We start from the raw sequence: 41,157 nt of genomic DNA, 5'->3' as shown, positions 1-41,157 counted from the left end.
TATGTCCTCATCTAAAAAAAACACTGCGCATAACTCAGTGGATCAAAATGATTCACCAATCATTACTGACGCTTCTCAAGATCAAGACGCGTTAATTGATCCAGTAGTTGATGATGCTGTAGACAATGATGAAAGCGAAGACACTCAACACAAACAATCGCCTGAAACAGACTCCGAAGTAGACACTGAATGTGCGCAGCCACCTGACGCTGAGATAACCATGGAAACCATCAGTGACGATGTGGTCGTAGCAACCTTAGAATCGACAGAACCTGAGTCACAATCAAATACTGAAGCGTCTGAGGTTGCAGAATCAGAGTCTATAGAAGCGAAAGAGAAGTCCGATTTCTTTCAGTCGGATACGGCGGAAACAACAGAGAAAAGTGCTCAAGACGATAGTGACGCAGAGGTAACGGTAGAAGCAGAAGACAACTATGCCGATGACCCTGCTGATGACACAAACATCGCAGCACAGTCATCAGATAACAAAACAGCCAATCAACAAAAGACAAAAAACAAATCTAGTCGCGATGATGACAATCAAAATAATGACTCAGAAGATAATAACCAAAGTAAAGACACTGATTTAGAAGATAGCGATGTAGAAGACACCGAAGTAGAAAACGAAAGTGACGAGGATGAGGTTCAAGAGGAAAAGGAAGCCAAACTTGAGTCTTATAAGCAGTTTGTCGCCGAGCAATTTAGTAATCAAAAAGTAGATTACCCAGAAGTACGGGTTAGGATTGAGGCGAACGCGCTGCCTAGCAAGATGTACTTCATCATGAACATCTTATCTGCCATCATTGCCAGTTATGGGCTAGTGACTAATTCAGCAGCCGTGGTCATCGGAGCCATGTTGGTTGCGATGATGCTAGGCCCTATCACGGGTATAGCGCTAGCAATTATCGATCACCGTATGCCACTGCTACGTAAGTCGCTCTTTACCGTCATTATCGGTGTCTCATTGGTGGTATTGGTCGGCTTTATCGTTGGTTGGCTACATAAGGACCAACCGCTAACGGCAGAAATCCTATCACGTACCCAGCCTACTTCCATGGATTTAATGATTGCCTTAGCAGGTGGTACAGCTGGTGCTTATGCGATGGTATCTCCGCATCTCTCGGTTGCGGTTGTTGGCGTTGCGGTTGCCACAGCCTTAGTACCACCACTGGCAGCTAGTGGTATCTTACTCGCTAATGGCGAGATGCAGCTTGGGCTTGGTGCGCTATTATTGGCAGCGACTAACATTCTTGCTATCCAGTTTACCAACGCGCTTGTATTATGGGTCTTAGGCTTCCGTCGTTTGGTCGATGACGATTATAAATCCAATACTTATCTGACCTTTTTGCAGCGCAATGCCGTGACCTTGTTGCTACTTGGTGGCTTAGGTGCCTACTTAACCATCAATCTACAGACCAATGCCAAGCAGCAAGTATTTGAGAGTAGTGTCAAAGAAGCCATCAACAACTACTTTATCGATCAAGGTAATGTATTGACCAATACGCAATTTGATACCTCAGAAGAAAACCAAGTGGTGCGGGCGATTGTGCGTGGAGAGACTTTACCAAGCTCATACGATGTTCGCCAGATTGAAACGCTCATTACTAATGATATGGCAGAGAATTTCCCAGAGTACTTGCCAATCAAGCTCCAACTACGTTATCTGCCTGTGCAAGTAATCGAGTCTAATCCAACGACGCAAGACAAATTAGATGAAACGGATGCGGCAATTTTGACCAACTAGTCTGCATACTCTATAAATTAGGCGATGACTAGCACACGTATAATAACCTAGTAGTTATAACTCTTGTACCAAGAGCTTGGGCGTTTGTGCTAAAATCGCTTGCAAAATTATTTTATGTCATTTACTCAATTCTATCCGTCAGTAAGGAGCCGCTGTGAGCCAGCCATTTCGCTCAGCCGATATTCGCCAAGCCTTTATCGATTTTTTCATAAGCAAGCAGCACACCCAAGTTTCATCGTCTAGCTTGATTCCACACAATGATCCGACATTGCTATTTACCAATGCCGGTATGAATCAGTTTAAAGAGACCTTTTTGGGTATGGAACCACGTGACTATACACGTGCAGTAACCTCTCAAAAGTGTGTACGTGCTGGCGGCAAACATAATGACTTAGATAACGTCGGCTATACCGCCCGTCACCATACTTTCTTTGAAATGCTTGGCAACTTCTCATTTGGTGATTACTTTAAACAAGCAGGCATCGAGTATATCTGGGAGTTTTTAACCTCAGATCAGTGGTTAGCGATTGATAAAAATCGTCTCTATGTCACTATCTATGAGACTGATGACGAGGCCTTTGAAATTTGGAATAAAAACATCGGTATTCCGAGTGAGCGCATCATTCGTATTGGTGATAACAAAGGTGCTCCTTACGCTTCTGATAACTTTTGGACAATGGGTGACACTGGTCCTTGTGGCCCTTGTACCGAGGTCTTTTATGACCATGGCGCCGATATCGAAGGCGGCCTGCCAGGTACGCCAGAAGAAGACGGCGATCGCTATATTGAGATTTGGAACTGTGTATTCATGCAGTTCAATCGTCAAAAGGACGGCACACTATTACCACTGCCTGCACCTAGCGTCGATACAGGCATGGGGCTTGAGCGTATTAGTGCCATCATGCAAGGCGTTCATGGCAACTATGAAATCGACTTATTTGTTCATTTGATGGATGCAGCAGCTGACATTTTAGAAATCAATAATGAGCAACAATCATCATTAAAAGTCATCGCCGACCATATTCGTGCCGTGGCGTTTTTGATTGCTGATGGTGTCACGCCAAGTAATGAAGGTCGCGGCTATGTATTGCGCCGTGTCATTCGTCGTGCGGTACGTCATGGCAACAAGCTTGGCGCTGATAGTGAGTTTTTCTATAAAATGGTTGCGCCACTCGTCGCTGAAATGGGCAGTGCCTATCCTGAGCTACAAGACAAGCAGAGCGTCATCGAGAGTGCTATTCAAAAAGAAGAAGCACAGTTTGCTAAAACATTGGCTCAAGGCTTACGTTTACTTGCCAGCGAACTTGAAGGCTTACAAGATGGCGATACGCTATCTGGTGAAGCTGCATTTAAGCTCTATGATACCTATGGTTTCCCACTTGACTTGACCGCAGATATCACTCGTGAGCGTGGTATTGCTATTGATGAAGCCGAATTTGATGAGCATATGCAGGCACAACGTGAGCGTGCGCGTGATGCTGGCAAGTTTGACGTCGATTACAGCAGTGTCATCCAAGTAGAAACACCAACGACATTTATCGGCTATGAGCAGCTTGAAGAAGACGGCGTGACTATTGACGCGCTTTATCAAGACGGCAACCCAGCAGACAGCTTAACAGAAGGCATGGAAGGCGTTGTGGTATTAGATCGCACCCCATTTTATGCTGAAGGTGGTGGTCAAGTTGGTGAGCTTGGTGAAATCCGTACGGCATCTGGCGTCTTTGAAGTGCAAGATACCAAAAAATCTGGTCAGGCGATTATCCATTATGGTGTCGTGACCATGGGTGATATCAGCACTAAGCAAACCGCTGAAGCGCAAGTACTGTCTAGCATTCGTGCAGCCAGCGCCAAAAACCACTCGGCCACTCACCTATTGCACGCAGCGCTAAGAGAAGTGCTAGGCGATGTGGTCACGCAAAAAGGCTCACTAGTTTCAAGCGAAGTACTACGTTTTGACTTTGCTTATGACAAACCTGTCAGCGCTGCTGAAATCATGCGTGTTGAACGTCTCGTTAATGAGCAAATTCAAGCCAACACCCCTGCCCGTATCGAGCATATGTCGATTGATGAGGCGATGAACCAAGGCGCTATGGCACTGTTTGGCGAAAAGTACGGCAGTGACGTTCGAGTCCTAACCATGGGTACAGACCGTATCGTTGATGGTCAGCGCAAGCCTTTCTCTATCGAGCTATGCGGTGGCTTGCATGTACAGCGTACGGGCGATATCGGTGTGCTAAAAATCACCAGTGAGTCTGGTATTGCGGCTGGTATCCGCCGAGTTGAAGCTGTCACAGGTATGAATGCGGTCAAAAACATTCAGCAAAGCGAGCAACAGCTAAGTGAGTTGGCAAGTCAGCTGAAAGTAAAACGTCCTGAAGTGGCGCAGCGTGTCCGTACTATGGCTGATAAGCAACGTGACCTAGAAAAACAACTAGAGCGCTTAGAGCAAAAAATCGCCAGTGCTCAAGCAGCCAATTTGCTTGATGATGTACAAACGATCGCAGGTACCCCAGTTCTTATCAGTACTTTAAGCGGTATCGATGGTAAATCTATCCGTACGCTGATGGACGATATCAAATCAAAACTGCCTGATAGCGTGATTGTATTAATTGGTGATAAAGATGACCAATTAGCACTCGCAGCGAGCGTCGCAAAATCTGTCACTGCCAAAGTGAAAGCTGGTGATATTATTCGTCATTTAGCAGGTGAGCTTGGTGGTAAAGGTGGCGGTAAGCCTGACTACGCACAAGGCGGCGCACCGAAGTCTGGCAACAGTACAGCGGTTATCAGCGCTCTACCTGCTTGGATTGAAACCCAGCTTAGCTAAGCTAGTGAATATTAAACTCGCGAATATACTGGTATAGCGCGTCACAATGTACCTTATATTTATCGCATAGCTTTACTCTACTACGCATAAAATACGTGATTGGTTATAACTACTATAACCAATCGCCATACATCTAAGCGCTCCTGAGACTTAAAGTTATGCGGTAGATATGGTATAAAGGTCAACGTTTGGGCATATTGTTCATTCTATAAGGTTGATACATACCATTAAAAGAATGAAAAACCTAAAGGCATAACTCTTATCATCTGGCTTTATCTATACAAGCATTGGCGAGTATCACATTGACTCTCATCAATGACAATAAAAAGTCATTATTGAATAAATAGGTAGATTTTTATGGCGTTAATAGTACAGAAATACGGCGGCACCTCGATGGGCAGTATCGACCGCATCAAAAACGTCGCCAAACGAGTCAAACGCTGGCATGACAATGGTCATCAAGTGGTCGTCGTGGTCTCAGCCATGAGCGGCGAAACTAACCGTTTGATTGATCTAGCTCGCCAAATTAGCACACAGCCTGATCCTCGCGAATACGATCAAATGGTCTCAACAGGTGAGCAGGTTTCTATCTCACTGCTTGCCATGGCGATTAAAGAGCTTGGTATTGGTGCCCGTTCAATGACTGGTCGCCAAGTCGCGATTAAAACCGACAACGCCCATAATAAAGCCCGTATCGAAAGCATCGATGACAAAAACATACGTGAGCAATTAGATGCTGGCAATATCGTTATTGTGGCAGGTTTCCAAGGTATCGACGAAGAAGGCAACGCGACCACATTAGGACGCGGTGGTTCTGATACCACAGGTGTGGCGATTGCCGCGGCCTTGGGCGCTGACGAGTGTCAAATTTATACCGATGTCGATGGCGTCTATACCACTGACCCTCGCGTGACCTCAAAAGCCAAAAAACTTGAAAAAATTACATTTGAAGAAATGCTTGAAATGGCAAGTCTTGGCTCTAAGATTCTACAAATTCGCTCAGTAGAATTCGCTGGTAAATATGGCGTGCCGCTACGTGTACTCTCTAGCTTTGATGAAAACACAGACGGTAGCTTTGACCAAGAATTTCAAGACAACGTGGGTACCCTAATTACGATAGACGAAGGAGACAATATGGAACAGGCAATCATCTCAGGTATCGCGTTCAATAGAGACGAAGCAAAAATCTTAGTACGCGGCGTGCCTGACCATCCTGGTATCGCCTCTGCTATCTTAAGCCCAATTGGTCGTGCCAATATCGAAATCGATATGATTGTACAAAATCTTTCGGATAACGGTACTACTGACTTTACTTTTACGGTTAACCGCACTGATTTAGATAAAACGCTAAAAGTGCTTAACGAAGAAGTAAAAGATGAAATTGGCGCCAAAGAAATATTGGGCAACAGTGAAGTCGTCAAAGTGTCATTGGTTGGTGTTGGCATGCGTTCACACGCAGGTGTCGCTAGCCTTATGTTCCAAACACTGGCTGAAAACAACATCAATATCCAAATGATTTCAACCAGCGAAATCAAAGTGTCGGTTCTGATTCAGGATCAACACTTAGAAAAAGCTGTTAAGTCATTGCACACGGCATTTGGCCTAGATCGTGAAGACGGCGAAAGCAAAATCGCTGGGCTATAAGACATAAAAACTGTTAAAATGTGGCATTAGGATTGATGGTTATCTATTAACCGCTATTAATGACTTTATATAGTATGTAGATAAACAGCATTTAAATTAATAGCTTTTAAATTAATAATATCCAAATAAATACAGTACTTAAATAAAATAGGATCTTTTTAGGTCCTATTTTTATTTTTTAGCATAGTTGAAATGAGCATTTACCTAATAGTTTTGTGAAAAACCGTGACAGTATCTGTTATGCCGCCTATAATGGGGCTTTCATTTGGGCTAAATGAATCTACCTATCATTACCGCTATTGGCACGATATCTGGCATCGTGATAATGGTTATATTGCGTGTTTGGTGCTGCGGTGATGTTCTGCAATTGAGAAGTAATCTGATGAGTAATAATTTGTTGATGCGACATAAGGAGTGTGACGCATGTTAATTTTGACACGCCGCGTGGGCGAAACGCTAATGATTGGCGACGAAGTAAGTGTGACGGTTCTAGGCGTCAAAGGCAATCAAGTACGTATCGGTGTAAACGCACCTAAAGATATTGCTGTACACCGCGAAGAGATTTATCAACGTATTCAGCATGAGCGTTCTGTACAGTCGCAAATGCAGCATCTTGAGCAAGGCAACTTTTCGCCTTCATTTGATGACGAAGATTACTTTAATCGCTAAGCTAGCTAAATTATAATGCTGAACGCTCAACGGCTACTATCATCATTGAGCACACATAAATATTATATTGTTTTTTTAATCTGCTCTGAGGTCATTTATTTATGAGTATCCGCCAATCAGATGTATCGGCATTACTTAATGGTTTGAACAAAAAAGCCATTGGATTCAATGATGTCATCAGCTTTATCGATGATTTTTATCGCTATGCGCCTGCTCCTTTCGTAAATGGAATGGTACATAATGCAGCCGGTGAGAACGAAGGTAGCGCAAAGATTTTTGGTTTTGCTAAGCACCATGGCCTGAACCAATTGGACACGCTTAAACTATTTGGTGAACATTATGCCAAGGTTCAAGCAACGCCTAACGGTACCGATCATGCCAATATCCGTAATTTTTTACATTGGGGCTGGCAAGGATTCTTGATGCAAAAGAATCCGCTAACGGTTCGTCCTAGTGTCGATACGACTGCTATTTAATCATTTATATTGATTAAGCTATTTCTGATAATTTAATTATTGGTAAAGTAAAAAAAGCCACGCTATATAGCGTGGCTTTTTTATGACAATTGTCTTTATCACAACTATTATAGACTTCTTATAAACCTATTTATCACGAAACTTAACAGGCTGTACCGCACCTTTAGGATTCGGCATATTAGGGTAGTGATGCTCGTGCTCAACGTCACATTCAGCGCCAACGACAGTACCATCGTCTTTTACGGGTTTATGAATATAACCTGTACGCTCAGCTGGCGGCAGATGCTCATGTTCCCATACCATCACTGCTTGCATACAAGTCTCGCGCTGCTCAGCGGTAATCTTACGACCGTCAGGCCATTTGCCTAGTTCAATCGCCATACGAAACTTATCAACCACTTCGGGTGTTAGACTTGCTAGTATTGTTTGTTTATCCATCTTACCTACTCTCCACTACCATTTTTTGTATCATATTTTGGTCTAATAGATACGCTTATTCATCGTCTATAATATCATCATCGACATCAAGACTGAATTCTTCGGCATGTACGTTCCAGTGCAGCTTTGTACGGCAGGCCTCATAAAAGTCAAACCCAGGTGGGTGCAACAAGGTAAGCTTATCAGGATGCTTACGAATATGGAGGCGCTGCTCTTGCTCAAGTGGCACGCTTGGCTTACCGTCCGCACTTACCATCGGCTGAGTACGATTGTCTTCATGAATACGAATACAAACCTCACTATTACCGCTGACCACAATCGGTCTGCTAGATAATGTATGGGGATGCATCGGCACCAGACAAATAGCGTCCATACTCGGATGAATAATTGGACCGCCACCTGATAAGGCGTAAGCGGTAGAACCAGTCGGTGTTGCTGCTATCAAGCCATCACTATGCTGTCTATAAACGTCATGTTCATCAATTTTCATCTGAAAATCAATCATATGTACGGATTTACCAGCATGCAGTACGATGTCGTTCAGCGCCATGTCTTCATGGATAATTTTGCGCCCTTCTCGTATCTCCATCGTCAATAAAAACCGATGGTCCAGTTGATAGTCTCCCATCAATACTTGGCGTAACTTAAAGGCAGCTTCATCAGGTTTTACATCTGCTAAAAATCCTAAACGACCACGGTTAACCCCTAATACAGGTACACGGTAGCGTGCTAGCGCTTCAGCCGCATGTAGTATCGAACCATCACCGCCAACAACAATAACCAAATCACAAATCTCACCAATCAAACCACGTTTGACGATTTTGACTCTTTCTATGTCTGTGAGATCAAGCGTTGGCAAATTGGCCGTTTGTACATCCATTATTAACGTCAAATTCATATCATTGACGGTTTGGGCAATCTGTACCAAGCTTTGAGTGACACTACGTTTACCAGCACGGCCCATTAGACCAATACGCCTAAAGGCGGGGTTTTTAATAGCGTGGAATAGCTCTGATTCATGTAAGTGTGGCAATCTTGCTGACTGCGCTGAGTTTTCCATAAAACGACTCGGTATAACGGTGAAGTACAAGGTAATGATAGCGATAAATGCGCGCTTAGACTAGCATGTTTATGAATTATCGTTGTTAACTGTCGTAACTGACCCCATATAAAAGCTATCGAATGTTTTACTTAGTCAGATCTTTCTGTTCAGTTGTTAAATTAGCATATTGAGCGATACAGTAGCTCGATGCGCTAGCCAATGAGCAGTCTAAGGTTGCACCGCAGCAGTTGTCACGCAAACACAGTTGACAATAATGGCGGTTTTGCTAAAGTAACTAATATCACTATTTTTATATTTTATTATTAAGGACTTATGTATGGCCAATCCTATTGTCAGTCGCGCAGAACTTGCGATCGGCGGTAATCCAATGACGGTCAAAGGCGTAATTCAAAAGACCAGCTTGTTACTTGGTTTATCAGCCATTACTGGTGTGGGCTTTTTCTTTTATGCGCTTATGGCAGGTTTATCGCAAGGTTTTATTACGATGGCAGCCTTTGGTAGCATGATTGCTGCGTTTGTTCTGGCGCTTTTTATTACCTTCAAGCCGCAAAAAGCCAAGACTTTGGCAGTGCCTTACGCCTTGTTAGAAGGTATATTTTTGGGCGGTATCTCATTATTTTTCATGAGAATGTATCCAACGGTACCAGTCACGGCAATGTGCGCAACTTTTGTCACAGCTGCAGTTATGCTTGGGTTATATCGTTCAGGTTTAGTTAAGGTTACTGAAAAGTTCCGTTCTATCGTGACCTCGGCGGTCATTGCCATTATGCTTGTCTATGTAGCACAGTGGGTACTTTCTCTAGCGTTTGGCTCATCATTACCGTTCCTATTTGAAGGTGGCGCTATCGCTATTGGCTTTAGCTTATTTGTCATCGTTATCGCTTCTTTCACCTTGCTGTTAGATTTCGATAATATTGATCGCGGTGTTGCGATGGGTGTTTCTGAAGATTACGAATGGTTGTTCAGTATTGGTATTCTTGCGACCTTAGTCTGGATGTATATCGAATTTATGCGTCTGCTAAGCTATCTACAAGACTAATTGTAAGAGCTGCTTAACAGTATCTCTTTATAGAAAAAACCGCCCTTCATTTGATGGAAGGCGGTTTTTTTGTGGGCAAACTTTACAGACCTGTTTACATTAAATGCTTTTTAAAGAGACTAAGCACGTTTTAAGCGTAATGCATTTAATACGACAAATAGCGAACTGAGCGACATACCAATTGCAGCGAGCCATGGTGGTACATAACCTAAAGCCGCTGGTATCAGAACAATACTGTTGTAAGCGAGTGCCCAACGGAAATTTTGCTTGATAATACGTTCCGTCTTATCAGAGATACGTTTAGCCGCAGTGATGGCCTCGATTTGTCCATTTAAGATAATACTATCACTAGATACTTGTGCTAAGTCTGCCGCACCTGCAATCGAGGTCGACACATCTGCTGCTGCTAGCACTGGTGCATCGTTGATACCATCACCCACCATCAATACCACAGCACCGTTAGCTTGCAACTGCTGAATATGATTGACTTTATCAGTCGGTGATAGGCCATTGTATGCAGCTTGCATACCTAAACTCTCAGCCATGACTAGCGCTTGCGGGCTTGGATCACCTGTCAACATAACAGACTCGATACCTAGCTCTTTGAGTGTATCGAGCATCGACTGCGCACTATCACGTACCTTGTCATTGAAATAAAAGCATGCCAGCGCCTGCCATGTTTTGCTATCAGTATTTTGACAAGACAATACCACTGCTGAGCTGGCTCGCTGAGCTACCAGATTAATGGTTAAATCATTACTAGCATCTATATCATTGACGCTATTATCTGTTTTATCTAGCGCAAAGTCCTTGTGCCCAATTCGATATACAGTGCCTTCAATCATTGCTTCTACACCGCCTGCTGGATAATGCTGTACGGCTTGTGTCGATGGCAGGTGTAACTGATAGGCCGCCGTCAGTAATGCGTGGGCAATTGGATGACGACTTCCCACTTCTAGCGCAGCTGCAATGGCCAATAGCGTATCTTTTTGCGCTATTAATGATAAATCGTCAATTTCGGTCTGGCTTTTTGGTGTGATTAATTCGATATTTAATAAATTTGGCTTACCATAAGTCAGCGTGCCTGTCTTATCAAAAGCAACGTGCGTGATTTCAGCTAGCGTTTGTAATGTATGTCCACGCGTCGTCAAAAAACCATAGCTTGCCAGACGATTGGTTGAGACGGTCAAGGCAATCGGCGTTGCCAACGACAGAGCACATGGACAAGTAGCGACTAAGACTGCCACGGTTGCCCAAATGGCTTGGCTTGGGTCAACAATATACCAGCCGACAAATACTAAGACGGATAAAACCAAAATACGCGCGACAAACCAACGTGCCAGCTTATCTGCTTGTTGCGCCAGTTTGGGTTTTTCGCTCATGGCACGATTCATCAATCGATCAATTAAACCTATCTGACTGTCTTTTGGTAAGGCGGTGACGAGCATTTCGAACGGCTGGCTATCGTTTTGTGCACCGCCGACGATATAATCACCTTGGGATTTGATGATTAAATCACCTTCGCCAGTCAGTAGACTTTGTGACACCGTTGCAGTAGAACTTAGCAAGATGCCGTCACTGATAATCTCAGAGCCCGCTTCAACCAAAATAATATCACCCACCTGTAAACTATGAGCGGTGACCATTTGCTTTGACTCTATATCGTCTTCTGCTTGTGATTGCACATTCTGTTGGTTGCGTGACTGCTGCCAGTCTTGAGCGATACGTGATGTGAGCTGATAAACATTGGCGTCCATACGTTGCATAAAATCAGGCATCGGCTCTACTATAGCTGACTCACCTTTAATAGTTTCATTTTCAGTAAGCTCACTTTTAATAAGCTCATCTTGTTGAGACGTATTTTCTTTTAGCAGTTGTAAAATACGCTTAGCAGCTGCTTTGTCTTCAGCGATTTTTTGTACCAATACCGGCTCAACCACTACCAAATCATTAGCCATAGTCGCGGCTTTTAAACGTGCGTTATGCTCGATATAACGCCCTGCCAGCAAAAAGAAAATAAACATACTAACCGAGTCATAGTACGTCTCCCCTTGCCCAGTGATGGTAGCGTAGAGACTGGCAAAGAAAGTAATAATCAACGCAAGACTGACGGGCACATCCATATTGACTTGGCGGGCACGAATCGCTGACCATGCAGAGGTAAAAAAAGGAATACCAGCATAGAAAAATACAGGTGTGCTCACAAATAAAGACACCCAACGCAAAAAGTCACGTTGGAATATCAACATGTCGCTATACTCACCAAAATAAAGCGCAACGGCATACATCATCGCTTGCATCGAACCTAGTGCAGCGATGCCGAGACGCAACAGCATTTGGTTGTTATGACGTGCCAGCATGGCTTCGTGTGTATCTTGGCGATAAGGCTTGGCTTCGTAGCCGATTTCGTTGATGACCGCTAAAATGCGACTGATGGGTAACTTATCTTCATTCCAAATGACCCGCATACGTTGGTTGGTCAAATTTACCTGACATTTACCAATACCCTCTAGCTCATCGAGACGCGACTCAATCAGCCAAGTACAGGCAGCACACCGTAAGTTATTAACAGACAGCTCTGCTACTGACATGCCATCTTGCGCGTAAACGAACTGTGATTTTATCTCGTCATGATCGTAGACCTCGAGACGCGTCAGCTGGGTTGGCAAACTTGCCGTACGATTAATCTCTGAACGGTCAAGATAATATTGCTCAAGACCAGCCTCTACAATGCTTTGGGCAGCTAACTGACAGCCCATACAACACATCTCTCGTGACTGACCTAATATCTCGGTATGAAACGGTGGCTGAGGTACGGGGTCGCCGCAGTGAAAACAGTGGTCAGCCAGCGGAAGCACTAAGCCTTCGATAATAGAAGTGTCTTCATAAGAGTGATTGGTAGCAGATGATACTGATGATTGGATACTAGACATAGTCGCGCTTACTTCCTTTGACAGGCTTGCTTAAAATGCATTCATTTAAAGCAAACTTGCTCGTATTGACTGTACTGTACGTCATGCAATAGAGCCGTTTTTAATCACATGAATATCACTACCACTAGTGGCACAGTATTAATAACAAACGGCTAATAGCAAACCATTAGCAACAGCGAATTCATACAAAATACATCGTGAGGGCAATCGTAAATTGTTATCTTATATGGCGTTTATCTACCAGATTGAAAGTGACTGACGCTTTATTACAAGTATCGGTATTTTAATAGGGATTATACTATAAGCTATCGCTATGAGCAGTATCATCGCTCATGGTCTACGACCAATAAATGCCCGCGTTGACGATGATAGATTGAAAAATTTATCAATTTGCGTCATTATGAGGCAGTTTTTTATCCAAAAATGGTGCGACATCCGTGCAAAAACCTAATTACAAGTTACCAAATACCAAGTTATCAGCGTCATCTAAGTCTACTATGCGCACGCTACCCTCGCAGCAGCGCGGCTTGGTCTTTAGTAGTCTGCTATTAATTATCATCATCGCAGGCATGGTGCTGTTGGCACTGTATTTAATCAAACTTGATCGCACCATTACTCATAAGTTTGAGGGTAAGCGCTGGGACATTCCAGCCAAAGTGTATTCGCAGCCGCTTGAGCTGTACCAAGGCGCCAATGTCGATAGAGATACAATGAAGACATGGCTAGAGTTGCTTAATTATCAAAGCAACAAAGCTTATGACCGCACAGGTACCTATCACCGAACAGGTAATACTTACTTTATTCACACTCGCGGCTTTACGTATAGTGCTAATGATAAAGATGCCGAGCAAGTCATCAAAATGACGATTTCTGGCAATAAAGTAGAGTCTATTCAAAGTACTCTGCCTGCCAAAAGCGGTATCATTCGTCTAGAGCCTGTCAATATCGGTGGTATCTATCCCGACAGTAATGAAGATCGGATGGTTGTGTCTTTGGACGAAGTGCCTCAGCCGTTAATTGATGCCCTTATCGCTACCGAAGATCGCGCGTTTTATGAGCACAAAGGGGTATCAGTACGTGGTATCGCCCGTGCCGTAATCAATAACTTTACTGGTGGTGCCAGACAAGGTGGCTCGACCATCACCCAGCAGCTGATCAAAAACTTCTATCTCAATTCAGATCGCACTATCAAACGCAAAGCCAACGAAGCATTGATGGCCGTGCTGCTTGAGCTGCATTACAGCAAAGATGAAATTCTACAGACCTATTTGAATGAGATTTATCTGGGTCAAAATGGCAACCGCTCTATCAATGGTTTTGGTTTGGCATCACAGTTTTATTTTGACAAACCTCTTAATGAGCTGCGCTTAGATCAGCAAGCAATGCTGGTTGGTATGGCAAAAGGTCCAAGTATTTATAACCCACGTCGTAATCCTAATGACTCAAAAGCACGCCGTGACGTAGTGCTTAACAATATGCTGACCATGGGCACATTGAGTCAAGAAGACTACGACAAAGCATTGAAACAACCGCTTGGTATCGTGGATAAGCCTGCTGAAGGCAAAAGCCAGTTCCCTGACTTCTTAGATATTGTTAAACGTGAGCTAAATACCGTCTATTATTCTGACGACCTCAAGAACGAAGGTCTGATTATTATCAGTACTCTAGACCCTATCGCTCAATTGGCCGCAGACAAAGCCGTTGATAGAAAACTTGGTGAGCTGCGCCGTAGCAGTAGCAAAACTAAGGATTTACAAGGTGCATTAGTGAGTGCCAATCCTGAGACTGGCGAGCTAGTGTCTGTCGTAGGTAGTGGTAGTGAATTTACAGGGTTTAACCGCGCGGTAGATGCCAAACGCCAAGTCGGCTCATTGCTGAAGCCTATCATTTATATGACTGCGCTTGAGAGCGGTCGTTATAACTTGGCCAGTTCAGTAGATGACTCCCCTATCACGGTCAATCTAAACGACGGTACTGACTGGAACCCTAAAAACTACGACAACCGTGATCATGGTTATGTACCATTTACCACGGCACTGTCTCAATCCTATAACCAAGCAGCAGTACGCTTAGGTATGGAGTTCGGCGTTAATACCTTTGCTAAGCAATTACAGCGCATGGGTATCAAAGAAAAAATACCACCTTACCCATCAGCATTATTAGGCTCAGTTAATTTGAGTCCGATGGACATGCTTGGTATTTACCAAGTATTTGCCACTGGTGGTTTCCGCACGCCTATTCACAGTATCCGTACGGTCATTGATGATCGCGGCCGTATCTTACAGCGTACTGGGCTTAACACTCAGCGCAGCATTCCACCTGAAACCAACTTTTTGACCAACTATGCATTACAGCAAGTCGTCTCAAATGGTACAGCCAGACGCGCCCAATCACTCGGCAGTAATTTAAACCTAGCCGGAAAAACAGGTACGACAAATGACTACCGTGATGCTTGGTTTGCAGGCTATAGTGGCAACTATGTAAGTGTCGTTTGGGTTGGTCGTGATGACAATAAACCGATTGGTTTGAGTGGTGGTACTGGCGCCTTACCAGTTTGGGTAGATTATATGAAACGCCTAAAACTGACTCCGGTTGCTCTACCAGAGCCAGAAGGTATCGAGTGGTTATGGCTAGAGAACAATTCAGGCAAACTGTCTAATGAGCGCTGTGCTAACGCTCGCTACCTACCAGTAATGTCAGCTCACCTACCAGAAGAAGCCAGCAGTTGTGCGCTGAGCCTGTATCAGCAAGATCGCGCTCGTGAACAGACACAGTTCCAAAATCAGCAAGGTGATATCAATCAACAACGTCGCCGCGAAGGTTTAGAAATTCCAAATGGCGAAGCTGTTGAATCTGATGGTGCAGAAGGTATCAGCGAGCAAAGTGAAGGTGATGAAGACCGTGCTGATACTTGGTATGACCGCGCTGTTGAATGGTTCTAGCTGTTGAATGGCTCTAGCTGTTAAATAGCTCTAATAATGTTTTTGGTATTTAGCTTTTAATATTTAAAAAAGGTTTTAACATGATGGTGTCATCTTTACGGACAACTACTTCAGTAAAACAAACCATAGTGCTATGGCGCAATAAAATTACGTCAAGCAATACCTTACTTGCAGGCAGTGCGATCGTTGGCATGCTAAGCCTAAGTGCCTGTCAAACAGCACCTAGCACGTCGACTACAGTGCAAACCACGCCTGTTCAAACATTACCAACGTCACAACCGACCGTGCCATCAACGACAACTGCTCGGGCGCCTATCACGGAAGCAAATGATCAAAGCAACTATCCAACCGAGCCTTACGATGCAGTTGAACAGTCCGAAACCCCAAATCCGTTAACGCAAGAGACACCTGTATTTACACCTCCTGCACCAGACGTGATTCAGCCTGACCCTGTTATCATTGCGCCTTCTCGTAACGACTATATAATCTCTGAGCCATCGGTACCGTCGCATAATGAGTTACTTGAGCACGCTAGAAGAAACTCGCAGCAACGTACTCAACAATCTGCCAGCAACAATAGTAATCTGCCTGCGTTTCGCAATTTGATGCAAGTAGGCATCAGTCAATTGAAAGCGGGCAATCTAACCAATGCCGAGAGCAGCTTTACCCGTGCGCAGCGTTTAGCGCCCAAATCATCGGCGGTATACTTCTATTTGGCACAAGTAGCATTAAAAAAAAACCAACCTCGTAAGGCAGAAGCGATGGCACGTCGTGGTCTTAGTGTCTCTCAAGATAGCAATCGTAGACGAGCACTATGGCAAGTTATATTGCAATCAGGACAAGCTCAGGGTAACTCACGCGTGGTCAATGAAGCAAAACAAGCATTGCGCTAATAGCTGATATTTGCACATTTTAGACTCATCGGTTTGAGCATCTATATACATTATGAATTTCATTATATGTAGATTCATCTCGGTCAGCCCCTAACACCTACACTTATTTTTATTTCCGCTTAAGGTTATCTTTATGGCATGGCAACAACTACATTTACAATGTGAAAAATCAAACGTCGACTTGGCTGAAGCGCTTTTGTTAGAAGCAGGCGCATTATCAATAGCTTTAGACGATGCTGGCGATCAACCTCTGTTTGAGCCACTTCCAGGTGAATCACCGCTGTGGGATGAGGTGATACTAACAGGACTATTTGATGCGACTACTGATGCTGGTAGTCGTCAAGCGGTTGAGCAATTAAGTCATGAAATTGCTGCACAAGTACAGGCTACTCGTATTTGGCTAACGGCTGTTGATGATAAGGACTGGGAGCGCGAGTGGATGAGCAACTATCATCCTATCGAATGTGCTAATGACTTATGGATTGTACCTGACTGGCTAACGCCGCCTAACCCTGAAGCCACCAATATCATTATGGACCCAGGTTTAGCATTCGGTACTGGCTATCATGCTACGACTCGCCTATGTCTAGACTGGCTAACAGAGCAAGACTTAACAGACAAAGTGGTTATCGATTATGGTTGTGGCTCAGGTATTCTAGGGATTGCTGCTTTGCTATTGGGTGCACGTCAGGTATATGCAGTCGACATCGACCCGCAGGCGGTACTTGCTACCAATCAGAATGCGGTACGCAACAATGTAGGCGATCGTTTACAGGCATTTCTACCAGAAGAATTTACAGAGTACTGCTCGCAACATGATGTGTTGCCTGTAGAAGTGATCGTTGCCAATATTCTAGCAAAGCCGCTTATTGGTTTAGCACCTTACTTTGCAACACTGATTGCGCCAAAGGGCCGTATCGTATTGGCAGGTTTGATTGAGTCACAAACCGAGCAAGTCACTGAAGCTTATCAGCCATATTTTGCACTGGATCCTAAGCATGCTTTTACTGCGCAAGAAGACCAACATTGGCAGCGTTTATCAGGTACATTTACCAGCTAGCAACATTTAATTACATCTGTTACGATAGAGGGCAGTCAAATGTTATGTGTTTGACGCCACTCTGTCTTTGCCCATAACTCATCGAAATTGAAAAAGTACAATGAGTATTGTGGGCAGCTATTGGTGAGTGGCTAAGCGGTATTGATAACCATACTTTTTTGGATTCGCCTCTATGACCACACCAATAAAAACCCAATGCCCCCATTGTCAAGCTTGCTATAGCGTTAAACAAACTCAACTAAATCAAGTCAATGCTACCATCAGCTGTGATCGGTGCCAGCAAAGTTTTTTGGTCAATAAGCATCTTGTGGTAAATTCTGAGGTTATTCAAAAACCAACACCACAAAAAAATATTCCTGCTCAACAAAAAGCTCAAACTCAACCAATATCAAACGAGCAAAAAGCGAATACTAGTAGCAATCAGCATAAACTTCAGAATGTACCAAATCGCCCTACATCTTCAACCAATAAGAAAAAATCATCTGATACTTTGATTCATGACGACTTAATCTATGATGATATGGATATAGACGATCCAGAAGAGAACGTTCAAGAGTATGACTCATTAGATAGCATGGATGCATGGTTGACTCAAGCCAGTAATACCAGTCCTAGCGTAGCAACTACAGAAAAACCAAAAGCGCCTCCTTCTAAAGAAACTATCAAAAGCCCTAATCCATCAATAAAGAAACCATCTGCCAATACAATATCAGCATCCTCATCAACACAGGATATGCTCAGCTCGGCAGCGGCCAATGATATTCATGCCAATGTTGAGAGTACTGATAACAATTCATGGCTACAAAAACTATTAGAAGAACAAAATCAAGACGAAGAAACACCACCAGATGACACAGACTTATCACAGCTTCTCTCTGACATGGGAGTACCCGTTAAAGATGAAGACCCTGCTGTCGACGATCGTTTAAGAAAAACACAGCTACCGTTTGCACCAACCCAAACGACACGTTCAATTGCGTCATTGTTATGGATACTAGGTTGTTTGGTTCTAGCACTGCTACTCGCGGCACAGTATGTTATTTTTAACTTAGAAAATTTAGTGAAAAACCCAGCATATGCTCAGCGTCTCCAATCAATATGCTCTGTCGCTGCCTGCAGCTTGCCCAGTGCGGACTTATCAGCCCTTACCATCAGCAATACCTTTCATAGAAGCAGTCAGATTAAAACTGCTGGTACATTTAGCGATATAGGCGCTACTCTAAGTAACGGCAGCCCGCAAGCACAACTATACCCCAATGTAAAAATAAGCGTTTATGGTAAAGATGAGATTATTGGAGAGTTCATCGCAGATCCAAACGATTATTTATTAGGAAAGCAAAGTCAGTTAGCTGCCAATACAGATAGACAGCTATTATTTACTATCCCTGTCGCTAATGCGCAAATTCGCGACATTACTATGACCGCTCTTTATTAAATTAGAGTGTTATATATAAATAAGTCTGAGTAGAAAACACGCTGTAAATTCATTTTCAATTAAACCGTGATAGCTAAGATAACGATGAATCTATCAGCGCTAGGCGATATTAATTTGATATACTATGGTTCTGACCCCTTACAATCAGAATTTTTCTTCATCTCAAGGATATTATTTTATGGCACCTCATGCACAGCATAATGCCAATCATTTTGCTAAAAGCTCTGAGCACCCTGCCGATTATAATAAAGACGAATACCAACCACCTACGCACGGCTTTGATTTTGCTAGTCAACACTATACAAGTAGTGCGCAGCAACCTCTACGAGTTCATGTAGAGCGTGTGGTACGTCAGTACTTTGCGATGTTAGGAGATGAGATGCCCACTGATTTATATGAGCTGATTTTAAAGCAAGTCGAAGAGCCTCTCTTATCTGTCGTCCTAGAAAAAACCAGAGGCAACCAAACCAAATGTGCTCAGATATTAGGACTAAATCGAGGCACTTTGCGCAAAAAAATGAAGACCTATGATTTAATGTAGCATTGTTATATGAGCTTACCCATCATCATTGACTATCATTATGTATGGCAATCAAACGTTCGTCGCTTTATCTATCATGATACGGCATACCGTTGTCATCATCACCTTGCCAGACGTTTACGTCAGGCTTTTTTTATGGAAAATTTCTTATGAGTACAACCCCACTTGCCCTACTATCGGTCTCCGATAAGTCTAATATCGTCGAGTTTGCTCAAGGCCTTCTCAAAGCAGGTTTTGGTTTATTATCTACTGGCGGTACTTATCGTCTGCTCACAGAAAACAATGTCGCCGTGACTGAAGTATCAGATTACACAGGCTTTCCTGAAATGATGGATGGCCGTGTTAAAACGCTACATCCTAAGATTCACGGTGGCATTCTAGGACGCCGCGGTACAGATGATGCAGTTATGAGCGATCATGCGATCGAACGTATCGACTTAGTCGTCGTGAACTTATATCCGTTTGCTGAAACGATTGCACGTGCTGACGTAACTATGAACGACGCTATCGAAAACATCGATATTGGTGGCCCTACCATGGTACGTTCAGCGGCGAAAAACCACGCTCATGTAGGTATCGTAACTGATCCAGCTGATTATGACCGTGTACTTAGCGCCTTAGATGGTGGCACCGAACTGACAACTGCTTTGCGTTATGATTTGGCAGTAAAGGCGTTTGAGCATACGGCACAGTACGACGGTATGATTGCAAACTTCTTAGGTAGCCGTGTCAACGAAACTCAAGAACCAGAAAACTTCCCGCGTACATTCAATGTACAGCTTGAAAAAGCACAAGACCTACGCTATGGTGAAAACCCGCATCAAAACGCGGCTTTCTATACTGAAAACCAGCCTTTGAAAAGCAAACAAGCTTCAATCGCAACGGCTAAGCAGTTACAAGGCAAAGCGCTATCTTATAACAACATCGCTGATACCGATGCTGCGCTTGAGTGCGTTAAAGCTTTCAGCGCGCCTGCTTGCGTTATCGTTAAGCATGCCAACCCTTGCGGTGTCGCGGTTGATAATGACCAAGTAGCGGCTTATCGTACTGCTTTTAGCACCGATCCTGAATCGTCTTTCGGCGGTATCATCGCATTCAACCGTCCGTTGACGCTTGCTGCTGCAAAAGCCATTATCGACAATCAGTTCGTAGAAGTAATCATTGCACCTAGTATCGAAGACGGTGTACTTGAAGCGACAGCCACTAAGAAAAACGTACGTGTCTTGGTATGCGGCGATCTACCAGCACCAGATCAGCGCGATATCCAACTTGACTATAAGCGTGTCAACGGTGGCCTACTGGTACAAGAGCAAGATCTAGGCTTAATCACGGCTAACGACCTAAAAATCGTCACTGATGTACAACCAACTGAAGCGCAAGTGGCAGATCTACTGTTCAGCTGGAACGTGGCAAAATACGTCAAATCTAATGCCATTGTCTACGCAAAAGGCCAACGTACTATCGGTGTTGGCGCAGGCCAAATGAGCCGCGTTAACTCAGCACGTATTGCTGCTATCAAAGCAGAACATGCTGGACTAGCAACTGAAGGTGCTGTTATGGCATCAGATGCGTTCTTCCCTTTCCGTGATGGCATCGACAATGCTGCTGAAGTAGGTATCTCTGCTATCATTCAGCCGGGTGGCTCTATGCGTGATGACGAGACCATTGCTGCTGCTAACGAGCATGGTATCGCGATGGTATTCACGGGTATGCGCCATTTCCGCCATTAAACAATCACCTATTAGTTTAAGACTGGGATTAGTCGCAGAAATTGTATTTGTCACTGCGACTAATTTTCAGCTTCTATAGTATTCGTGATAATTATCGTTAAAGCATCATCCAAAAAAAAGCCACTGTATCAATCGATACAGTGGCTTTTTTACGTCTAAAAATAAGAATAATAATCTAACAAATACTTAGCGTCCTTGTGCATTTGCCATGTTGCTTTCATTAATCTCAACCGTATACACCATACGTAGATAGTCCAAATAGTCTTGCAACTGGTCTTGGCCTAAATTGTCACGGATAATACTGGCTGTTTGCGCTCTTTGCATATCAGACAGTGGTGACTGCTGCTCAGTTTTAATACGGTCTCCAACCAGTAGCGTTGCACCCATCTCAGTCTCACTAACAATCGCAACGACACCATTATCAGCGGCTTGCTGACTAAATGCCAATCCACGCTCTTTGTCCGTTAGCTGCGTCGTTTGACGGTTAATCTCACCCAGTGCTTGGAAGCTTACCGACTGCTTATTTATATCAGCTGGCGTCTTGATACCAGCAGCCAATGCTTTAGCGTCTTTTAAAGCTAATGCTGTCGCTTTCTGCTGACGAAGTATTTGAGTGATTCTTGGGGTTGCATTTGCTAGAGCAAGCGTCTTAGTAGGACGATAATTGCTTGGCTGTAACCATACGGTACCGTTGCCAACTTCTACGCCTGCCGTTACCGCTTGATCTTGAATAGTAAACTCATCAAATGCCTGTTTAACCACTACTGGTTGCGGCAGTGCTGATTTGTTGTTCACTTTACGATAATCTTTGATACGCTTGAGGCTGACGTTTTCTTGCTGTGCAATATCTTCGATACTGAAACCATCTGCTGCCAAATCATTGATTGATGTCACTTTATCAGCATAGATTTCCTGACGTTTATACTCTTTTGCTTTCGCAGTTAGCTCTTCACGCATACTGTCTAGACTTGGAATTTTTTTGCCATTATCTTCAGTAACCGTAAATATCTGATAACCAAAGCTAGTCTTGATAGGCGCAGTCACATCACCAACACTCAACCCTTCTAGTGCCTCTTGCACAGTATCTGCATCACTGCCAAACACTGACGGATTAAAACGTCCGATATCACCACCTGTTTCACCTGATGGATCATCCGACTCTGCTTTAGCAAGCGCAGCAAACGCTTCACCTTTATTCAGACGTGCTTTGACTTTATCGGCTCTTGTCTTGGCATCTTTACCAGTAAACAGAATCTGACTGACTTTACGCTCATCAGTAGCCGCGATGCTTTGTTTATAAGCTTCGTACTGTTGCTGCAATTCTTCTGCGGTTACTTCATCAACCTTGATAGTTTGCGGGCTGAGCTGGATATACGCCAAGTCAACCATCGCTGCACTTTTCAATGTGTCTTTGTTGGCATCATAATATGATTGAATATCGGCTTTGCTAAGCTTAACTTTGTCAGCATAATCTTGCCAATTAAAGCGGTGTACCCAAACGTTGCGCGATTCTAGTTGCAAGTCAATCAATTGACTAATCGCTTGCATAGGATAGACAGCCGTCCCAACGATACTGGCATTTAGTTGATCCAAGCTTAACTGATTGCGAAATTCTGCAAATAGCTGGTTTTTAGTCATGCCGCGTTGACGCAAGAAGTTTGAGAACTGATCGTTCGAAAAGTTACCCTCTGCATCTTGGAATATTTCTTCTTGACGCAGTAGGCGATTGATCGTGTCGTCAGAGACTGTCATACCAAGCTTACCTGCTTGCTGCTCTAACAACGTACGATCGATTAGACCCTTTAATACTTGCTCATGAAGCACATCTTCATTCAACAAGCTGGCATCTTCGACTTGCTCTAGCACTTCAGAACGACGGCTATTGACAGCAGTTTGATACTCGGACAGTCCTACGCTTGCCTCACCTACCTGCGCAATCTGGTTGGGATCGACGTTGCCGCCAAAATAGCTTTCGACACCCAAGAGAGCGAGCGGCGATAGGCATAAAATCAATAAAATGCGACCTGGCCAGCTTTTTAAGAAATCGCGCAATTTATCCATAGTTATCTCTGCTTTATTAACCTATATTGATGAAAAACCATTGTAATACTGTTAGGAGCTGTTAAGTGCAACCTGTCAATATCAGTGCTATCTAAGCTCGCAATGGTAAGAGTAAGAGCGTATGCATTTTATAGTAAAAAACAAAATTTACTAAAGAAATCTGACTTAAATGACACACCTATCGCGCGCTCTATGATACGTGATTTTTCATGCAGACTCAAAATATTCACGACGCATGATACAAACTATAGCGATAAAAAAAGCACCTAAATATTAGGTGCTTTCTTCGATGGCTAGCTCATTACCTCAGCTATGGACCACCGACTATCATTTTATGCTTAAAAAATCGGCTTAGTTCAAGCGCTCTTTTAAGTTTTTACCAGCTTTGAAGCTTGGTACTTTGCTTGCTGGAATGCTTAGCTCTTCGCCAGTCTTAGGGTTGCGACCAGTGCGTGCTTTGCGATCTTTTACACTGAAAGTACCAAAACCAACTAATGAGATGCTATCGCCAGCTTCTAGCGCTTCGCCAACACTTTCCATAACAGCGTTTAGTGCATCACCAGCTTGGGTTTTATTTAGACCACTTTTGTCTGCGATGCTATCAATTAATTCTGACTTATTCATAAAATTTCCTTCAAGTTTAAGGGGGTAATAAATGCTCACGCCAAGTATTGTAACGCTCTCATGGTGCTTACGCAATAAAAACTACCTAACTGGCGCATTAACAGGTTCTTCTTTGTTATCGTCTTTATATCAAGGCAGCATAAGGAGCGCAAGCGATTTTACATATTTTTGTGCTCTACACTACGTATTTGACACCTAATGTTACGCAAAGCGTTAGGAATTTATATATAAGTGGCTCTGCATAACTGAGACGATTGACTTTCCTATTTTCTACGCTTTGACAGATTTGTCAATTGCCGTCTGTGCATTGCTATACATTAAGTTTGTATATTACTGGTCATAAATAAGAGTGTCTTTATTGACGGCTAAATTGTAATGTAATAGTTTAGCCACTACAGAAACTAGCGTTACTTTTTATTATAAAGACGTTACTATAAGCAAAATATCACTGCAAGTCTTGGGCAAATACAGACTTCTGTTTGCTCAATATCTAAAACTTGCTAAATAAAAAACGGATTACTTACATGAAGCGTTCTACGTTGTCTCACTCTTTTCTTAATATCATTTTAGTATTTATCGAGTCGGCGCTGACATTATTGTTACGTTTGGATCCTGAATTGCGTAAGGCCGCTTATCCGCTTGCCAAGCAAGGCACTGTAGTAGCACTTCGCCTGTACTTACCGCATGTAGAAGTATTTGCCACGTTTAGTACCAAAGGCGTGTTACTAGATGCCCAGCTGCCGATTGGTCGTAGTGAGCCCGACGTGGTTATCAATGCCTATAGCATTCAAGTTATCAACGCCATCACGACTCATGATAGCGAAACCACTGAAAAGCTACAGATGCGCGGTGAATCGATTCAAGTACAACTGGTCAAACAGTTTATTATGCAGCTTGGGCTTGGCAGCTTGATCCAAGGTCTGATCAAAAAGATAAAGGGTGGCAAGACTAAAACCAAACCTACAGAAGCTGATTTGGAAGAAAAAAAGAACAACTACAAACTGCGTATTAAAGAGCAGCAAACACAGATTAATACCTTGACCATTAAAAACCGTGAACTTGAAACAACCGTGAGAGAGCTTCAGAGCAAGCAAAAAACGTTGATGATTGTCACTGTTGTGGCGCTTGTCATTATGATCGGTTCAATCGTCGCACTATCGATGAATTAGTTTTGGTTCGCTGAATTACTTATAAATAAGCGTTCAATGTCTTCTATAGATATTGAACGCTTATTTTTTACTTCGTTAAATGTATCTGTAGCAGACAAATTAAGCTGCTTATGTCTCACTCATATATCTCTTCTAAACATCATTGTTTTTATCAATTACAGCAATAAGCTTGATTAACCATTGAACCACACTTTAATCTTGACTAAATTACTCGGGATTAAGTATAATTACCTTAATCGTTGCACACATCGGGTTAATCATCTGTTGTTCAATAACGATAAGACAAAACTTAGCTGACGTATTATTGGTTGCTCTTTTTATCTTATGAGTACTTATTAAAACTTTTAGCTAAGATCGTTGTTAAACATAAATGACATTAAGTTTGGAGATAACACATGCGTTTGACTACTCGGGGCAGATACGCTGTTACCGCATTATTAGATTTGGCATTACAGACCAGCCAACAAGACAGTGCTGTATCATTATCCGATATCGCCAAACGACAATCGATTTCAATATCGTATCTTGAACAGTTATTTTCTAAACTTCGTAAACGCGGCCTTGTCACGAGTATTCGCGGTGCTGCAGGTGGTTACCACCTAGCTAAACCATTGAATGAGATAGATGTGATGAGCATCATATCTGCGGTTGATGAGTCAGTAAACGCGATGCAGTGTGAAGGACGCGGTGACTGTCAAGGTGGTACAATGTGCCTAACTCACGATCTGTGGTGTGCACTGTCGAATCATATCGAACAGTACTTGAAAAATATAACATTAGCGCAATTATTAGATATGGAAAACGTGCAGTCAGTCTCAGAGCGTCAGCACATCTCTACAAAAGATATTTCCATAAAAGACATTAATACTATTACTCTATCGAACAGCGAGGCAAACCCAGCATGAGCCAACATAACAACCTTATATACTTAGATTATGCCGCCACTACCCCAGTTGCTAAATCAGTAGCTGCTAAAATGAGCGAGTATTTGACTGTAGATGGTGTCTTTGGTAACCCAGCTTCACGTTCACATGGTTACGGCTGGCAAGCGGAAGAAGCAGTAGAAACTGCTCGCGGTCAAGTTGCTGAAGTTATCAACGCTGATCCACGCGAAATCGTCTTTACTTCTGGTGCGACTGAGTCTGATAACCTAGCTATTAAGGGTGCAGCACATTTCTATCAGTCTCGTGGCAAACATATCATTACCAGTAAAATTGAGCACAAAGCTGTATTAGATACCTGCCGTGAGCTTGAGCAGGAAGGTTTTGAGATTACGTATCTTGAGCCACAGCCAAGCACAGGTCTTATCCTGCCAGAGCAAGTAAAAGAAGCACTACGTGATGATACTATTTTAGTATCACTTATGATGGTGAACAATGAGCTTGGTACTATTACTGATGTTGCAGCGATTGGTGAAATCACTCGCGAAGCTGGCGTAGTTTTCCATGTTGATGGCGCACAGTCTGTTGGTAAAGTAAAAATCAATCTTGAAGAAATGAAAATTGATTTGATGAGCTTCTCAGGTCATAAAGCATACGGCCCTAAAGGTATCGGCGCATTGTTTGTTCGTCGTAAGCCACGTATTCGCTTGAAAGCTGAGCAACACGGCGGTGGTCATGAGCGCGGTATGCGTTCAGGTACTCTACCAACGCATCAGATCGTTGGTCTAGGCGCCGCATTTGCTTTAGCTAATGAAAGCTATGAAGCCGACCATGCACATGCAGCCAAACTACGTCAAAAACTTTGGGATGGTCTACAAGATATCGAAGAGATTTACTTAAATGGTGATCTTGAGAATAGCGTACCAAACATCGTAAACATCAGCTTTAACTTCGTTGAAGGCGAGTCATTGATGATGTCACTTAAAGACTTAGCGGTATCGTCAGGTTCAGCCTGTACCTCAGCAACGCTTGAGCCATCATATGTACTACGTGCAATTGGTCGTCCAGATGAATTGGCACATAGCTCAATCCGCTTCAGCTTCGGCCGTTATACCACTGACGAAGACATCGACACTGTTATCAAACAGATGCATGAAGCTGTTGATAAACTACGTGCCCTATCACCACTTTGGGATATGTATCAAGAAGGTGTTGATCTAAACTCAGTTGAGTGGGCTGAGCATTAATTTTTAATATAGCTTTTTAGTATAGCTAGCAATATATTTATTAAACAATTGATCAGACAATTAAATTAAGCGTTTGACCCCAATTATCGATGAGTAGTTAGACATTTAAAGTTGATAAACGACTACTCATCATCTAACTAGGAGAAAACCCCATGGCCTATAGTGACCAAGTTATTGATCATTACGAAAACCCACGCAACGTTGGTAATCTTGATAAAAACGCAAAGAACGTTGGTACCGGTATGGTCGGTGCCCCAGCATGTGGCGATGTAATGCGTCTACAAATCCAAGTCGACGATAATGGTATTATCGAAGATGCACGTTTCAAGACTTATGGCTGCGGTTCAGCGATTGCTTCAAGCTCACTTGTTACTGAGTGGCTAAAAGGCAAAAGCTTGGATCAAGCTGGCGAAATCAAAAACAACGATATCGCTCAAGAGCTAGCATTACCACCAGTAAAAGTGCATTGCTCTGTACTTGCAGAAGACGCTATTAAAGCCGCTATTAGCGACTATAAAGGTAAGCATGGCGTAGCCGCTCCAGCAGAAGAAGCTGCGATCTAAGCTAGGCTAAACCTGCTAGCGTATGCGCTACGTTGTACTAGCAACGCTAAAGTAGCAATGTGTAATCGCTACTGACGCTAAAGAGGTGACAATGACACTTATGTAATTGTCACCTTTTGTTTTCTAATAGTCGTAAGCCTACACTTTTGGCAATCTTGTAATTCTGGTTGTCAGTTTATCTAGATTTTTTTATTGATATTTATGATTAATAGTCAATGGGAGTTGGCATGATTGAAATGACAGAACGCGCCGCTCAGCATGTTCGAGACTTTTTGGACAATCGCGGCAAAGGCGAAGGCATTCGAGTTGGTATCCGTACGGCGGGTTGCTCGGGCTTGGCTTACGTTTTAGAGTTTGTAGATACCCCTGATGAAAACGACACGCGCTATGAAAGTCGCGGCGTTAGCATCTTTATTGATCCTAAAAGTCTCGTATATTTAGACGGCTTGTTGATGGATTACGAAAAAGAAGGTTTAAACGAAGGCTTCAAATTTACCAACCCTAACCAAAAAGGTGAATGTGGTTGCGGTGAGTCTTTCACAGTTTAATTGTTCAATGGCTAAAAACTGATAGATTTATGCTTCAATGAGCTTTCATAAGAGCAGTGCAGTATCTCGGCTATCGCTATGAAGAAAGGTTGATGTAGTTGAGTAGCTAAGCGATCCAGTATTCCTAGCTAGGTCATGACTTCAAAAATAAATAAAAAAGCAAGGCATCGGATTATGATAGATATTACTTCAGAACCACAGTTTGATAACTTCTTTGCCCTATTTGAGCAGCCTGTACAATTTGAAATTAACCAAAGCAGTCTAGAGCAACGTTTGCGCTTGCTGCAAAAACGCTATCATCCTGATAATGTTGCCAAAAATCAGACCGATATGGTTCAAGCACAGTTGCAGTCTGAAAAATCGTCGGCTTTAATCAATCAAGCGTATCAAACACTAAGCGCTCCTGATAGTCGTGCTGGTTATTTACTGGATATGGCAGATCAAGCACAAAATATAGAGCACTCAATCGCAGATTTAGATTTTTTGGAAGATGCGATGCAGATGCGTATGGATCTAGATGATGCTATCGAAGACAAAGATCTTGCAGCCTTGCAGCAATTACACCCTCAAATTACAGAGCGCCTAGCAAATCAATCTGAACGCTTTAATAGTGCTTATCAAAATCAAGATTGGCAAACAGCGATTGATGCGACACAGAAACTAAAATTTTTAGTTAAGCTAAATGCTGATGTGACGACGGGGCTTGATGATGTTGCAAATTCATCGCATTCAGATGACGATGACTTATACGTCTAAACATTTGTGGTTATGGCTCTCACTAACAAGCTAAATTCTATATATTTGGTTAAAATAGTGACCGTGATACCGTATAATCTTTGATTCTAAGCGCATCAAACTGTCAGAATCCGTATTCCATAGAATGAGATTACCGACGTTAGACTCTCTTACTGCATATGCTATATTTGCTCCATTTCACTTATTCATTTTATCTCTGAGTTATTCTTATGTCTTTAATGCAAATTGCTGAACCCAATCAAAGCGCTCAACCTCACCAACATAAATTTGGCTTGGGCATCGACCTCGGTACTACACGCTCGTTGATTGCTGTGGTGCGTTCAGGTAAGGCACAAGTCTTAGAGGCAGGCGCAGCGACAGATACATTATTACCGTCTGTTGTCTATTATCCAGCTACTGGTATGCCATTGGTTGGCTATGACGCCCTAGCGCATTTAGCGGATGATCCAAAAAATACGATCGTCTCGGCTAAGCGTTTTATGGGTCGTAGTCAAGCTGATATCAAATTCTCTCATCCTTATGAGCTGTCTGGTAATAAAGATGATATGCCAGCTTTTGTAACGGCTCAAGGTGAGGTTTCTCCTGTTGCAGTATCAGCGCGTATCTTAGCCGCTCTTGAGCAACGTGCAGCAAGTGCCTTACCTGCAGATAGCATCGAGGGTGCTGTGATTACCGTGCCAGCTTATTTTGATGAAGCACAGCGTCAAGCAACCAAAGATGCTGCACAAGCAGCTGGTATCAACGTACTTCGCTTGTTGAATGAACCAACGGCCGCTGCGGTCGCTTACGGGCTTGACCAATCATCAGAAGACAGTAAAAAAGAGAGCTATTACTTAATCTATGATTTGGGCGGTGGTACTTTTGACGTTTCTATCTTAAAGCTTACCGACGGTGTCTTTGAAGTGTTGGCAACTGGTGGTAATAGCGCACTAGGCGGCGATGATATCGATCGTCTTATTACCAATTGGATTATTAAACAATTAAATATCGATCCAAAAGACGTAAGCCTGCACGACAAATCAATACTAGCTCAACAAGCAAAAGCTTATAAACAAGCATTGACTGATGCTGAACAAGTGGACATCAATGTGGTTGTCAATGGTCAGTCTTATCAAGGCGTATTAAGCCGTACAGACGTGCTAACTATCGTAGAGCCTGTTAGCCGCCGTACCCTAAGCGTGTGCGAACAAGTCCTACGCGATGCCAAGCTGTCTACTACAGATCTAGATGAAGTTGTTTTAGTGGGCGGCTCGACTCGTATGCCTGCCGTACAGCAAGTCGTGACTGAGTTTTTTGCTAAGCAGCCACTTTGTCGTCTGAATCCAGATGAGGTTGTTGCCTTGGGCGCTGCCCAAACTGCTCATCAATTGGTGAATGGTGATAGTGACAACAATTTATTATTATTGGATGTGACGCCATTATCATTAGGTCTTGAGACCATGGGCGGTTTGGTTGAAGTACTCATCCCACGCAACACGCCTATCCCTGTGAAGAAACGTCAAGTGTTTACCACGTATCAAGACGGTCAAACAGGCATGGTGATACACGTCGTGCAAGGTGAGCGCGAAACGGTAGAAAACTGTCGCTCGCTTGGCCGTTTTGAGCTATATGGTATCCCGCCAATGAAAGCTGGGTTTGCTCGTATCGAAGTCACCTTTAGCATCGACGCTAATGGTCAGCTTACTGTCAGTGCGCAAGAAACTACGACCAAAACAGAAAGCAAAATCGAGATTGTGCCTTCTTATGGTCTATCAGATGAGCAAAAAGAACAGTTGCTTGTTGCAGGGTTTAAACACGCAGAAGAAGACAAAAACGCGCGTTCTTTAATTGAGACAAAAGTAGAAGCGGAACGTGAAGTACTTGCCCTAGAGTCGGCACTTAACGAATTTGCGGCGTTGCTTTCTACTGAAGAACAACAATCACTAGCAGAGCATATACAAGCGCTACGTAACTCTCTCAGCACTGATGACTTAGCGCTTATTGAAGCACAACAAGCACAGCTCAAGCCACATAGTGATGCCTTTGCTGCACGTATTATGAATCAAAGCGTCAAGACCAGTATGGCAGGTACTAGTGCCAAAGACTGGTAATAAATACATCGACATATATCGCTTAGCTAACATATTAAGCTAACTTCTAATATTTTTTAAATTGATTAGCATCGGACAGATAATTTATGCCAAAAGTTACCGTACTACCCCACCACGAAATTTGCCCTGAAGGCGCAGAAGTCGAGCTACAGGCTGGTGAAAACTTATGCAAAGCACTGTTAGAAAAAGGCATTAAAATCGAGCATGCCTGTGAGATGTCAAAAGCTTGTACCACATGTCATGTTGTAGTACGTAAAGGTTTCAACAGTTTGGATGAGATGGATGATATCGAGGCGGATCTACTTGATCGTGCTTGGGGCTTAGAGCCTGACTCACGTTTATCTTGTCAGGTCATGCTTGATGATGAGGATTTGACCATCGAAGTTCCTAAATATACCCTCAATCATGCTAAAGAAAATCATTAAACACTGATGATACTTTCTAGTTAAGATTAAAAAAGGCCAGTTATCACATAGCTGGCCTTTTTCTATATATGCTTTTGAGACGATAGACTTGAAACGTTTACTTGCGCTTGGCATCCTCACGCTTACTTTCTGCTGCTATGTCTTTCACTACTTTTTCTTCCTCTTGCTCGATGCGTTCTAGCGCAAAATTTAAACGAGCTCTAATATCTTGATAATCATTGTCTTTCATATCTTTAAAATTCAAATGCAAATTGAAACCAGGCAATGTGTGGTCGACCCATTTAGAAAGATGACCTGTACTGGCACTAGGGTCAAGTACTTGCCATGCATCGACCTTTTCATCAATACCTTTCAAGCAAAATGCGGCAACGTGCTCGCATTCATAGTTATGGCATATATAATCGTAAGTGCTTTCACTGACCAATATCTGATCTTTGCCCGCACAGGACTCAAGCCTAGAGGCCAAATTGGCTTCTTTACCAATGATGGTATAGCTTAATCGACTATTACTACCAAAATTACCAACGTGACAGTAGCCAGTGGTGATACCAACACGTATATATAAGCCTTCAAACCCCATTAGCCGCCATTTTTGACGTAAAGTGCGCATTTCTCGGCGCATATCAATTGCCATCGCCACACAATCTAGTGCATCTTGACGCGAGCCACGGCTATTCGGTTCACCAAAGAAACATACCATACCATCACCAATGAACTTATCAAGCACTGCACCATGCTTATTAGCGATCGACGTCATGCAATGCATATAAGTATTGAGAATATCTGCTAAATTATCAGAACTTAGACTATCAGACAACTCGGTAAAACCGACAATATCCGAAAACATGATAGTTATTTTTGCGCGTTTATTAGAAACCCTAACAGGGCTATCCGATTTGACAATAGGCTCCCAAATTTGTGGTGGTACAAAACGGGTAAGCTTATTGATCACTGATACCATTGTGTTCAGGCGTCCACTAGCCTGATGGGCACGTACTTTAAAAGTAATATGTTGCTGATAGATACGCCAGAACTGGTACAAAATAACGCCTAAACTTGCCACCATTACTATCAATGGTAATAGACCATCATCAAAGTCCATGCTATTCGCATTTAAGACTGTGCTAACGTAGAAAAACACAATGATAGTCACAACAGATACAGATAACAGTCTGAGGTGATTCTCAGGTCTGCTAAGAATGATACGTACGCCAATCAAAGCAGCCAAACTGATTGATATGACCGTACAGCATTGTAGTGAGCCGATGACAACTGATAATAGAATAATAACGATATTAGACGTCCAAAAGCTGGTCTGGCGTCGGTAGTTGTATATCAGAATCATGAGGCTTGGCAATGTAATAATAACCAATAGTGCCATTGAGATAGAACGGAAGTCGTAGTATATAGCACGCAAAACAACCGTCAGTATCAACACGAACACTTCTGGATAATCGAAACGACAAACTCCAGCATCTTTCAGCGGCGACTTTGGTTTGAATGTCTCTGAGAAGGTCATATGAGATTCACTTAAATAAGGTGAGCTATCTGAGAGACAAAGGCATACTACACTAACATATGTACGTTATTTGTCCTTATGACGATTTATCATAAGATATATTTAATAATATATTATACTTTTGAAATAAGTTTAAACAAGGTTACTGATGACTATAAGGCGACCTTTTGTCTAGTTTATTCACTGTTTACAGTTTTTATCCAAATTTAAATAAAAAGAGAGGCCAAATACATTTAAGTATCTGGCCTCTCTTTTTACATATAAAATTTAGGTTCAATCTATTCTTATTAAAGGCAGAATAGATTGATAATTACATTTGCCAATCAAACGGCATTTGGTGATGGCCACGTAATGCCATCATCAATGTTTGCTGCATTTGCGCCAATACTTCTTTAGTATATGGCACAGCTGGCACACCCCATACTGGGTTTGGCCACTGCATGTCATTTTGATAACGGACAATATGATGAAAATGAAGTTGTGGTACTTGATTACCAAGAGCGGCCACATTCATTTTATCGGCTTGAAAGGTTTTAGCTAACTGACTCGACAACCAGCTGGACTCTCGTAAAAACTGTGTTTGATCTGCCTCAGACAGCTCATATAACTCTTTGATACCGGAGACACGTGGCACTAATATCAGCCAAGGAAATTGGCAGTCATTGATTAAACGACAAGTGGATAATGGAAAATCCCCCACTAAAAAACTATCAGCAGCAAGTTTATGATGAAGTTGGAACATAATGACGGTTCTCTTGTTGTTTAATGCAAATAAAATACAGAGGGTTAAAAAGTTAGTTGGGCTATTTTATCAGTTATCGGGTTGATAAAATAGCACCATAATTTATTGGTTTAATATGACTACTGAGCCTACTGATATCTAGCCATGTACTAAGCAGGCTCTGTCACCATGTGCTCGCTAAAATAGCGCAGCAGCTCTTGTATGACCGTTACGCGCTGTTGCGGTGTGGCCAGTTTATCGCTATTTTGGTAACGGATACCAGATGCGCCATTCATACGATAATGCTGACCATTTGATTGGATCAACTTAATAATCGCTAACGCATCAACTGGAGTATCTGGCGCAAATTCCAGCGTCATACTACTACTGTTGGCATCAATTTTGTTAATCTTAAGCGGCTCTGCTTGTAAGCGTAATCCATGAATAGCGAATAGCTGCTTGGTTTGATCTGGCAGTGCTCCAAAGCGGTCTATCATCTCCGTACGAATATCCGTCAATGCTTCTTTATCATCGGTATTACTAATACGCTTATAGAACAATAAGCGCTGATGCACGTCATGTAGATACTCTTCTGGAATAAGAGCAGAACTATGTAAGTTGATTTCACTGGTTAGCGACAATGGTGTATTTAAATCAGGCTCCTTGCCAGCTTTAATGGCTTTAGTCGCACGCTCAAGCATATCCATGTATAAGCTAAAACCAATCGCCTGCATATTGCCACTTTGCTGCTTACCCAATATCTCACCTGCGCCGCGAATCTCTAAATCCTCACTTGCCAGCATAAAACCTGCACCCAAAGTATTGGCGCGTTCAATCGCATGCAAACGGCGCTTGGCATCGCCTTTGAGGCCTTTAAGGGAAGGCACTAGTAAGTAACAATACGCTTGATGATGACTACGTCCTACTCGGCCACGCAGCTGATGCAATTGCGCAAGACCAAACTTATCTGCACGCTCAATGATAATCGTATTGGCATTGGGCACATCAATACCCGTCTCAATAATGGTAGAGCAAACCAACACATTGAACTTTTTATGATAAAACTGCTGCATAATCTGCTCAAGTTGGCGCTCTTGCATTTGTCCATGGGCAACCCCTACCCGCGCTTCTGGCACGAGGTCACGAATAGTCTCTGCCATACGCTCAATACTAGCCACATCATTATGCAAGAGATAGACTTGCCCGCCGCGCAACAGCTCGCGCAAGATGGCTTCTTTCATCAAGGCATCTGTCTTTTGCATGACAAAAGTTTTAATCGCAAGTCGACGTGCTGGCGGTGTGGCAATAATAGACATGTCACGCATGCCTGAGAGTGCCATATTAAGCGTTCTAGGAATGGGAGTCGCGGTCATAGACATACTGTCTACATCTGTCTGAATAGCCTTGATACGCTCTTTGTGACGCACCCCAAAGCGGTGCTCCTCATCGACGATCATTAGCCCAAGGTTGGCAAACTTCACATCAGGCTGTAAGAGTTTATGGGTACCAATCACGATATCTACTTTGCCAGCAGCCAAGTCAGCTAAGACCATTTCTTGATGTTTTTTACCGCCAAAGCGCGACAGGCTCTCAATACGAACTGGCCAATCGGCAAAACGATCGCGGAAGTTGTCTTCGTGTTGTCCCGCGAGCAAGGTAGTAGGCACCAACACAGCAACCTGATAACCAGCACTAACGGCAATAAAGGCCGCTCGCATCGCCACTTCTGTTTTACCAAAGCCAACATCACCGCAGATGAGGCGATCCATTGGCTGATTTTGTCTCATGTCTTCCATAACTGCATGGATAGCATTTGCTTGGTCAGCAGTCTCCTCGAACGCAAACTGACTGGCAAACAGCTCGTATTGAGACGGATCTATTTTAAAGTGAATACCAACTTTGGCCTCACGACGCGCCTGCATGTTAAGTAGCTCTGCCGCAACATCGTGAATTTGCTCTAACGCTTTTTGTTTGGCCCTATCCCATTTGCCACTACCAATCTTATGGAGCGGTGCTAAGGCTGGATCGCCGCCGCTATAACGACTAATCATTTGTAAATTAGCCACTGGCACATAGATACTAGCGTCATCGTCATACTTTAAATGAATAAACTCTTGCTCACCATCACCCACATCTAAGGTAATCAGACCATTATAACGACCAATACCATGCTCAATATGAACAACTGGACTACCATCTGTTATCTCAGTGACGCTCTTAACCAAGAACTCCTCTGATACACCGCTTTGGCGACGACGACGCGTCTGTAAGACTTGACGACCAAACAGCTGCGTTTCACTAATCAACACCAAACGCTCAGGCACATAAACACCGCGCTCAATCGGTGCCACAGTCAGACCGACATGTGGTAGTCGAGCATTATTCATAGCGCTCGTCTTGTCTGCTGCTAAAAATGCTTCAAAGCTATCGTATGCCTTGATGTCAATCTTACCCTTAAACAGCTCGATAAGAATCTCGCGACGGCCTGCGGTTTCTGCAACAATTAGTACTGGCGTTGCTGTTTGTTTTTGAACGTTTAAAAAGTCGAGCAATTCAGTTAATGGCTCAGATTTCTGATGGTTTACTGCCAGTTGCGGCGGTTCTTCGGCACTTAATGTCACCAAGCCTTGCTGCTTAGTAGGCGTTTTAGTAGGCGTTAATGGCAGTTGCGGCTGAGATGAGTCACTACCTTCTAGCGCTGCCACATCATTCATCATAGCCAGTTCATCACGAGCACTTAATATTACTCGTGGATACTGGTTTAACTGCTCGTTAAGCGCGTTAGATAATAGATACAGCATTGCTGGCTCTACGATAGGCTTATCAATATCATGGCGACGCTCTTCGTAGCGGCGCTGGATTTGTGACCAGTAATCAGCTTGTTTTTCATTGATTAATTCATCGGTGATAAATAACGCATCGCTTGGTAAATAGGAAAATAAACTACTCTCCGCCTTCCAGTCTTTTAAGTCAAAAAATAGTGGTTGATAATACTCTAATCCGCTACTAGCAATTCCTGCCATTACGTCTTTGTGCAGCTCAGACTTACGGCTACTGGTATTAGGGAACATCGCAGCAAAGTTCGTGCGAAACGTCTCCCGCCCTTCGTCAAGTGGAAACTCTTTTGCAGGCAAGATTTGAAATTGTTCAATAGGTTTAGAGATATCTGGCATTTTGTGCAGTAGTGACAGCGATTCTTTTGCCATACTGGTATCGTTGCCCGTTAACATCGCCTTCAAATCATCAGCAGTCAATGTACGCTGGGTTTGAGGATGAAAAAAGCGAATCGTTTCGATTTCGTCATCGAACAAGTCTAAACGTAGCGGAAAAGGCTGACCCATGGCAAAAATATCAATAATACTACCACGTACTGCAAACTCACCTGGTTCAAAGACATTTTCAACCGCTCGATAACCAGCCTTTGCCAGTAGCCCTCGCTGGGTATTGATATCAAATCGATCGCCGACACTCAAATCAAAATGCTGTCCAATCAACCAGCTTGGCGGTGCGACGCGATGCATGAGGGCTTGTATCGAAATAAGTAGCACGCCCGTTTTCGGCATATCCGTCAATAGATTGATACGTTCACTGACGATGTCTTGATGTGGAGATAGCTCATCATAAGTCAGTGTCTCCCAGTCAGGGAACACATAAGCATCGACTCCGCAAAATGCCAGCTCAGTCTCTATTTGATTGAGTTGGTTTTGGTCACGTGCCACCACAACTTTTAGGCGCTCGGCAACATTCCACATCGGTGTTTGCACCAAGCTTGCCAACCATAAGCTGCTGACCGCCCCATGGACAGGCGCTAGCCAACGCCGCTCGGCATTTTGGATAGGAAACAACTGCTGGTTAATAGGGTCAAACGCGTCAGTCAAAGCAGTAATAGGCATAAAGAATAGGATCAAAGTTAAGGAGACAGAAAGCTATTATACGAATATTTGAGCAATTACCAAAGCTTATGCCGTAACGGTTTGTCACTTAAGAGTTTACTCATTAATGACTGAGGGTTAACAACGATTATTGCGCCTTAACTGTCATTACACAATAAAAAACCCCAACTGTGAACCGACCCCCATAAGTTGGACACAACTTATGGGGTATTTTTATGCGTTATAATCTAGACTTTAAGCTTCAAGTCATCGCATACTATATGCAAGGACATACTGGTCGTGCTACAGCTGAGGAATTTAACCTAGATAATAAGATAGTCATCAAATGGGTTAAGCAATATCAAAGCGGGGGCATTGATGCTATAAAGCCAAAGACCAGCAAAGCCTACTATAGTCGCGAGTTTAAACACAAAGTGCTTACAACGATGCTTAGCCAAGGCTTAAGTCAATTGGAAGTTGCGTTAAGGTATAACATCAGCTCACCGGCGCTTATTAGTCACTGGCACAAAGCGTATCGGCTACAAGGTATGTCTGGACTAACATCTAAACGCAAAGGTAGAGCAGTCATGAGTAAACCCTTTATCACAGACAAACCAGATGATGAAAAAAGCTTAGCAGAATTGAAGCGTGAGAATGAATACCTACGTGCGGAGAACGCCTACCTAAAAAAGCTCGATGCCTTGCTCAAAGCGGAGGAACAAGCAGGCAAAAAGCAAGGCTCATCGAAGGACTAAGGCAAGACTATCCTTTATCAGCTTTGCTAGACATCGTTAAGATGCCTAAAAGCGTCTTTTACTATCATAGAGCAAAGCTTAGTGATAAAGATAAGCATGCTGACTTAAAACAGCGTATTGCCACGCTATATCACCAGCATAAAGGCAGGTACGGCTATCGCAGGATAACGGCAGCGCTAAAGCAGTTAGGCAGTCATCATAACCACAAGCTCATCGCTAAGCTTATGTGCCATCTAAACTTAAGCGCACGGATTCGACGACAAAGGTATCGCTCTTATAAAGGCGTACAAGGCAAGATTGCAAAGAATTATTTAAAGCGCCAGTTTCATGCAGATAGACCAAGCACACGCTGGCTGACCGATATTACTGAGTTTAAGGTGGGTGATCATAAGCTGTATTTATCACCGATACTCGATTGTTATAACAATGAGATCATCAGCTATACGCTCTCAAAGCGCCCAACTTATGACTTAGTGAGCAAGATGCTAGATAAGGCGTTAGATAAGATAGATACGCACCAGAACAACCGTTTAATGCTGCATTCAGATCAAGGCTGGCATTATCAGATGAGACCGTTTAGTAAGGCGCTTAAACAGCATGGTATTAAGCAAAGCATGAGCAGAAAAGGTAACTGCTTGGATAATGCACTGATGGAGGGGTTCTTTGGTACACTTAAGTGTGAGACGATCTATATTGAGAAACCAAAATCGATTGAGCAGTTAGAACAACAGATTCATGAGTATATTCATTATTACAATAATGAGCGTATTCAACTCAAACTAAAAGGACTGAGTCCTGTACAGTACAGAACTCAGTCCTTGGTATAAACTAAACCGTCCAACATTTGGGGGTCAGTTCACTGATAAGCTGAGGTTTTAATTTTCGCGAATCAAGCCAAGCCTAAAACTTCAGTTGATAAGTGGTTTATCGCTAGCGATGATGCCATTGTTATCCGCATAAACGAACATACCCGAGTTCAACGTTAAGTCACCAAAGCTGATTTCGACATCTGTTTGACCTTCATCTCGGCGGGTCGATTTACGCGGGATACAACCAAGCGCCATCACGCCAAGATCCATCTCTGCCATGTCATCAACATCGCGGACACAACCATATACAATAACTCCAGCCCAGCCGTTGTCGATAGCTGATTGTGCAATCATATCGCCTAACAATGCACAGCGCATAGAGCCGCCGCCATCAACGACCAATACTTTTCCATTGCCTTCTTTGTCTTTGCCATCGCTATTCAATAGAGATTTGACACGGCTATTATCTTCAAAGCATTTAACCGTCACGATTTCACCGCAGAATTTGTCTTTTGCACCAAACTGACGGAATGACTTACCTTCGATATTTGGCAAGCATACTTGCGACTCAGGATTGTCATCCAATAGATCACAAGTGACAAAATTCCCTCTATCCATTTGTATCGATTCTGACATTGCTCCTGCTCCTTGTTTTAGTGATTCAACTGACTGGTATTTCAATACTTATTGATGCTTTGATAATAGTTATTGTATTTTTTAATCTTGTAATGTGGTTCTAGTGCAATCTTGTTCTAACACAATTAAAAATCGATATCGGTAGCTTCCCAATTTCGAGACTGAATCTGTCACTAGAAAACTGTCCTTTTATTTTTTAACACGGGTCATCGCTAGCATCTGCTTATTTTCGATAATGTCAGTACGCTTGATTTGAGGTTCAGTACGATATTTACTACGATGGTAGATATCATGAGCGCTCATGGCCATAGCACTAGCAACGCGTTTAGCCGAGATAGGATGTAGCGATAGCGACTCTGACACGAGCGGCGAGATGAGTTTAAAGGCTTTTTGACCAATGCTCTCAAGCGGACGGCCTTTATGTTTGCCAAGCAATAACGACGGGCGGAAGACGACCAATTGGCCAAAATCTAATGCCATAACAGCCTGCTCTGTCTCAGCCTTAACTCGATTGTATAAAAAACGACTGTCAATATCTGCATTCATTGAGGAGAGTAAAAAGAAATTCTCTACCCCTTTGTCACGACACAACTTGGCAAAATTTACGTTATAGTCTCGATCTACCTTGCGAAAAGCCTCATCACTACCAGCCTGCTTTTTTGTCGTACCCAAACAACTAAAAGCATCCGTAGTTCGGTCTGCGCCAACGCTTGCAAACACTTCAGAGAGATTATCAAAATCATTGATCTGATAAAAACGCATGCTGGCATTAATGTAGCGTGGCGGGCGGCGGGCAATCACAATCAATGTGTCATAAAGCTCACTCAGTTGCTTTACCAAATGCTGCCCTACTAACCCCTTTTCTCCAATCACAATTTCTTTTCGCTTCTTACCCTATCCACTTATATAACACTTTCTCTTATACTCATCTCCTAGCCCACTATTCTCCTGAGCATCTCGTATTCCTTCTTCTTCTTTTTTTTATTTTTTTTTTTTTTTTTTTTTTTTTTTTTTTTTTTTTTTTTTTTTTTTTTTTTTTTTTTTTTT

The 41,157-nt window shown here is 43.0% G+C and carries 31 protein-coding genes and 1 pseudogene; 22 read left to right on the top strand and 10 right to left on the bottom strand.

What is annotated here, in order from left to right; all coding sequences use genetic code 11:
• From CXF61_RS09310 to CXF61_RS09290, 5 genes and pseudogenes are all read left to right on the top strand, one after another.
• A partial coding sequence (locus CXF61_RS09310) for a DUF389 domain-containing protein (protein ID WP_227526651.1) occupies nt 1-1,744 on the top strand: 1,744 nt, incomplete at its 5' end.
• A 154-nt stretch (nt 1,745-1,898) separates the two neighbouring features.
• Nucleotides 1,899-4,571, top strand: coding sequence for an alanine--tRNA ligase (gene alaS / locus CXF61_RS09305; RefSeq protein ID WP_165597999.1), 2,673 nt, complete (start codon nt 1,899-1,901; stop codon nt 4,569-4,571).
• A 357-nt stretch (nt 4,572-4,928) separates the two neighbouring features.
• Entirely contained in the window at nt 4,929-6,215 is a 1,287-nt protein-coding gene (locus CXF61_RS09300; RefSeq protein ID WP_057759246.1) for an aspartate kinase, read from the top strand.
• Between the two features lie 423 nt (nt 6,216-6,638).
• Nucleotides 6,639-6,806 (top strand): annotated as a pseudogene (csrA, locus tag CXF61_RS09295) (carbon storage regulator CsrA); the annotation flags it as partial.
• A gap of 179 nt (nt 6,807-6,985) precedes the next feature.
• Nucleotides 6,986-7,360, top strand: a complete 375-nt coding sequence (locus CXF61_RS09290) for a HopJ type III effector protein (protein WP_057759243.1) — start codon at nt 6,986-6,988, stop codon at nt 7,358-7,360.
• Between the two features lie 126 nt (nt 7,361-7,486).
• Here the strand turns inward: CXF61_RS09290 and CXF61_RS09285 are convergent, their stop codons facing one another.
• On the bottom strand, nt 7,487-7,798 hold the full coding sequence (locus CXF61_RS09285; RefSeq protein WP_102094259.1) for a YeaC family protein: 312 nt from the start codon (nt 7,796-7,798) through the stop codon (nt 7,487-7,489).
• 55 nt (nt 7,799-7,853) lie between these two features.
• Nucleotides 7,854-8,858 (bottom strand): NAD(+) kinase, encoded by a 1,005-nt coding sequence (locus CXF61_RS09280; RefSeq protein ID WP_193834210.1) that lies wholly within the window; start codon nt 8,856-8,858, stop codon nt 7,854-7,856.
• A gap of 319 nt (nt 8,859-9,177) precedes the next feature.
• Here CXF61_RS09280 and CXF61_RS09275 point away from each other — a divergent pair, with 319 nt between their 5' ends.
• A complete protein-coding gene (locus CXF61_RS09275; protein WP_057759239.1) occupies nt 9,178-9,900 on the top strand; it encodes a Bax inhibitor-1/YccA family protein in 723 nt (240 codons plus the stop codon).
• A gap of 119 nt (nt 9,901-10,019) precedes the next feature.
• On the opposite strand, the gene CXF61_RS09270 is transcribed toward CXF61_RS09275, so the two are convergent.
• Nucleotides 10,020-12,833, bottom strand: coding sequence for a heavy metal translocating P-type ATPase (locus CXF61_RS09270; protein ID WP_165597998.1), 2,814 nt, complete (start codon nt 12,831-12,833; stop codon nt 10,020-10,022).
• Nucleotides 12,834-13,270: 437 nt separating this feature from the next.
• Between CXF61_RS09270 and mrcB the strand changes: the two genes are divergently transcribed.
• The 6 genes from mrcB (at nt 13,271) to purH (ending at nt 21,434) form a co-directional block, all read left to right on the top strand.
• A complete protein-coding gene (gene mrcB / locus CXF61_RS09265; RefSeq protein ID WP_413775335.1) occupies nt 13,271-15,775 on the top strand; it encodes a penicillin-binding protein 1B in 2,505 nt (834 codons plus the stop codon).
• An 80-nt stretch (nt 15,776-15,855) separates the two neighbouring features.
• Nucleotides 15,856-16,668 (top strand): tetratricopeptide repeat protein, encoded by an 813-nt coding sequence (locus tag CXF61_RS09260; protein ID WP_227526650.1) that lies wholly within the window; start codon nt 15,856-15,858, stop codon nt 16,666-16,668.
• 133 nt (nt 16,669-16,801) lie between these two features.
• Nucleotides 16,802-17,728 (top strand): 50S ribosomal protein L11 methyltransferase, encoded by a 927-nt coding sequence (gene prmA, locus CXF61_RS09255; RefSeq protein ID WP_102090395.1) that lies wholly within the window; start codon nt 16,802-16,804, stop codon nt 17,726-17,728.
• Nucleotides 17,729-17,900: 172 nt separating this feature from the next.
• Nucleotides 17,901-19,163 (top strand): DUF3426 domain-containing protein, encoded by a 1,263-nt coding sequence (locus CXF61_RS09250; protein ID WP_165597997.1) that lies wholly within the window; start codon nt 17,901-17,903, stop codon nt 19,161-19,163.
• A 178-nt stretch (nt 19,164-19,341) separates the two neighbouring features.
• Nucleotides 19,342-19,704, top strand: a complete 363-nt coding sequence (fis, locus tag CXF61_RS14270; RefSeq protein WP_101206126.1) for a DNA-binding transcriptional regulator Fis — start codon at nt 19,342-19,344, stop codon at nt 19,702-19,704.
• A 149-nt stretch (nt 19,705-19,853) separates the two neighbouring features.
• Nucleotides 19,854-21,434 carry a bifunctional phosphoribosylaminoimidazolecarboxamide formyltransferase/IMP cyclohydrolase gene (gene purH / locus CXF61_RS09240; RefSeq protein ID WP_165597996.1) on the top strand — a complete coding sequence of 527 codons (1,581 nt, stop codon included), beginning with the start codon at nt 19,854-19,856 and terminating at the stop codon, nt 21,432-21,434.
• Nucleotides 21,435-21,620: 186 nt separating this feature from the next.
• On the opposite strand, the gene CXF61_RS09235 is transcribed toward purH, so the two are convergent.
• Nucleotides 21,621-23,495, bottom strand: a complete 1,875-nt coding sequence (locus tag CXF61_RS09235) for a SurA N-terminal domain-containing protein (RefSeq protein WP_165597995.1) — start codon at nt 23,493-23,495, stop codon at nt 21,621-21,623.
• Between the two features lie 351 nt (nt 23,496-23,846).
• The gene (locus CXF61_RS09230; RefSeq protein WP_045445077.1) at nt 23,847-24,119 is read right to left on the bottom strand and encodes an HU family DNA-binding protein; all 273 of its coding nucleotides are present in this window, start codon (nt 24,117-24,119) and stop codon (nt 23,847-23,849) included.
• Between the two features lie 524 nt (nt 24,120-24,643).
• On the opposite strand from CXF61_RS09230, the gene CXF61_RS09225 reads away from it, so the two are divergent.
• The 8 genes from CXF61_RS09225 to fdx all read left to right on the top strand — a co-directional run bounded on the left by CXF61_RS09225 (nt 24,644) and on the right by fdx (nt 31,798).
• A complete protein-coding gene (locus CXF61_RS09225) occupies nt 24,644-25,288 on the top strand; it encodes a hypothetical protein (RefSeq protein WP_057759224.1) in 645 nt (214 codons plus the stop codon).
• Nucleotides 25,289-25,683: 395 nt separating this feature from the next.
• Nucleotides 25,684-26,193, top strand: a complete 510-nt coding sequence (locus CXF61_RS09220) for an Rrf2 family transcriptional regulator (RefSeq protein WP_165597994.1) — start codon at nt 25,684-25,686, stop codon at nt 26,191-26,193.
• On the top strand, nt 26,190-27,416 hold the full coding sequence (locus CXF61_RS09215; RefSeq protein WP_057759220.1) for an IscS subfamily cysteine desulfurase: 1,227 nt from the start codon (nt 26,190-26,192) through the stop codon (nt 27,414-27,416). Before CXF61_RS09220 ends, CXF61_RS09215 begins: the two co-directional genes overlap by 4 nt.
• Before the next feature lie 152 nt (nt 27,417-27,568).
• On the top strand, nt 27,569-27,979 hold the full coding sequence (gene iscU, locus CXF61_RS09210; protein WP_057759218.1) for a Fe-S cluster assembly scaffold IscU: 411 nt from the start codon (nt 27,569-27,571) through the stop codon (nt 27,977-27,979).
• A gap of 227 nt (nt 27,980-28,206) precedes the next feature.
• Nucleotides 28,207-28,527, top strand: a complete 321-nt coding sequence (iscA, locus tag CXF61_RS09205) for an iron-sulfur cluster assembly protein IscA (protein ID WP_021814983.1) — start codon at nt 28,207-28,209, stop codon at nt 28,525-28,527.
• A gap of 174 nt (nt 28,528-28,701) precedes the next feature.
• Nucleotides 28,702-29,283 (top strand): Fe-S protein assembly co-chaperone HscB, encoded by a 582-nt coding sequence (hscB, locus tag CXF61_RS09200; protein WP_165597993.1) that lies wholly within the window; start codon nt 28,702-28,704, stop codon nt 29,281-29,283.
• 209 nt (nt 29,284-29,492) lie between these two features.
• Nucleotides 29,493-31,373: a Fe-S protein assembly chaperone HscA gene (hscA, locus tag CXF61_RS09195; protein WP_165597992.1), complete on the top strand. Its 1,881-nt coding sequence runs from the start codon at nt 29,493-29,495 to the stop codon at nt 31,371-31,373.
• Nucleotides 31,374-31,459: 86 nt separating this feature from the next.
• Entirely contained in the window at nt 31,460-31,798 is a 339-nt protein-coding gene (gene fdx / locus CXF61_RS09190) for an ISC system 2Fe-2S type ferredoxin (RefSeq protein ID WP_101206134.1), read from the top strand.
• 97 nt (nt 31,799-31,895) lie between these two features.
• Here the strand turns inward: fdx and CXF61_RS09185 are convergent, their stop codons facing one another.
• The 3 genes from CXF61_RS09185 to mfd form a co-directional block, all read right to left on the bottom strand.
• The gene (locus tag CXF61_RS09185; RefSeq protein WP_165597991.1) at nt 31,896-33,317 is read right to left on the bottom strand and encodes an adenylate/guanylate cyclase domain-containing protein; all 1,422 of its coding nucleotides are present in this window, start codon (nt 33,315-33,317) and stop codon (nt 31,896-31,898) included.
• Nucleotides 33,318-33,627: 310 nt separating this feature from the next.
• Nucleotides 33,628-34,059 carry an HIT domain-containing protein gene (locus CXF61_RS09180; RefSeq protein WP_057759208.1) on the bottom strand — a complete coding sequence of 144 codons (432 nt, stop codon included), beginning with the start codon at nt 34,057-34,059 and terminating at the stop codon, nt 33,628-33,630.
• 149 nt (nt 34,060-34,208) lie between these two features.
• Nucleotides 34,209-37,931 carry a transcription-repair coupling factor gene (gene mfd / locus CXF61_RS09175; protein WP_165597990.1) on the bottom strand — a complete coding sequence of 1,241 codons (3,723 nt, stop codon included), beginning with the start codon at nt 37,929-37,931 and terminating at the stop codon, nt 34,209-34,211.
• A gap of 215 nt (nt 37,932-38,146) precedes the next feature.
• Here mfd and CXF61_RS09170 point away from each other — a divergent pair, with 215 nt between their 5' ends.
• Nucleotides 38,147-38,665: a helix-turn-helix domain-containing protein gene (locus CXF61_RS09170; protein ID WP_165597989.1), complete on the top strand. Its 519-nt coding sequence runs from the start codon at nt 38,147-38,149 to the stop codon at nt 38,663-38,665.
• Nucleotides 38,569-39,492: an IS3 family transposase gene (locus CXF61_RS09165; RefSeq protein ID WP_165597988.1), complete on the top strand. Its 924-nt coding sequence runs from the start codon at nt 38,569-38,571 to the stop codon at nt 39,490-39,492. Before CXF61_RS09170 ends, CXF61_RS09165 begins: the two co-directional genes overlap by 97 nt.
• Nucleotides 39,493-39,573: 81 nt before the next feature.
• Here the strand turns inward: CXF61_RS09165 and rraA are convergent, their stop codons facing one another.
• Together rraA and CXF61_RS09155 are read right to left on the bottom strand one after the other, a co-directional pair.
• Complete coding sequence (rraA, locus tag CXF61_RS09160; RefSeq protein ID WP_165597987.1) at nt 39,574-40,110, bottom strand: ribonuclease E activity regulator RraA; 537 nt, start codon at nt 40,108-40,110, stop codon at nt 39,574-39,576.
• 189 nt (nt 40,111-40,299) lie between these two features.
• Complete coding sequence (locus tag CXF61_RS09155) at nt 40,300-40,983, bottom strand: NAD-dependent epimerase/dehydratase family protein (protein ID WP_227526649.1); 684 nt, start codon at nt 40,981-40,983, stop codon at nt 40,300-40,302.
• Nucleotides 40,984-41,157: the final 174 nt, after the last annotated feature.

The sequence above is a fragment of the Psychrobacter sp. 4Dc genome, assembly GCF_002836715.1.
GTDB lineage: Bacteria > Pseudomonadota > Gammaproteobacteria > Pseudomonadales > Moraxellaceae > Psychrobacter.
The sequence above is the reverse complement of the archived record's forward strand: the minus strand, read 5'-3'. Positions and strand labels throughout refer to the sequence as shown.

Bases quoted from the DNA above. Each gene is read 5' to 3' on its own strand.
- CXF61_RS09300 (WP_057759246.1), top strand. From the start codon at position 4,929: ATGGCGTTAATAGTACAGAAATACGGCGGCACCTCGATGGGCAGTATC.
- CXF61_RS09290 (WP_057759243.1), top strand. From the start codon at position 6,986: ATGAGTATCCGCCAATCAGATGTATCGGCATTACTTAATGGTTTGAAC.
- CXF61_RS09285 (WP_102094259.1), bottom strand. From the start codon at position 7,798: ATGGATAAACAAACAATACTAGCAAGTCTAACACCCGAAGTGGTTGAT.
- CXF61_RS09280 (WP_193834210.1), bottom strand. From the start codon at position 8,858: ATGGAAAACTCAGCGCAGTCAGCAAGATTGCCACACTTACATGAATCA.
- CXF61_RS09275 (WP_057759239.1), top strand. From the start codon at position 9,178: ATGGCCAATCCTATTGTCAGTCGCGCAGAACTTGCGATCGGCGGTAAT.
- CXF61_RS09270 (WP_165597998.1), bottom strand. From the start codon at position 12,833: ATGTCTAGTATCCAATCATCAGTATCATCTGCTACCAATCACTCTTAT.
- CXF61_RS09260 (WP_227526650.1), top strand. From the start codon at position 15,856: ATGATGGTGTCATCTTTACGGACAACTACTTCAGTAAAACAAACCATA.
- prmA (WP_102090395.1), top strand. From the start codon at position 16,802: ATGGCATGGCAACAACTACATTTACAATGTGAAAAATCAAACGTCGAC.
- CXF61_RS09250 (WP_165597997.1), top strand. From the start codon at position 17,901: ATGACCACACCAATAAAAACCCAATGCCCCCATTGTCAAGCTTGCTAT.
- fis (WP_101206126.1), top strand. From the start codon at position 19,342: ATGGCACCTCATGCACAGCATAATGCCAATCATTTTGCTAAAAGCTCT.
- purH (WP_165597996.1), top strand. From the start codon at position 19,854: ATGAGTACAACCCCACTTGCCCTACTATCGGTCTCCGATAAGTCTAAT.
- CXF61_RS09235 (WP_165597995.1), bottom strand. From the start codon at position 23,495: ATGGATAAATTGCGCGATTTCTTAAAAAGCTGGCCAGGTCGCATTTTA.
- CXF61_RS09230 (WP_045445077.1), bottom strand. From the start codon at position 24,119: ATGAATAAGTCAGAATTAATTGATAGCATCGCAGACAAAAGTGGTCTA.
- CXF61_RS09225 (WP_057759224.1), top strand. From the start codon at position 24,644: ATGAAGCGTTCTACGTTGTCTCACTCTTTTCTTAATATCATTTTAGTA.
- CXF61_RS09220 (WP_165597994.1), top strand. From the start codon at position 25,684: ATGCGTTTGACTACTCGGGGCAGATACGCTGTTACCGCATTATTAGAT.
- CXF61_RS09215 (WP_057759220.1), top strand. From the start codon at position 26,190: ATGAGCCAACATAACAACCTTATATACTTAGATTATGCCGCCACTACC.
- iscU (WP_057759218.1), top strand. From the start codon at position 27,569: ATGGCCTATAGTGACCAAGTTATTGATCATTACGAAAACCCACGCAAC.
- iscA (WP_021814983.1), top strand. From the start codon at position 28,207: ATGATTGAAATGACAGAACGCGCCGCTCAGCATGTTCGAGACTTTTTG.
- hscB (WP_165597993.1), top strand. From the start codon at position 28,702: ATGATAGATATTACTTCAGAACCACAGTTTGATAACTTCTTTGCCCTA.
- hscA (WP_165597992.1), top strand. From the start codon at position 29,493: ATGTCTTTAATGCAAATTGCTGAACCCAATCAAAGCGCTCAACCTCAC.
- fdx (WP_101206134.1), top strand. From the start codon at position 31,460: ATGCCAAAAGTTACCGTACTACCCCACCACGAAATTTGCCCTGAAGGC.
- CXF61_RS09185 (WP_165597991.1), bottom strand. From the start codon at position 33,317: ATGACCTTCTCAGAGACATTCAAACCAAAGTCGCCGCTGAAAGATGCT.
- CXF61_RS09180 (WP_057759208.1), bottom strand. From the start codon at position 34,059: ATGTTCCAACTTCATCATAAACTTGCTGCTGATAGTTTTTTAGTGGGG.
- mfd (WP_165597990.1), bottom strand. From the start codon at position 37,931: ATGCCTATTACTGCTTTGACTGACGCGTTTGACCCTATTAACCAGCAG.
- CXF61_RS09170 (WP_165597989.1), top strand. From the start codon at position 38,147: ATGCGTTATAATCTAGACTTTAAGCTTCAAGTCATCGCATACTATATG.
- rraA (WP_165597987.1), bottom strand. From the start codon at position 40,110: ATGTCAGAATCGATACAAATGGATAGAGGGAATTTTGTCACTTGTGAT.